Raw genomic sequence first — 57,671 nt, 5'->3', positions numbered from 1 at the left:
GAGCGAGGTGGGCGGGATGCCGTAGGCCAGCGGGTCGAAGGGGATCTCGGGCAGGAAGCCGCCCCAGCGGGATGCCGAGACGTCGTGCGCGTCGGCGTCGTCGCCGTAGTAGAGGGCGGGGTCCCAGCGGCCCTCGGGCACCTCCGTCACCGCGTCGGTGCCCGCGAGGACGTGCGCCCAGAAGGTCGCGAGGTCGGGGGCCTCGGGGAACATGCCCGCCATGCCGACGACGGCGATGTCCAGAGGGTCGGGCACGGGCTGCTCGGCGGGCTTCTCGCGCACCTTCAGGTCGCGTGCGCGGCGGGCGTAGAAGTCGGCGGCGCCGTCGGCGACGGAGGTGTGCAGACGGGCGATGGTGGTGGTCGCGCCGCGCAGGACGGCGACCTCGCCGGCCATGAACATGCCCTCGCCGAGCTGGCGTCGCTCGTCGACGTCGAGGAGCTCGTCGCCGATGCGCTCGATGCCCTTGCTGGCGATGCGGAGCCGTCCGACGTTGAGCCGCTCCAGCTCCTCCCAGGCCTGCCGGTCGGGGACGCCCTGTTCGCGCAGCTCGTCCTTGAGCGCCTGGTAGGTGTCGCTGAAGGGGCTGGGGACGCAGCGCGTGGCGTGGCCGGGCGCGGTGTGCAGGAGAGCGGTGCTCTCGGCCGTGATCACCTGTCTCTGGAAGAGCGGCTGGATGGCGCCGGAGGCGACGGCCTCCTCGGTGAAGAGGTACGCCGTGCCCATCAGGACGCCGATGGAAACCCCGCGCCCGGTGAGCCCGGCCGCGAGCGCCGCGACCATCGCCGCCGACCGCTCGTCGTGGATGCCGCCCGCGAACAGGACCTGTACGTCGCCGGGGTCCACGGCGTCGCCGCCGCTCCCGCTCGCGTCGAGGAAGTCCTCCAGGACCGCGAGCTGCGCCTCCCACAGCGGGAAGCTGTTGCGCGGCCCGATGTGCCCGCCGCACTCGGCGCCCTCGAAGACGAAGCGCCGCGCGCCCGCCGCGAGGAACTGCCCGAGCAGGCCCGGCGAGGGCACGTGCAGGAAAGTCTTGATGCCGTCCGCTTCGAGGGCCGCGGCCTGCGAGGGCCGCCCGCCCGCGATGATCACGTGCGTGGGACGCAGCTCGCGCACGGCTTCGAGCTGCGCGGTGCGCACCTCCTCGGGCGCGAAGCCGAGGATGCCCACGCCCCAGGGGCGCTCGCCCAGCGCCGCCCTGGTCTGCTCCAGCATGGTGCGGGTCTGCGCGGGCGCGGCGAGGGCGAGCGCGATGAAGGGCAGGCCTCCGCCGTCGGCGACCGCGGAGGCGAACCGCGCCTGGTCGCTGACGCGGGTCATGGGGCCCTGGGCGACGGGCAGCGCGGTGCCCATCGCGCGGCACATCGCGGAGCCGCCGCGCAGGACGCCGGGGTCGGCGTGCAGCGACCCCTCGACGCCCTCGCGCACCGCGCGTACGGCGGCGTCCACCGTGCCGTACCGCTCGGCGAACCGGGCGGCGAGGAAGGCGTCCTGACCCAGCGGCAGGAGGCGCTCGCGCAGCGCGGCGGGGACGCCGGGGCGGCGCCGGTCCAGGACGCGGTGCCCGTTCACCACGACGGTCTCGGAGCCGTCGGCGGTGCGCAGGAGGGCGGCGACGGCGGCCGGCGGCCGCGCCTCGTCCAGGAGCGCGAGCTGGACGTCGAGGACGACGCCGCGGGCGCCCGCGAGGACGGCGGCCGCGGCGGTGCGGGGGCCGATGCCGCCGCAGGCCCAGACGGGGACGGTCACTTCGGGGTCGGACAGGACGTGCTGGAGCAGCACGAAGGTGGAGAGCTCGCCGCAGGGGCCGCCGCTCTCGCTGCCGCGTACGACGATTCCGGCGGCGCCCTGGGCCACCGCGTCCCGCGCCTCGGCGACGCTGCGGACCTCGGCGACGACGGTCGGGGCCTGGACGTGGGCGATGCGCCAGGGGGCGTCGGGGGCGAGCAGGACGGTGTGCGGCCCGGTCCCGTCGGGGTCGTTCAGGTCGTCGGGGTGCAGGGCGCACTCCGCCGGGATGCGGACGCCGAAGCTTCCGGGGCACCACTGGCGGGCGAGGTCGAGGGCTTCGCGGGCGCGGCGGTCGCCGGGGCCGAGGTCGAGGATGCCGAGCCCCCCGGACCGGCTGACGGCGGCGGCGAGTCGTGCGTCCGGCTCTCCGAACGGGCTGACGCCGATGACGGTGTGCGTCACGGGAGGAGACTCCTCTGTGCGATCAGTGCGGCGGTACGCGGTACGGCTGGTGCAGCGGCGCTGCGATACGACAATCCGATACAAACGGGAACGTAAGGGATCATCAGCCCCCGTGCAATGACGCTATGAATCCAATGCATCACATGGCGTAACTCCTCGACGGGTCGACCTGACGGTCCGTCACTTGAGTGGGTGCGCGGTCCGCAGGACCGTTCGAGCAACGCCGCCACCGCTCCCGGTACTGTTCGCCGAATGAGCTCGCTGAATCTCGACGACTTCACCGACCTGATCGAGCGGCCCGACGGCGGGGTGCGCCGCGACGCCGAGGAGCGCAGGGCGCGGCAGATCCTGCCGCCCGGCGCCCTTGGCCGCCTCGACGAGCTGGGCGAGTGGCTGTCGGCGGCCCAGTCGGCCGTGCCGGTCAAGCCGGTCGAGCGGCCCCGCGTGGTGCTGTTCGCGGGCGACCACGGGGTCTCCGAGCTCGGGGTCTCCACGCGGCCCGCGGGTGGCGCCGCCGATCTCGTGCGCTCCGTACTCGCCGGTGAGAGCCCGGTGGCCGTGCTCGCGCGCCGCCTCGACGTGCCGGTCCGGGTCGTCGACATGGCGCTCGACTGCGACCCCTCCGAGCTGCCCGCCGAGGTCGCGGGGCACCGGGTGCGGCGCGGCTCGGGACGTATCGACATCGAGGACGCGCTGACCGCGGAGGAAGCGGAGCAGGCGGTGCGCGCGGGCATGGCCGTCGCCGACGAGGAGGCGGACTCCGGAACCGACCTGGTCGTGCTCGGCGACATCAGCGTGGGCGGCACGACGCCCGCGGCGACGCTGATCGCCGCGCTGTGCGGGACCGACGCGTCCGTGGTGACCGGGCGGGGCGGCGAGGCCATCGACGACCTGGCGTGGATGCGCAAGTGCGCGGCGGTGCGGGACGCGCTGCGGCGGGCCCGGCCCGTCCTCGGCGACCAGCTGGAGCTGCTCGCCGCGGTGGGCGGCGCCGACCTCGCCGCGATGACGGGCTTCCTGCTGCAGTGCGCGGTGCGGCGTACGCCGGTGATCCTCGACGGTGTCGTGGCGTCGGCGGCGGCGCTGGTGGCCCAGCGGATCGCTTTCCGGTCACCGGACTGGTGGCTGGCGGGGCACGACAGCGGGGAGCCCGCGCAGGCGAAGGCGCTGGACCGGATGGCGCTCGAACCGCTGCTCTCGCACGGCGTGAAGATCGGCGAGGGCGCGGGCGCGCTCCTTGCGCTGCCGCTGGTTCAGTCCGCCGCGGCGCTGGCCGCGGAGCTGCCGGAGCGGGAGTCGGCGACGCCGGACGCGGAGTCCTCGGAGCCGGGCGCGGAGCCCTCCGAGGCAGCCGCCGAGTAGGCGACGGCGCCGGGGTAGGGCGAGAACCGGACAACCTGGCACAACACACCACCTGCTCGCCCCATATGATCCCTTTTCATGGGAGATGAGCAGGTCGTCACCGGGCGACAGAAGTCACGCACCGTCATACAGCGCCGCGCCGCGGGGTTCGCCGTCTGGTATCTCCGCGCCGTCACCTTCATCAACTTCCTGAGCGCGGTCTGGGTCTCCCTCGGACAGGACCTGCGGCAGCACAACACGGAGAACTACTTCACTCCGTACCTGCTGACCGCGGGCTTCGCCTCCGGCCTGTTCACGCTGTTCCTCGCGATCACCATGCGGCGCCGCAAGCGCGCCGCGTGGATCCTCAACCTCGTGCTCAGCGGGCTCTTCCTGCTGCTCTTCGCCTTCGCGATGGTCTTCCCGGAGATCCGCCAGTACGCGCAGAACTGGATCTCCCTCGTCCTGACCGCCGCCTTCGTCGCGGCCCTGGTCGTCGGGCGCCGCGAGTTCTACGCCAAGGGCGACCGCTCGAACCCGGTGCTGGCCTCGGTCGTCGCGATCGGCGGGCTCCTGGTCACCTCGCTGATCGCCACGCTGCTCGTCACGGTCACCAACACCGCCCACGACGACTACCGCTCGACCTTCCTGGACCGCTGGCGCTACGGCACCATGCGCCTGGTCTCGCTGGCCGCCGACGACAAGCGCTTCGAGGGCATCACCACGCCCGGCTGGGTCAACGTCTCCATCAACGTCCTGAGCGCGCTGCTGCTCTGCGCCGTCCTGTACGCCGCGTTCCGCTCCCGCAGGGCCGTCGACCCGCTCACCGAGGAGGACGAGGAGAAGCTGCGCGCGCTGCTCGACCAGCACGGCGACCGCGACTCGCTCGGCTACTTCTCGCTGCGCCGCGAGAAGAGCGTCGTGTGGTCGCCGACCGGCAAGGCGGCCGTCGCGTACCGCGTCGTCGGCGGGGTCTCGCTGGCCTCCGGCGATCCCATCGGCGACCCGGAGGCCTGGCCCGGCGCCATCGAGCCCTGGCTCACCGAGGCCCGCGAGCACGGCTGGATCCCCGCCGTCATGGGCGCGAGCGAGGAGGCGGGCACGATCTACGCCCGGCACGGCCTGGACGCCCTGGAGCTGGGCGACGAAGCGATCGTGGAGATCGGCGAGTTCACGCTGGAGGGACGGGCCATGCGCACCGTCCGCCAGGCGTACAACCGCGTGAAGCGCGCCGGGTACACGGTCCGCATCCGCCGCCACGAGGACATCCCCCACGACGAGATGGCCGAGCTCCTGCGCCGCGCCGACGACTGGCGCGACGGGGCGACCGAGCGCGGCTTCTCGATGGCGCTCGGACGGCTCGGCGACCCGGCGGACGGGCAGTGCGTGATGCTCGAATGCACGGACGGGAACGGCGAGTTGAGGGCCGTGCTCTCCTTCGTCCCGTGGGGGCCGCACGGCCTCTCCCTGGATCTGATGCGGCGTGACCGCGACTCCGAGAACGGCCTGATGGAGTTCATGGTCATCGAACTCCTGCAGCGCGCCCCCGAGATCAAGATCACGCAGGTCTCGCTCAACTTCGCGATGTTCCGTTCGGTCTTCGAACGTGGCTCACGGCTCGGCGCGGGCCCGGTCCTTCGCCTGTGGCGTTCGCTGCTCAGCTTCTTCTCGCGGTGGTGGCAGATCGAGTCCCTCTACCGGGCCAACGCCAAGTACCGGCCGATCTGGGAACCCCGCTTCCTGCTCTTCGAGAAGAGCGTCGACCTGCCGCGCATCGGAATCTCCTCCGCTCGCGCGGAGGGGTTCCTTGAGGCGCCGGGCCTGCCGAAGTGGCTGCACCGCAAGCATTTGGAGTCGAGACGATGAGCACCCTGGCCCGCTACGCCCGCGCCGAGTGGGGACCGCTGTCCTCCACCGTGCGGGACGCGCTCGTCGTCCGGCGGTGGCGGGCCGTGCCCATGACGCTGGCGGCGGTCTGCCTGACCGCGCTGTTCCAGTACGTCCAGAACCAGCCCTGGGGCTACCAGTTCGTCCAGAACATCGGCTCCGTGCGCGCCGAGGAACCGCTCTGGCTGGCCCTGCTCCGCACCCCGCTCTCACTCTTCGTGCCCGCGCTCGACCTGCCCGTATGGGGCGCGCTCGCGCAGATCCTGCTGGTCTTCGGCATCGCGGAGATCTGCCTCGGCTGGTGGCGCACGCTCGTCATCGGGTACGCGGCCACGCTCGCCGGCACGCTCTACGCGCGCGTGGGCATCGAACTCGGCCCCTCGAACCCCATCGGCCTGCCCGCGTCGGACGCGCAGGTCGTCGACACGGGCCCGTCGGCCGCCGTGGTGGGCCTCGCCCTCTATGTGTGCTGGCGCTACCGGGCGTACTTCACGGGGGCCCTGGTGGTCGCCGTGATGATCCTCGAGGTGGCCGTCAAGAACAACCTCGCGGGCCGGGAGCACCTGGCCGCCATCGCCGCGGTGCTCGTGCTGTGCGCGATCTCGGCGGTACGTCACCGGGGTGGCGGCGGGACCCGCTCCGGTTCCGCCGCATCCGGTGCGCCCGGATCGGGTTCGACGAAGCCGCCGATCCAGTCCTGAAGCTTGCGGCGCGGCCTCGACCAGCGGCGGTCGTGCCTGAAGGCCCGGAGCCCCGCACGCGCGCGTGCCCGGTGCCTGTTGCGGTAGAACCGCCGCGCCCACGCCGACCCCGGGCGGGCCAGCCGGATCGCGCCGACCAGCGCGACGAAGGGGATCACCATGCCGATCAGGGCGGTCCGCAGCTTGCCCTTGAGGAGCGCGATCAGCGCGAAGGCGCAGTTGACGCCGACGTTCAGCGCGAGCAGGCCGCGGTTGTGCCGCTCGGCGACCGACAGGTCGTTCACCCCGAACGGCGTGAAGCCGGTGAGCACGAGGACCACCAGGGCGGCCGTGAGCATCACGACCTCCACGCTCTTGCGGCCCTGCTCGCTCCAGTAGACGTCGTCGAGATGGAGGATCAGCGCGAACTCGTCGAGCACGAGACCCGCGCCGATGCCGAAGATGACGGCGGCGTACAGCGGCCCGGCCCCGTGCCGCCCCGTGGCCACCGCCCAGAACCCGCCGACCAGCATGAGGAAGATCCCCGGCACGACGTGGTGGATGTGCACGTCACCCGAGCTGATGTTCCGGAACGGCCCCTTGCCGGCCCGGATGAGCCGCGTGATGGTGCGGGTGACCAGGAACGACCCCACGAAGGACAGCAGCGCGAGCAGCAGCGGCAGCTTCCCCGGCTCGACGATGTTCCGGTACCACCAGTCACCCATGGGCTCATCCTCCGTCCCCCAAGAGTGATCCGCAGGGCGGGGAGTTCCGCCGGGGTAGCCTTCCGCGGTGTCCAGAACCTCCCCCGCCGACGGCATACGCTTCGCCTTCGGCACCCTCACCGCGCTCCCCGTCCGCGTCACGAAGTGGGACCGCGACGCCGCGCGAGGCGGCATGCAGTGGGCGCCCCTGGCCGGACTCACCGTCGGTCTCATCGCCGCCGCGGTCGGCGGCGTCCTGACCGTCCTCGGCGGCGGCCCCCTCCTCGCCGCCGTGGCGAGTGCGGCGACCCCCGCCGCCCTCACCCGCGGTCTGCACCTCGACGGCCTCGCGGACACCGCGGACGGCCTCGGCAGCGCCAAGCCCGCCGACGACGCGCTGCGCATCATGAAGCAGTCCGACATCGGCCCCTTCGGCGTCATCACCCTGCTCTTCGTGCTGCTCGCCCAGGTGGCCGTCCTCTTCCAGCTGTACGAGGCCTCGTGGGCCCGCGGCGCGCTCGCCGCCGTCGTCTCGGCGACCGCCGCGCGCCTGGCCCTCACCCTGGCCGCCCGCGCCGGAGTGCCGCCGGCCCGCCCCGAGGGCCTCGGCGCCGCCGTCGCCGGGGTCGTCCCGCGCGGCGCGGCGCTGCTGGTCACCGCGCTCGTGGTGTGCGGGGCGGCGGCCTCCGGGGCGCTCCTCGGTACGTACGACGTGCTGCGCGGCGCGGCCGCCGTCGTCCTCGCGCTCGGCGCCGCGGAGTTGCTGCTCCGGCACTGCGTACGGCGGTTCGGCGGGGTCACGGGCGACGTCTTCGGAGGCCTCGCGGAGACCGCGGCGACGGCCGCGCTCGTGGTCCTCGCGCTCGGCTGACGCACGGTCACCCCGAAACCCCGGCGAACCCGACACCGCGCCGAACACGCACAGTGAGGCGCACCGCAGCGCTCACGGGCGTAGGCTCGCGACGGGCTCACCACCCCACAGCCCGTCGAAACTCACTGAAAGAGGACCTCACCACCGTGACTGCTCTGACTCTCAGCACCGCCGCCGCGTCCGGTCTGCGCGCCGACGCGATCGTCGTCGGTGTCGCCAAGGGCGCTGGATCAAAGGGGGGCCTGGTCGTCGCGGCCGGCGCCGAGGCCGTGGACAAGGCGTACGACGGCAAGCTCGCGTCCGTCCTTGAGACCCTCGGCGCCCGTGGTGCCGAGGGCGAGGTGACGAAGCTGCCCGCCCCGTCCGGTTTCAAGGCCCCGGTCGTCGTCGCGGTCGGCCTCGGCGAGGTCCCGGAGAAGGACGAGACGTACGGGACGGAGGCGCTGCGCAGCGCCGCCGGTACCGCCGCCCGCGCCCTGACCGGTTCGAAGAAGGCCGCGTTCGCGCTGCCCGTCGAGGACGCCGACGGCGCCGGCGCCATCGCGGAGGGCGCCCTGCTCGGCGCGTACTCCTTCGGCGCCTACAAGGACCAGGGCGACGCCAAGTCCGCGAAGAAGAACGGTAAGGACGCCAAGGCCCCGCTCGCCGAGATCGCCCTGCTCGGCGGCAAGCCCCGCGACAAGGCGTACAAGGCCGCGATCGAGCGCGCCGTCGCCGTGTCCGAGGAGCTGAACCGCGCCCGCGACCTGGTCAACACCCCGCCGAACGACCTCAACCCCGAGGCCTTCGCGGCGGTCGCCACCGCGGCCGCCAAGGAGCACGGCATCAAGATCCAGGTGCTCGACGAGAAGGCGCTCACCAAGGGCGGCTTCGGCGGCATCCTCGGCGTCGGCGTGGGCTCGGACGCCCCGCCGCGCCTGGTGAAGCTCTCGTACACGCACTCCAAGGCGAAGAAGCACCTCGCCTTCGTCGGCAAGGGCATCACGTACGACTCGGGCGGCATCTCGCTGAAGCCCGCCGGTCACAACGAGACGATGAAGTGCGACATGGCCGGTGCCGCGGCCGTCTTCGCCGCCGTCGTCGCCGCCGCGCGCCTGGGCCTCGAGGTGAACGTCACCGGCTGGCTGGCGCTCGCCGAGAACATGCCGTCCGGCTCCGCGACCCGCCCCGGCGACGTCCTGCGCATGTACAGCGGCAAGACCGTCGAGGTCCTGAACACCGACGCCGAGGGCCGGCTCGTCCTGGCCGACGCGATCGCCAAGGCCTCCGAGGACAAGCCGGACGCGATCGTCGACGTGGCGACGCTGACCGGCGCCATGATGGTGGCGCTCGGCAACCGCACCTTCGGCATCATGGCCAACGACGACGCGTTCCGTACGTCGATCCACGAGATCGCCGAGGAGGTCGGCGAGCCGACCTGGCCGATGCCGCTCCCCGCCGACCTGCGCAAGGGCATGGACTCCCCCACCGCCGACATCGCCAACATCGGCGACCGCATGGGCGGCGGCCTGGTGGCCGGCCTCTTCCTGAAGGAGTTCGTGGGCGAGGGCATCACCTGGGCCCACCTGGACATCGCGGGCCCGGCCTTCCACGAGGGCGCCCCGTTCGGGTACACGCCCAAGGGCGGCACCGGCACCGCGGTCCGCACCCTGGTCCGCCTGGCCGAGCACACGGCCGCGGGTGACCTGGGCTGATTCGGGCACTTCCCACCAGGGCCCCGGACGTTCCCGCGTCCGGGGCCCTGCGCGATTTCGCCCTCGACGAAATCCGTACGTTCATACGCACTGGTAACCCGTCGAGACGGTGGATCAGACGTCTCACAGCCCGGCCCGGCGTCCCGTCTCCCGCCGACAAGTGCGAAGATGGGTTCTCGGCAGGACAGGGCCCCCACCAAAGGGCCGAAACAAGAGCGGCCGAATACCAGCCGACCGACCGGTCGTCCCCCGCGAAAAAGGGGTCCGGCGTACGGCGCACATGCATGGAGGACGTGACGTGGCGAACGACGCCAGCACCGTTTTCGACCTAGTGATCCTCGGCGGTGGTAGCGGCGGTTACGCCGCGGCGCTGCGCGGAGCGCAGCTGGGCCTGGACGTCGCCCTGATCGAGAAGAACAAGCTCGGCGGCACCTGCCTGCACAACGGCTGCATCCCCACGAAGGCGCTGCTGCACGCCGGCGAGATCGCCGACCAGGCGCGCGAGGCCGACCAGTTCGGCGTGAAGGCCACCTTCGAGGGCATCGACATCGCGGCCGTCCACAAGTACAAGGACGACGTGATCTCGGGCCTCTACAAGGGTCTGCAGGGTCTCGTCGCCTCGCGCAAGGTGACGTACATCGAGGGCGAGGGCAAGCTCTCGTCGCCGACCTCCGTGGACGTGAACGGCCAGCGCATCCAGGGCCGTCACGTGCTCCTCGCGACCGGCTCCGTGCCGAAGTCGCTGCCGGGCCTGGAGATCGACGGCAACCGCATCATCTCCTCGGACCACGCGCTGACCCTGGACCGTGTCCCGGAGTCCGCGATCATCCTGGGCGGCGGCGTCATCGGCGTTGAGTTCGCCTCGGCGTGGAAGTCCTTCGGCACCGACGTCACGGTCATCGAGGGCCTCAAGCACCTCGTGCCCGTCGAGGACGAGAACAGCTCCAAGCTTCTTGAGCGCGCCTTCCGCAAGCGCGGCATCAAGTTCAACCTCGGCACGTTCTTCGAGAAGGCCGAGTACACCGAGAACGGCGTGCGCGTCACCCTCGCGGACGGCAAGACCTTCGAGGCCGAGGTCCTCCTGGTCGCCATCGGCCGCGGCCCCGTCTCGCAGGGCCTCGGTTACGAGGAGCAGGGCGTCGCCATGGACCGCGGCTACGTCCTCGTCGACGAGTACATGCAGACCAACGTCCCGACCATCTCGGCCGTGGGCGACCTGGTGCCGACCCTCCAGCTCGCGCACGTCGGCTTCGCCGAGGGCATGCTGGTCGCGGAGCGCCTGGCCGGTCTCAAGACCGTCCCGGTCGACTACGACGGCGTGCCCCGGGTGACGTACTGCCACCCCGAGGTCGCCTCCGTGGGCATCACCGAGGCCAAGGCCAAGGAGATCTACGGCGCGGACAAGGTCGTCGCCCTCAAGTACAACCTCGCGGGCAACGGCAAGAGCAAGATCCTGAAGACCGCGGGCGAGATCAAGCTCGTCCAGGTCAAGGACGGTGCCGTCGTCGGCGTCCACATGGTCGGCGACCGCATGGGCGAGCAGGTCGGCGAGGCCCAGCTGATCTACAACTGGGAGGCGCTGCCGGCCGAGGTCGCCCAGCTCATCCACGCCCACCCGACGCAGAACGAGGCGCTGGGCGAGGCCCACCTCGCCCTGGCGGGCAAGCCGCTGCACTCCCACGACTGACCCTTCAGTCACACGGGCGCGACGACCAGACTTTCCGCAAATTCGTAAGGAGCAACAGAAACCATGGCGGTTTCCGTATCCCTTCCGGCGCTCGGCGAGAGCGTCACCGAGGGCACTGTCACCCGTTGGCTGAAGGCCGAAGGCGAGCGCGTCGAGGCCGACGAGCCGCTGCTCGAGGTGTCGACCGACAAGGTCGACACCGAGATCCCCTCGCCGGCCTCCGGCATCCTGGCCTCCATCAAGGTCGCCGAGGACGAGACCGTCGAGGTCGGCGCCGAGCTCGCCGTCATCGACGACGGCTCCGGCGCCCCGGCCGCCGAGGCCCCGGCTCCGGCCGCCGAGCCCGCCCCCGCCGCCGAGGCCCCCGCGGCTCCGGCTCCGGCCGCCGAGGCGCCCGCCGCTCCGGCCGCCCCGGCCGGCGGTTCCGTCGAGGGCACCGACATCACGCTGCCCGCGCTCGGTGAGTCGGTCACCGAGGGCACCGTCACCCGTTGGCTGAAGGAGGTCGGCGAGGAGGTCGCGGCCGACGAGCCCCTCCTGGAGGTCTCGACGGACAAGGTCGACACCGAGATCCCCTCGCCGGTCGCGGGCGTGCTGCTCGAGATCGTCGTCGGTGAGGACGAGACCGCCGAGGTCGGCGCCAAGCTCGCCGTCATCGGTGCGCCCGGTGCCGCTCCGGCCGCCGCCGCTCCGGCCGCCGCCGCTCCGGCTGCCCCGGCCGCCCCCGCCGAGGCCCCGGCCCCGGCTCCGGCCGCTCCTGCCGCCCCGGCTGCCACCCCCGCCGCCCCGGCCGCGCCCGCCGCTGCCGCTCCGGCTCCGGCCAAGCCCGCCGCCCCGGCCGCACCGGCTCCGGTTCAGCCGCAGGCGCCCGCCGCCCCGGCCCCGGCCACCCCGGCCGACGACGGTGCCTACGTGACCCCGCTGGTCCGTAAGCTCGCGTCCGAGAACGGCGTGAACCTCTCCGAGGTCAAGGGCACCGGCGTCGGTGGCCGCATCCGCAAGCAGGACGTCATCGCCGCCGCCGAGGCCAAGAAGGCCGCCCCGGCTCCGGCCGCCGCCGCTCCGGCCGCGTCCAAGGCCCCGGCCCTGGAGGTCTCCCCGCTGCGCGGTCAGACCGTCAAGATGACCCGCATGCGCAAGGTCATCGGCGACAACATGATGAAGGCGCTGCACTCGCAGGCCCAGCTGACCTCGGTCGTCGAGGTCGACATCACCAAGCTGATGAAGCTGCGCGCCAAGGCGAAGGACGCGTTCGCGGCTCGCGAGGGCGTCAAGCTCTCCCCGATGCCGTTCTTCGTCAAGGCCGCCGCCCAGGCGCTGAAGGCCCACCCGGTCATCAACGCCCGGATCAACGACGACGAAGGCACCATCACGTACTTCGACTCGGAGAACATCGGCATCGCCGTGGACGCCGAGAAGGGTCTGATGACGCCGGTCATCAAGGGTGCGGGCGACCTGAACATCGCCGGTATCTCGAAGAAGACCGCCGAGCTCGCGGGCAAGGCCCGTGGCGGTGGCCTCACCCCGGACGACATGTCCGGCGCCACCTTCACGATCTCCAACACCGGTTCGCGCGGCGCCCTGTTCGACACGGTCATCGTGCCGCCGAACCAGGCCGCCATCCTCGGCATCGGTGCCACGGTGAAGCGCCCGGTCGTCATCAACCACCCGGACCTCGGCGAGACCATCGCCGTCCGTGACATGACGTACCTCTCGCTCTCCTACGACCACCGTCTGGTGGACGGCGCGGACGCCGCCCGCTACCTGACCGCGGTCAAGGCGATCCTGGAGGCCGGCGAGTTCGAGGTCGAGCTCGGCCTGTAGTTCGTCTGCGGTTCGTCCGCGGTTCGTCTGTCGGTTTCGACCGGCATGTGAGGCTGTAACACTCGTCTCATCAGCGCGTACGCCCCCGTCCGGAGGTTTCCGGACGGGGGCGTCGCCGTATTGTCTAGGGGTCACAACGCCCTGGGGCGCCTGCCTGCCCCTGCCTGAGGAGCCCACATGACCGCGCCCGTCGTTCACTCGCTGCGCGAACAGATCCGCGAGCACATCGTGGAAGGGATCGTCAGCGGGCGCTGGAAGCCGGGCGAGCGCATCGTGGAGCGCCGTATCGCCGTGGAGCTGGAGGTCTCGCAGACTCCGGTGCGAGAGGCGCTGCGCGAGCTGGAGACGCTGCGGCTGATCGAGTCGGCGCCCAACAAAGGCGTGCGCGTACGGAACTTGACCGCCGCGGACCTGGAGGAGAGCTACCCCGTCCGGGCCGGTCTGGAGGCGATCGCCGCGGAGCTCGCGGCGGAGCGTCTCGCCGAGGACTGCTCGGCCCTCGAACCCCATGTCGCGGCCCTCTACGAGGCGGACCGCGCCAGTGACGGCACCGGGCAGGTGCGGCACACCGTGGCCTTCCACCGCGAGCTGGTGCGGGCCGCGGACAACTCCGTGCTCCTGCACACCTGGGAGGGCCTGGGCATCGAGGTCTTCACGGCCCTGTCCATCCGCTGGCTGGGCACGGTCCAGCAGTCGTACGCGGAGGAGCACGAGGCCCTGGTCTCCGCGTTCCAGCGGCGCGATCCGGCCATCGCGGAGTTGGTGAAGGCCCACGTCCTGGGCTGCGCTCCGCGGGCCTGAGCCGGAGCCGGGCTCCGACCCTCTCCGCTCATTCGTGTACCTGTTCCCACAGACGTGCCCCCACCTGCGCAAACCCTTCAAATCCAAGGCACCCGGTGCCCACTTTCCTGGCACCGGATGCCGACTTTCTCGATCTGGAGAAGTTTTTCCCTCAACGCTTTGATCGATCATCGATCACGGGCTTACAGTCGACGACGGCCCTGTGGCCGAGTCACACACACGATTCCGCACCAGAGCCACACGCCCTGTCCTGCCAAGACACCGGGCACCCCCACCCCTTACCGAACAGGGGACCCCCTCCGACTCAGGAAGGCGGCGCAATGACCGACCCCTCCGCAATCCAGCCGAGCGAGCTCGACCAGCTCCCGGACCGCGACCCCGAGGAGACCGCCGAATGGCAGGCCTCCCTGGACGCCGTTACCGAGGCGGCCGGGCCGCACCGTGCCGCGTACTTGATGCGCCGCACGCTGGAGCGCGCCGAGGGCGCGGGCCTGGCGCTGCCCAAGCTCCTCGAGACCGACTACGTCAACACCATCCCCACCTCCGCCGAGCCGGCCATTGACGGCGACGAGGAGATGGAGCGGAAGATCACGGCCTGGAACCGCTGGAACGCGGCCGCCATGGTCACCCGCGGCTCCAAGTACGGCGTCGGCGGCCACATCGCGACCTTCGCGTCCGCGGCCTGGCTGTACGAGACCGGCTTCAACCACTTCTTCAAGGGCAAGGAATCCCCGGAGGCCCCCGGCTCCGGCGACCAGCTCTACATCCAGGGCCACGCCTCCCCCGGCATCTACGCCCGCGCCTTCCTCGACGGCCGTCTGGACGAGGCGCAGCTCGACAACTTCCGCCAGGAGGCCGGCGGCAACGGCCTGCCCTCCTACCCGCACCCGCGCCGCCTGCCCTGGCTGTGGGAGTTCCCGACCGTCTCCATGGGGCTCGGCCCGCTCTCCGCGATCTACCAGGCGCGCTTCAACCGGTACCTCACCAACCGCGGCATCAAGGACGTCTCCGCCTCGCACGTGTGGGCGTTCCTCGGTGACGGCGAGATGGACGAGCCCGAGTCGACGGCGGCCCTCGCCCTGGCGAGCCGCGAGGGTCTGGACAACCTGACCTTCGTCATCAACTGCAACCTGCAGCGCCTGGACGGCCCGGTCCGCGCCAACTTCAAGATCGTGCAGGAGCTGGAGGCCCAGTTCCGCGGCGCCGGCTGGAACGTCGTGAAGTCGCTGTGGGGCAACGCCTGGGACGAGCTGTTCCAGCTCGACACCACCGGCGCCCTGATCCGCCGCATCCGCGAGGTGCCGGACGCGCAGGTGCAGACGTACCAGACGCGCGACGCCGCCTACATCCGCGAGGACTTCTTCGGCAAGGACCCGGCGCTCGTCGAGATGGCGAAGCTGCTCTCGGACGACAAGATCCTGGAGTGCTTCCACCTCTCGCGCGGTGGCCACGAGCCGCGCAAGGTCTACGCCGCGTACAAGGCCGCCCTGGAGCACAAGGGCGCCCCGACCGTGATCCTGGCGCAGACCGTCAAGGGCTTCACCCTGGGTGAGGGCTTCGCGTCGAAGAACGCGAACCACCAGATGAAGAAGCTCACGACGGACGAGTTCAAGAACATGCGTGACCTTCTCGAACTCCCCATCAGTGACAGCCAGTTCGTCGACGGCGTGGTGCCCTACGGCCACCCCGGCGCCGACTCCCCCGAGGTCCGCTACCTCCAGGAGCGCCGCGCGGCCCTCGGCGGCCCGGCCCCGGCCCGTCGCACGCAGCCGCTGCCCGCGCTGCCGCAGGCCGCCGACAAGGCGTTCGCCTCCTTCGACAAGGGCTCCGGCTCGCAGTCGGTGGCGACGACCATGGCGTTCGTACGCCTGGTCAAGGACCTCGTACGCGACAAGGAGACCGGCAAGCGCTGGGTGCCGATCGTCCCCGACGAGGCGCGCACCTTCGGCATGGAGTCGCTCTTCCCCTCGCTCGGCATCTACTCGCCCAAGGGCCAGACGTACGAGCCGGTCGACCGCGACCAGCTGATGTACTACAAGGAGGCCAAGAACGGCCAGATCCTCAACGAGGGGATCACCGAGGCCGGTTCGATGGCGGACTTCATCGCCGCGTCGTCGTCCTACGCGACGCACGGCGAAGCGATGATCCCCTTCTACATCTTCTACTCGATGTTCGGCTGGCAGCGCACGGCCGACCAGATGTGGCAGCTCGGCGACCAGCTCGGCCGCGGCTTCCTCATCGGCGCCACGGCGGGCCGTACGACGCTGACGGGTGAGGGTCTGCAGCACGCGGACGGTCACTCGCCGGTGATCGCCGCGACGAACCCCGCCGCGCTCTCGTACGACCCCGCGTTCGCCTACGAGATCGCCGCGATCGTCAAGGACGGTCTGCGCCGCATGTACGGCGAGGCCGCCCCGGGCGAGGACCCGAACGTCTTCTACTACCTCACCGTCTACAACGAGCCGATGCCGCAGCCCGCGAAGCCCGCGGGTGTGGACGAGGGCATCATCAAGGGCCTGTACCGCTTCAACACGGCCGAGACCGCCGGGCTCGCGCCCGCGGCCAACGCCGCGCGGATCCAGCTCATCGGCTCGGGCACGGCGATCCACTGGACCCTCGAGGCCCAGAAGCTGCTCGCCGAGGAGTGGGGCGTGGCCGCCGACGTGTGGTCCGCGACGTCCTGGACCGAGCTGCGGCGCGACGCCCTGGAGGCGGACGAGGCGCTGCTGCGCGGCGAGGAGCGCACCCCGTACGTGCGCCAGGCGCTCGACGGCGCGAAGGGCCCCGTGCTCGCCGTCTCCGACTACATGCGCCAGGTCCCCGACCAGATCGCGCAGTGGGTCGAACAGGACTACTCCTCGCTCGGCGCGGACGGCTTCGGCCTCTCCGACACGCGTGAGGCGGCACGCCGTCACTTCGGCGTCGACGCCCAGTCGATCGTGGTCGCCGCGCTGGCACAGCTGGCCCGCCGCGGCGAGGTTCCCGCCTCCGCGGTGAAGGAGGCTCGGGCCAAGTACGGCCTGTAGGTCTTCGGTTCGACATGAGTGCGGGTCCCTGCCGGTGGCAGGGACCCGCACTCATGTGTCCGCACCGGCATCATGGGGTCCATGCGCGCTGCCCGCCTCATCAAAATGGTTCTGCTGCTTCAGGCACGGCCCTCCATGACCGCCGCCGAGCTCGCCGCCGAGCTCGAAGTGTCCGAGCGGACCATCACGCGCGACGCGCAGGCGCTGTCGGAGGCGGGCGTTCCCGTCTACGCCGACCGGGGGCGCACCGGCGGGTACCGTCTGATCGGCGGATACCGCACCCGTCTCACCGGGCTCGGCCGCAGCGAGGCCGAGGCGCTGTTCCTGTCCGGAGTGCCGGGCGCGCTGCGGGAGATGGGCCTGGAGGACGCCGCCTCCGCCGCCCGTCTGAAGGTGTCGGCGGCGCTCATGCCCTCCCTGCGGGACGCCTCGCAGAACGCCTCGCAGCGGTTCCATCTGGACGCGCCCGGCTGGTTCAAGGAGACGCCCGCGCCCGCACTGCTTCCCGCCGTCGCGGACGCGGTGTGGGACGACCGCCGGGTCACGGCCCGCTACCGCCGTCAGGAGGCGGAGGTGGAGCGGGAGTTGGAGCCGTACGGGCTCGTGCTCAAGGCCGGCGTCTGGTACCTGTGCGCGCGGGTCCCGGACGCGGGGTCGTACCGCGTGTACCGCATCGACCGGTTCACCGCGGTCGTATCCGGCGAGGAACGCTTCGTGCGCGACGAGGAGTTCGATCTGCCGGGCTTCTGGGAGGAGCGTGCGGCGCAGTTCGCGCGGGCGATCCTCAAGTCCGAGGTCGTGGTGCGGCTCTCGGAGGCGGGGATGCGCAGACTGCCGTACGCCACCGATGCCGTGTCCGTGCGTGAGGTGTTGGAGTCGGCGGGCGAGCCCGACGCGACGGGCAAGGTGACGCTCACCCTGCCCGTCGAGAACGAGGACGTGGCCTATACGCAGCTCATGGAGCTCGGCCCGGAGGTGGAGGTGCTGGAGCCCCTGAGCCTGCGCGAACGCTTCGCGGAGGCCTCGGCGCGGATGGCGGAGCTCTATCGGTAGCCGGTGATGTCGAAGGTCACCGGTAGCCGATGACGTCGGCGGTCACCGGTAGCCGATGACGTCGGCGGTCACCGGTAGCCGGTGACGTCGGCGGTCTTGCTCTGCTGGTCGACCTCGGTGATGTAGCGCCAGGCGTCGGGCCGCGAGCCGTCCACGTCCGTGAAGCCGTACTCCTTGGCGAGTCCGCCGCTGGAGAGCGACTTGCCGTTGTGGCGGGCCACTTCGGGGTCGGCGGCGAGCGCGACAAGGGCACGGCCCACGAACGTCGGCGTCTCGGAGATCGCGAAGTGCGGGTTCTGCTTGCGGCCGTCGAGCCAGTTCTCCTCGGTCACCTTGAAGTAGGTGTCGAGCATGGCCTCCGAACGCAGCCAGCCGGGAGTCAGGCAGAGCGCTGTACAGCCGAACTCCTCGACCTCCTGGGCGAGGTCGCGCGCCATGCGCAGCGGGGCCGCCTTGGCGAGGTCGTAGTAGAACGGCTTGCGGTAGTTGGGGCCGTTGTACTCCTCGGTTCCGTCGGTGACCTCCACAACGAGGCCGCCGGGGTTCCTGATCAGCAGCGGCAGCGCGTACCGGCTGGTGACGATGTGGGTCTCGATGCCGAGGCGCAGGATGCGCATCCCCTTGTCGAGGTCGTGCTCCCACATCTTCTTGTCCCACTCGACGTGGACGTCGCCGCCCCAGATGTCGTTGACGAGGATGTCCAGGCGGCCCTGCTCGCGGTCGACGCGCTCGACGAGGGCCTCGACCTGCTCGGGCTCCAGGTGGTCGGTGGGCACGGCGATGCCCTTGCCTCCCGCGGCGTCCACCAGCTCGGCCGTGCCCTCGATGGTCTCGGTGGTGCGGCCGATCTCGCTGGTGTGCTCGCGGGTGGTCCGCCCCGTCACGTACACGGTGGCTCCGGCGCGGCCGAGCTCCACGGCCATGGCGCGGCCCGCGCCGCGGGTGGCGCCCGCGACAAGGGCGATCTTTCCGGTGAGGGGCTGCGGGGTATCCGGCTGCGAGGTATCCGGCTGTGTGGTGTTCATGTGGTTGAGGCTGCCACCGAATGCCGACATCTTCTGTCGGTCTTTCCAAGGGCATGTGCACGCATAACGAGACAGCCGCATTCCGGCGCACTCCGCGTGCGCCCCCACTCCGCAGGACCGATGCTTGACCCGTGATGGACGAGACGGAGTTCTGGGAGATCGTGGACAGTACTCGTGAGGCCGCCGGCGGCGACCCCGAGGACCACGCCGAGCTGCTCGTCGAGAGACTGCTGCAGTCCGATCCGGACTCCGTCATCGACTTCGCCCGTCACTTCGAGTCCCGCTACAACCGCGCCTACCGCTGGGACCTGTGGGGCGCCGCCTGGGTGCTGCTCGGCGGCGCGAGCGACGACGCCTTCGACTACTTCCGGTGCTGGCTGATCGGCCAGGGCAGGGAGGTCTTCGAGGGCGCGGTGCACGATCCCGACGCCCTCGCCGACCTCCTGGACGACTTCGACGAGGAGCTCGACGGGGACGGCGAGGAGCTCGGCTACGCGGCGGACGAGGCGTACGAGCAGCTCACCGGTGTCGTCGCCCCCGATCTCGGCATCCCGCCCGCGCCGCCGGAGCCGGAGGGCACACCGATCGACTTCGAGGACGACGCGGTGATGGCGCAGCGGTATCCGAAGCTGTGGGACCGCTTCATGGTGGACTGAACGGTTCACCGAGCGGTTCACTGACCGGTTCGCCACGGTTCTCGGACGGCTCAAGGGGCGGTACGGGGGCGCGCCGGCGCGGGAAACGTGAGGCACCGATGATCCCGTCGAGCCTCCCAGGAGACCCCGTGTCCCGCTCCTCCCGCACCCTCCGCTCCTCCCGCGCCTTTCTCGTCCGTACGTTGCTCACCGCGCTGGCCGTCACCGCGGCCGCTGTGGGCCCCGCCGCGGCGCAGCCCATGCCCGCCGCCGACCCGATCCCCGCGGCGCGGAAGCTGGCGACCCCGAACATGAGGGCGTTCGGCGTCAACGACTGGTCCTGCAGGCCCGGCTCCGGCCACCCGCGCCCGCTCGTCCTGGTGCACGGCACCTTGGAGTCCGGACAGATGTGGAAGAAGGCCGCCCCGGTCTACAAGGCCGCGGGGTACTGCGTCTTCGCCCTCGACTACGGCAGGACCGGCGGCGCGCTGAGCCTCGTGGCGGGCGGTGTGGGCCGGGTCGCCGACTCCGCCAAGCAGCTCGGGGTGTTCGTGGAAGGGGTCCTCGCCGCCACCGGCGCCGGTCAGGTGGACGTCGTCGGGCACTCGCAGGGCGGGATGATGCCCCGCCAGTACATGAAGTTCGAGGGCGGCGCGAAGAAGGTCCACACGCTGGTCGGGATCTCGCCGTCCAACCACGGCACGCGCTCGGAGTTCCTGGACTCGCTGTTCAAGGACGACTGGGGTCTCGCCGCCCTCCTGGCACCGATCGCCGCCCTGCTGCCCACCGGGGACATCCTCGACCTCCCCTGCCCCGCCTGCACGGACCAGATGGCGGGCTCGAAGTTCCTGACGCGGCTGGGCGAAGGCGGCGACACCCTGCCCGGCGTGACGTACCAGGTGATCGCCAGCAAGTACGACACCGTGGTCACCCCGCCCCGGGAGCAGTTCCTGCAGGGCGACAAGGTCAGCAACGTCTACCTGCAGGACGTCTGCCCCGACAACCGGTCCGGGCACCAGCGCACCGCGACGGACCCGCTGGCCACCCGCATCGCGCTGAACGCCCTGGACCCCGCACACGCGGTCAAGCCGTCCTGCCTCGGCCCACTCGGCTCCCTGCTCACCTCGGTCCTCGGCCTGCCGTCCGCCCTGCTGGGGCTCGGCTAGCCGCAGCGGCTCAGAAGTGGGTGCCGCCGTCGACGCGGACCTCGGTGCCGGTGATGAAGCGGCCGTCGTCCGAGGCGAGCATCGCGACGACGGAGGCGACGGTCTCCGGGCCCGCGAAGCCCTGGCCGAGGGCGGGGGCGAGCTTCACGAACAGGCTCATGTCGGCGTCCTCGGGCAGTCCGGGGCCGACGCTCTGGCGGCTCGCGCCGGAGCCGTCGGTCATGCCCGAGGAGATGGAGCCGGGCTGCACGGCGGTGAAGCGGATGCCCTGCTTGCCGTACTCGCTCGCGAGGGCGTGCGTCATGGACTGGATGCCGCCCTTGCTCGCCGCGTACGCCGCCATGTACGGGTGGGCGAACATCGCGGACGTGGAGCTGAAGTTGACCACGGCCGGGCCGTTGCCCCGGAGCAGCGCCGGGATCGCCTCGCGGATCATCAGGAACGTGCCGGTGAGGTTGACGGCGATGACCTGGTTGAAGGCGTCGAGGGTGGTCTCGTGGGTGTGCGAGGAGCGCAGGATGCCCGCGGCGTTCACCAGGACGTCCAGGCCTCCGAGCGCCTCGACGGCCGCGGCGACGCCCGCGCGGACCGAGGTCTCGTCGGCGATGTTCACGGCGACGGTGGTGAGGCGCTCCGCATCGGCGCCGGCCTTGGCGACGGTGTCCTTGAGGCCGTCCTCGCTGACGTCGGCGGCGACGACCCTGCCGCCCTCGGCCAGCATGCGCAGCACGGTGGCCTGGCCGATGCCGGAGCCGCCACCGGTGACCAGGGCGCGGCGCCCCTCGTAACGGTTCAGGGGCTGCATGGCGCTCTTGGCGTTCATGGCGTTCTCCCACTCACTCTCGCAATGGTTCTGCTTGCGCATTACACGTTACGCCCGGATGGCACGTTGTGCCACATCGGCCAGACGTGCCTATCTGGCTCGCGCGGCGTAGGCTTCGGCCGGTGAGCACCCAGCCGTCCACCCCGCCCCTCTCCCTCACGGAGCGCCGCAAGCTGGCCACCCAGCTGGAGATCGCGCACGCCGCGGCCGAGCTCTTCACCGCGCACGGGCCCGACGGCACCACGGCCGAGGCCATCGCGGGCCGGGCCGGGGTCGCGCTGCGCACCTTTTACCGGTACTTCCGCAACAAGCAGGACGCGGTGGGCCCGCTGCTCGCCGTCGGCGGCGAGCGCTGGCGCGCGCTCCTCGCCGCGAGCGAACCGGGCGCGGACCTTCCCGAGGCCCTGCGGGGCGCGATCTCCGAGGCGCTCGCCGCGCCGGACGAGGCCGCCGCGGACGGGCTGCGCCAGGCCCGCGGGCTGCTGCGCGCCGCCGTGGACGACCCGGCGCTGCGGGCCGTCTGGTACCGCGTGAACCAGGAGTCCGAGGAGAAGCTGCGCCCCGTCGTCGCGGAGCTCGCGGGCGAGGGCGCGAGCCCTCTGGAGGTCCGCCTCGCGGCGGCAGCGGCGACGGACGCGATCCGGATCGCCCTGGAGACCTGGTCGGAGACGGACGCGGACGTCACGGGCCCCGGGTCGCCCGCGGACCTCGCGGTGCGGTGCCTGCGGGAGCTCATGGGCGGGATGGGGCTGTTGACCCGGCCGCGGGGCTGACCGGCCGTCCCGCAAGGGGTTCACACGGGGCCCTGCTCCAGTCCCGGGTCCGGTCCCGGCTCCTGCCTCGGCTCCCGCTCCGGGGCCGGCCCCGGCTCCCGCGCCCGCTCCCGCTCCCGCTCCGAGCCCAGCCACGGGCTCAGCTCCAGTCCCGGCCCAGCTCCAGTTCCGGCCCCGGCCCCGGATCCCGTACGAACACCATCATCGTCACGTCGTCCCGCACCCTCCCCGCATGGCGCTTCACGTCCTGCCAGATCCGTGCCGTGAGCTCCACGGGGTCGTCCAGGAGCGACGTGTCCGCCTTGGCCAGCGCGCTGAGCCGTTCGGGCAGCGGATAGAACGCGCCGGACGCGTCCCGCGCCTCGCTCACCCCGTCGGTCAGGGCGAGCAGCAGGTCCCCGGCGAGCAGCGGCACCGTCAGCTGCTCGGGCGGCGCGACGCCCGCGATGCCGAGCCCCAGCGGCGCGCCCGGCGCCATCGCGAGCTCGGTGACCTCGGCGCCGCGCAGGAGCAGGGGCGGCGGGTGGCCGCAGGAGACGACGCGTACGGCGGAGAAGTCGTCGGGGAACTCCAGGAGCACCGCCGTCGCGAACAGCTCGGCGTGCTCGTCCTCCGCGGAGTCCACGACGAGCCTGCGGTCGAGGCGGGCCGCGACGCCGTCCAGGTCGGGCTGGTCGAGGACCGCCTCGCGGAACGCGCCGAGCAGCGAGGCGACGGTGCCGACGGCGGCGAGCCCGTGGCCCTGCACGTCACCGACCAGCGCGCGCGTCCCGCACGGTCCCCTGCGTACGTCGAAGAAGTCGCCGCCGACCAGCGTGCCGCGCTGCGCGGCCTGGTAGAGACCCGCGCAGCGCACCGTCCCCACCTTCTCGGGAAGCGGCGGGAGCACGGCGAGCTGGGCGGCCTCCGCGACGGTGCGCACCGTCACGAGCTGGGCGTCGCGGCGGCTGCGCAACCAGGAGAACAGCACGCTGAGCAACGCCACGAAGGCGACCGTCGCCGCATCGCTCTCGCCGGGTCTGTCGAGCCCGAAGCCCGGCAGGGCGATCAGCGCGATGCAGGCGCCGCCGAAGATCGCGGTGGCGGCGGGCCCGTAGGCCAGGGCGGCGAGCGGCGGGACGGCGGCGAGCAGGAAGCCGAGGTCGACCGGCTTCGGCGTGGCCAGCTGGACGACGCAGATCAGGGCGAGCAGCACGGGCGGCGCACCGCGCACCCAGTGGGGCGGCGGCGCACCGCGCAGCCAGCCCCACTCCTCCTGGTCCCGACGACTGGCCGCGGCCCTGATCACCGGTGCGCTCCTTCCCGCGTACGTCTTCACGCTCCTACGCGCGCGTGGCGGGCGCACCCCGGGCCGGTCCGGCGGGTGCGTCCACGCCGAGCCTTCGCCGCGCCCGCGTCGAGTCCGCGTCGAGTCCGCGTCGAGAGGCATGCCTCAGAGAAGGCGGCCCATGAGGACGTCGTCGACGTACGCCCCGTCCAGCAGGAACTCGCCGGGCAGTACGCCCTCGATGACGAAGCCCTCCGCTTCGTAGAGCTTGCGGGCCGGGGTGTTGTGCCCGAGGACCCGCAGCGTGATGCGGAGCGCGCCCTGGCGGCGGGCCTCGTCCATGGCGGCCCTGATCAGCCGCTTGCCGACGCCGTGGCCCCGCGCCTCCTCGGCGACGACGAAGCCCTGGATCTGGCGCACGTGCGCGTTGACGAGCAGGGGGGTGGGGAAGCCGAGCTTCACATAGCCGATGATCCGGCCGTCCCGCTCGGCGACCAGGTGGTCGCGAGGGCCGAAGCGGTCGTTGAAGAAGGGCTCGAAGGGGGGTTCGGGACGGGGCTGGACCGCGTGCAGCGTGGACCACGTGGCGCGGTCGAGACGGGCGAGCGCGTCGTCGTCCTCGGGCAGTGCGGTGCGTATGTGCATGTCCGGCATGGCGCCACTGTACGGCGGGCGGGCCGCGCGCCACCGCGGCTTCAGGGGCAGCGCCGCCACGGGCTTCCGGGACCGGTCCGCCGCCCGCCGATTCGCGGCAGGATGGGGCCATGGAAACCACACAGTCCCGCGTCGCCGTGGCCGGTGCCTCCGGGCTCATCGGCACGGCGCTCACGCGGTCCCTCGCCGCCGACGGGTACGACGTGGTGCGGCTTGTGCGCAGGGCGCCCCGCGCCGAGGACGAGGTGCGCTGGGACCCCAAGGAGGGATACGTCGACACGGCCGGGCTCGCGGGCTGCTCCGCGGTCGTCAACCTCGCGGGCGCGGGCATCGGCGACCACCGCTGGACGGCCGCCTACAAGCGGGAGCTCAGGGACAGCAGGGTCCTCGGCACCACCGCGCTCGTCACGGCCATGACCTCGCTCGACGAACCGCCGCGGGTCTTCGTGAACGCCGGCGCGATCGGCTACTACGGAGACACGGGCTCGCGCGCGGTGGACGAGAGCGCGCCCGCCGGTGAGGGCTTCCTGCCGTCGCTCTGCGTCGAGTGGGAAGAGGCCGCGGCCCCCGCGCGGGAGGCCGGCATCCGCACCGTCCTCGCCCGCAACGGCCTGGTGGTGGGCCGCGAGGGCGGAGCCTGGGGGCGCCTCTTCCCGCTCTTCAAGGCGGGGCTCGGCGGGCGCCTCGGCAACGGCCGGCAGTACTGGAGCTACATCGCCCTGCACGACGAGGTGGCCGCCCTGCGGCACCTCATCGACACGGAGTCGCTGTCGGGCCCGTTCAACCTCACGGCGCCCGATCCGCTCACCAACCGGGAGGTGACGGCCGCGATGGGACGGGTGCTGCGCCGGCCCACGCTCCTGCCGGCGCCCTCTCCCGCTTTGCGCGTGGTGCTCGGCGAGATGGCCGGGGACGTGCTCGGCAGCCAACGGGTGCTGCCGACCCGGCTCCTGGAGTCCGGCTTCGCCTTCGCGTTCCCCGGCATCGACGAGGCGATCCGGGCGGCGCTGCGGTAACCGAGGCGGGAGCCGGGGGAACTCGGCGGTACCGGAGGGGACTTGGCGGGCCTTTGCGGGCCCCGGTGAGCCTTCACGGGAATGGACGGGGACGGGTCGGCAAGGCTCGGGGAAGCGGAGCGAAGAGCTCGGGACAGCGGAGCAAAGAACTCGGGGAAGCGGAGCGAAGGCTCGGGGAAGCGGAGCGAAGAGCTCGCGGGGGCGTCGCGGCATGGCTCACGGGGACGTCACCGCAGGGCTCACGGGAGCGGGCCGTGCGACCGGCGTGCGACCGTGCCCGGTGCATGCGCGACTGCCCCGGACCGGAACCGCTCCTACCCTCGTCCCGAACTCGGGTATTCCCGAGCCCTGTCGGGGGGCATCAGGACCCCACAAGCCGCGCGACCTCGGGAGGGGCACGTGCCAGAGCCTGCGCACCATGCGGACGTCGTCATCGTGGGAGCCGGGGCCGCGGGGCTCTCGGCAGCGCATCGGCTGACCAGCGCCGGTGTAACGACCGTTGTCCTGGAAGCCGCCCCTTACGTCGGCGGTCGGATGTCGACCGAGAAAGTCGACGGGTTCCGCCTCGACAGGATCGGGCAGCTCCTCACCACCTCGTATCCGGAACTGCGCCGCACACCGGGGCTCGACTCGCTCGTCCTGCGCCCCTTCGCGCCCGGCCTCCTGGTGCACAGCGAGGGACGGCACCATCGCGCCGCGGAGCCCCTGCCCGGACGGAGCGCGAGGGGCGCACTCACAGCAGCACGCGCCCTGGCGAGCGCCCCCCTCGGGCCGCGGGCCGCACGGACCTCCGCGAGGACCGCCCCCGGCACGGCACCCCGCACCGCACCGCTGGGCAACGCCCTCGACCAGGCCCGGCTCGGCGCCGCCCTCGCCCGGCTGGCCGCGACCCCCGTCCGGCGCCTTCTGGCCCGCCCCGAACTCCCGGCCGGGGACGCCCTGTTCGCCCGCGGACTGCCCTCCCGCACCATCAACGGCTTTCTGCGCCCCCTGCTCTCCGCGCTGCTCTGCGACCCCGGCCTGACCACCTCCAGCCGGTGCGCGGACCTCGCCCTGCACGCCTTCGCGAGCGGCCGCCTCTGCCTGCCGCAGGGCGGCGCCGAGGTCCTGCCCGAGCTCCTCGCCGCGGCCCTGCCGCCCGGCACGGTCCACACCGGCGTCCGCGTCACCTCGGTCTCCACGACCTCCGTCACCACCGCCGAGCACGGCGAAATCCCTTGCCGCGCCGTCCTGTTGGCCACCGACGCCCGCGCCGCGGCGGAACTGCTCCCCGGCCTGCGCGTGCCGCCGTTCCACGAGGTGACGGTCGTCCACCACGCCGCGCCCGAGCCGCCGCTCGACGGGCCCGCGCTGCTCCTCGACGCCGACCGGGCGGGGCCCGTCGCCCACACCGCGGTCGTCAGCCAGGTCGACCCGTCGCGCGCCCCCGCGGGCCGCGTCCTGGTCTCCTCCACGGTCCTCGGGCCGCCGCCCGACGAGCACACCGTCCTCGCCCACCTCGCGACCCTGTACGGCACCGCCACCCACCGCTGGGAACTCCTCGCCGTCCACCACACCCGCGAGGCCGTGCCCGCCATGCCGCCCCCGCACGATCTGCGCCGCCCCGTGCGGCTGCTCTCGGGGCTCTACGTCTGCGGGGACCACCGGGACACCAGCACGGTCCAGGGCGCCCTGCACTCGGGGCGGCGCGCGGCCCACGCCGTCCTCACCGACTTCGGCATCGCCCCCTCGTACGTCCAGGAGACACTGCCCGCTGCGGCCTGACCCATCCGACCTCTCGTCCAGCTCCCCCGGAAGCCCCCGCGCCCCCCACGCGGGGGCTTCTCCCTGCGCGCACGCGTCCCGATACCCCACCAAACCCTGCAACTCCCCTTGCCACATGGGTAGTACGCGGTTACGGTCCCACCCGGATCGCCCCCGGATCACCAAGCAGCGGGAGGACCGACGTGCGTCGCACCTTGCCGGTGATATCGCTCATCCTCGGCCTATTCATGGGAGCTGTAGCCTTGCCCTCGGCTCAAGCCGACGCTCCGCGCAAGGAGCCCGCCGGGGCACAGGACCCGCCGGACGTCGTCCCCCGCCCCACCGACTGGACCACGTACGAAGGCCGCACCTCGCTCACCCGCGCCACCCGCATCCTCATCGACCCGCGCACCGCCCGGTCCACCGCGCTACCCTCCGGCCGCGCCGAACTCCCGGGCCCCGCACGGCAGTCCGTACGACAGCTCGCCACCCAGCTGCGTACGGAGATCGAGCAGATCACCGGCATCTCACCGCGCGTCACCAGCGGCGCCCGGCCCGCCCCCGGCGACATCGCGCTCACCCTCACCGACCGCGGCGACCCCGGCGCCGAGGGCTACCGCTTCGACAGCAGGGGCCCCGTCCGCATCGAGGCCGCCTCCACGCACGGCCTGTTCTACGGCACCCGCACCCTGCTCCACCTCCTGCGCGCCACCGCCGACGACCACCGCGAGGTGCCCCGTGCCACCGCCGACGACCGGCCCGCGCAGCGGATCCGCATGGTCCACCTCGACGCGGGCCGCAAGTACTGGCAGCTCCCGTACCTGGAGAACCTGATCCGCAGGATGGGCGACCAGAAGCTCAACACGCTCCTGCTGCACCTCTCCGAGTCCGAGGGCTTCCGCCTGTACAGCCCGAAGTTCCCCGGCCTCGCCGACCCCGACCACAGCTACAGCCGCGCCGACATCGAGCACCTCAAGGCCTTCGCGGCCCGTCACCACGTCCAGCTGATGCCCGGCCTCGAACTCCCCGGCCACGCCACCGTGATCAGCGAGGCCTTCGGCATCGGCTTCGGCTCGGGCCCGGACCCGTGCACCCCCGCGCACACGCACTCCCACCTCACGCCCGACTGGATCATCGACATGACCAGCGAGAAGGCGGTCGCGAAGTCGAAGGAGATCGTCGCCGAGTTCGCGGGCTGGTTCGACGCGCCGCTCTTCTCGATCGGCGCCGAGGAGGTCCCGGGGCAGCTCGCCGAGTGCCCGCGCGTGAAGGACTACCTGGCGTCGGCCCCCGACGTCTCCACCCTCGGCGACCTCCTCAACCGCTACATCAACACCCTGGACGACGTGGTCACTTCGCGCGGCAGGCGCACCGCCGTCTACAACGGCTCCGAGCACCTGCCCGCGCCCCAGCAGCGGGTGCACTCCCCCGTCGTCTTCCTCACCTGGGAGGGCACGAGCGCCGAGCCCGCCGTCCCCGGCCACGACGAGATCGCGATCGGCCCGTTCTACGACACCCCGAACAACTACCACCACAAGTACCCGGACGAGCCCTGGATGTACGACAGTTGGGCACCGAACACCGCCCCCGACATGCTCGGCTCCGGCGTCACGAACTGGGCCGACTACAACTTCTGGGCCGACGACGGCTACTTCGAGCAACACATGGCGGGCGCCCGCGCGATCCTCGCCGACCGCGCCTGGAACAGGTCCGCGACGCCGGACACGCTCGCCGACTTCCGCTCCCGCGCCGCCCGCGTCGGCGATCCCCCCGGCACCACCCCCGCACCCGTGCCGCCGCGCGTCGAGGGACGCCCCAGCCACCACTGGACCTTCGACGACGCGTCGTACCCGAGCGGCTGGACGTACGCGGGCAGCCCCGGCAACACGATCCTCGCCGAGGACAAGGCCGGTGACCTGCCCGGCACTTCGTACATCATCGACAACCCCACCCCCGTGCCCGGCGTGCTCGGCCAGGCCTGGCGGTTCGACTCCGACCGGGACGGCGTGGGCTTCGGCGGCCTGGACCTCGCCGAGCCCTGGACGGTCTCGGTCCGGGTCCGCGCCTCGTCCCGGACCCCCGACCAGGTCCTGCTGAGCTCCAAGACGGGCGCCCTGAAGCTGATGCAGCACGGCACCGGCAAGGTCGGCTTCACGCGCTACGGCACGGCGGACCACAGCTTCGACCACACCCTGCCGCTGGACCGCTGGACCCGGCTGACCTGGGTCGCGACCAAGGGGCACACCACGTTGTACGTCGACGGAGAACGGGTGGGATCGGTGCCGGCGTCGATCCCGCTTCCCCTGCGGTCCATCGGCACGGAGTCCGCGAGCCTGCGGGGTGACCTCGACGACCTGATGACATGGGACGAGGCGTTGAGCCCCGAGGAGATCGCGCGCCTGGGGTGAGGGTGGAGGGACCGGACTGGCCCAGCCCGGTCCCTCCACCCCCCCCTGCCTCAACGGCGCTCGGCCACGACGGCGCGGCCCGGCGGTGCCGAACCCACCGCGAGGACGGCTACCCCAGCGCCGCGACCCTGTCGCGATACCCCCGCACCGGCGCCGCGTCCCGGTACGGCTCGAGCCGCCGCTCGAAGTCACGTACGTACTCGTGCGCCCGCGCCGACCGCATCTCCCCCGCCGCTTGCGCGGCCTCCGCGCCCAGCTGACAGGCCTGTTCCAGCTCGCCGAGGCCGAGCCTCGCCGTGGCGAGCACCACCCGGCAGAACAGGCGGCTGCGCGCGAAGGCGGGGGCGCGCAGCTGGAGCGAGCGCTCGGCGTGCTGGGCGGCGGCACGGTACTGCTGCAGATCGCGGTAGCTGTGCCCGAACTCGTCGGCCAGCTGGGCCTCGTCGAAGAACCGGGCCCAGTGCGGCACGTCGTCCCCGGGCCGCGCCGCTTCGAGCGAGCGCTCGGCTCGGACGAGGGATGCCGTGCAGGCCCGCACCTCGCCGAGCACCCCGTGCCCGCGCGCCTCCGCCGCGTACAGCAGCGACTGCACCACGGGCGGCGCCGAGGAGCCGACGCCCTGCTGGGCCACCCGCGCGAGCTGCACGGCCTCGCGCCCGTGCCCGAGGTAGACGGCCTGGCGGCTCATCGTGACCAGGACATAGGAGCCGTAGGCCCGGTCGCCCGCCGCCTGCGAGAGGCGCAGCGCCTGGACGTAGTACCGCTGGGCGAGGCCGTGCGCCGCGATGTCGTACGAGGTCCAGCCCGCGAGGCGGGTCAGATCCGCGGCGGCCGCGAAGAGCCGCCTCCCGGCCTGTTCGCCGTAGGTGCCGCGGAGCATCGGCTCGGCCTCGTGCTCCAGGTAACGGACGAGGGCCTGGCGGGCGTGGCCGCCGCCGTACGCGTGGTCGAGCGCGCGGAACAGCTCGCCGACGGAGCGCAGCGCCGCGATGTCACCGCTGGTGACCCGCTGTCCCGGCCCGCGGTCGGAGCCCTGCCGCTGGCGGGGCACCGCGGGGCGCCCCTGGACGGGCACGCGCGTGTGCCCGGGGTCGGGCTCCCCGCGTCCGACCCGTTCGTCGGCCCGTCCGATCAGCCAGTCCCTGCTGGGCACCACGAGCCCGGCCGGGGTGAAGGCGATCTTCCGCAGCTCCGCGTGGCTCCCGGAGTCCTTGCGCCACAGCCCTCCGACGATGTCGACGGCCTCCTCGGGGGTCGCCGCGAACTCGAGACCGGCGTACACCGGCGCGCACGCGTCGAGCCCGAGATCCTGGGCGGAGAGCCGGCGCCCGAGCCGTCTGGTGAAGACCTCGGCGATCAGCGCGGGTGTGGTGCCTCTCGGCTGCTGGCCGCGTAGCCAGCGGGTCACCGATGTCTTGTCGTAGCGCAGGTCGAGCCCGTGCTCGAGGCCGAGCTGGTCGACGCGGCGCGCGAGGCCCGCATTGGAGAACCCGGCTTCCGAAATGAGCGCGGCGAGCTGGCGGTTTGGGGTGCGCTGCGGGGGTCGTTCCGTCATCAGCGGTGCGGTCTCCTGCCTTCCGGGCCCTGCTTTGAACAGCCCTTATGGCCTCGTGAACGGCGCGAATGTAACGGCCATCACAGCCTCCATCGCCGCCTTCGCCCCTCATTCATCCGATCGTGTGAGGAACCCGGGCTGGAGTTGCCGCCCCAGGGGGCCCGTACAGTGGCAGAGGCGCGATATGTGCACGGTGAACGTTCAGGGAGGCACCTGCCGTGAGTGAGTTTCGGTTCGTCCGACTGGGCTTCGGCCCGGACGCCGTGGAGTACCAAGAGGCGTGGGACGAGCAGCGCCGCGTGCACGCCGCCCGGTTCGCCGACGAGGTCCCGGACACCTGCCTGCTCCTCGAGCACCCGCCGGTCTACACCGCGGGCCGCCGCACCGAGGACAGCGAGCGCCCGCTGGACGGCACCCCCGTCATCGACGTGGACCGCGGCGGCAAGATCACCTGGCACGGTCCTGGACAGCTGGTGGGCTACCCGATCCAGAAACTGCCGCGCCCGGTGGACGTCGTAGCACACGTACGCCGCCTGGAAGAGGCACTTATCCGTACGTGTGCGGAGTTCGGCCTGCAGACCACGCGCGTCGAGGGCCGCAGCGGCGTGTGGGTCCTCGGCGATCCCGTGGAGCAGCGCCCGCTGCTCGGCGGGCTCTCCCTGGACTTCGACCCGCGTCTGCAGGACGACGAGTTCGACGCCCGGTTCAACGGCCCGGAGTACGCCCCGTCCAACGCGGGCCAGCGCCGCGAGGACCGCAAGATCGCCGCGATCGGCATCCGCGTCGCCAAGGGCGTCACGATGCACGGCTTCTCGCTGAACGTGAACCCGGACAACACCTGGTTCGACCGGATCATCCCGTGCGGCATCCGCGACGCGGGCGTGACGTCCCTCTCGTACGAGCTGGACCGCGAGGTCACCATCGCCGACGTGCTGCCCGTCGTGGAGCGGCATCTGCGCGACATCCTGGAGAACGCCGAGCTCAAGCCGCGCGAGATCGAGACGCAGGACGACGCGGGGACCGCGGCCACGTCCACGGCGCAGCCCGCACCCTCGTCCGCGGCGCAGCCCGCGACCGCCTGACGAGACACCCGGGGCTCGGGGGAATGCACCCCATTGGCCAGAGGTTGGCCAGAAGTAAGCCCAACGACATCACGGGCGTACCCTGGTGTGCGCCGAAGAATCGAAGCTACAGGGAGCCGATGTGTCCGCAGTCGCACCCGACGGACGCAAGATGCTGCGCCTGGAGGTCCGGAACAGCCAGACCCCCATCGAGCGCAAGCCCGAGTGGATCAAGACCCGGGCGAAGATGGGCCCCGAGTACAACGCCCTGCAGAAACTCGTGAAGAGCGAGGAGCTGCACACGGTCTGCCAGGAAGCGGGCTGTCCGAACATCTTCGAGTGCTGGGAGGACCGCGAGGCCACGTTCCTCATCGGCGGCGACCAGTGCACCAGGCGCTGCGACTTCTGCCAGATCGACACCGGCAAGCCGCAGGCGCTCGACCGTGATGAGCCGCGCCGCGTCGGTGAGTCCGTCGTGAAGATGGACCTGAACTACGCCACCATCACCGGCGTCGCCCGCGACGACCTGGAGGACGGCGGCGCCTGGCTGTACGCGGAGACCGTGCGCCAGATCCACGCGATGACGGCGGAGCGCGAGGCCGGCTACACCAAGGTCGAGCTGCTCATCCCCGACTTCAACGCCGACCCGGACCAGCTGGCCGAGGTCTTCTCGTCCCGCCCCGAGGTCCTCGGGCACAACGTCGAGACGGTGCCGCGCATCTTCAAGCGCATCCGCCCCGGCTTCCGGTACGAGCGCTCGCTGGAGGTCATCACCAAGGCCCGCGAGGCCGGACTTGTCACCAAGTCCAACCTGATCCTGGGCATGGGCGAGACCCGCGAGGAGGTCAGCGAGGCGCTGCGCCAGCTGCACGAGGCGGGCACCGAGCTCATCACCATCACCCAGTACCTGCGCCCCACGCCGCGCCACCACCCCGTCGAGCGCTGGGTGAAGCCGGCCGAGTTCGTGGAGCTGAAGGACGAGGCCGAGGAGATCGGCTTCTCCGGCGTGATGTCCGGGCCGCTGGTCCGCTCCTCGTACCGCGCGGGCCGTCTCTACCAGATGGCGATCGAGAAGCGCGGCGCGTACGTGGCCTCGCAGGCCGTGTGACGCCGCGAGCCGCCCGCGTGTGAACCCACGGGTCCGCCCGCGTGTGAATCCGCGCACAAGCAGCTACCAGTCGGTAGTGGCCGTAATGACGCGGCCCGCACGATCCCCGCAGGTGAAGGGGACCGTACGGGCCGCGTCAGCGTTTTGGGCCGGAGCATCAAGGTTTCATCGGTGTTTGACCGGTCGGTCACGCCCTGGTAACACCAATCAGTGACCCTGGAATTACCGCTCGCACATCCCTACCCATAGCCGCTTTCAGGAGGGGCCCCATGCAGGCCGCGCCCGTTCGCGCCACCGCCATCCCGTCCGTCACCGACGCCCTGCGGGCCGTCGAGTCGCTGCTCATGAGCGGCGGCCAGCGCACCGCACGCCGCAACGCCTGGACTTCCGTGCTCGAGGACCGGCGCCGCGCCAAGGACCGGGTCGAGGCGCTGCGCGTACTCGAAGAGGCCGTGGCAACCCGCACGTCGTAGTCGCTTCCGGGGGCACGTAGACTTCACGACATGGCGAGGAAGGAAACCACCGCGGCGGATGCGGCCGCGGAGCCAGGGCGACTCAAGCAGATCGCTCTGACCTACAAGATGACCCGGCGGGCCGACTCCAAGATCGGTCTCATCATCGCGGCTGTGGGAATCGTCACCTTTGGCGTCTTCCTCGCGATCGGCTTCTGGATCGGTCACCCGGTCTACCTGGGCATTCTCGGATTCCTGCTCGCCTTCCTCGCGATGGCGATCGTCTTCGGACGCAGGGCCGAGCGTGCGGCCTTCGGCCAGATGGAGGGCCAGCCCGGCGCGGCCGCCGCGGTGCTCGACAAGATCGGCCGCGGCTGGACCACGACCCCCGCGGTCGCGATGAACCGCAGCCAGGACGTGGTGCACCGCACCGTCGGCAAGGCCGGCATCGTCCTGGTCGCCGAGGGCAACCCGAACCGCGTGAAGGGCCTGCTGGCCGCCGAGAAGAAGAAGATGGCCCGCATCGTGGCGGACGTCCCCGTGCACGACGTCATCGTCGGCACCGCGGAGGGCACGGTCTCGCTGAAGAAGCTGCGTACGACGCTTCTGAAGCTCCCCCGCGTCCTCACGGGCCCGCAGGTCACGGCCACCAACGACCGGCTGCGCGCGATGGGCGACCTGATGTCGAACATGCCGCTGCCGAAGGGTCCGATGCCCAAGGGCATGCGGATGCCGCGCGGCGGCCCGAAGGCGAAGTAAGGCCCGCTTCCCCGTCTCTACGTCGACGAAGGCCCCGGAACCGATCGGTTCCGGGGCCTTCGTCTTCGTACGTCTTGCTGTGATCGCTGTACGTCTTGCTGTGATCGCTCAGATGCGGATCTGCACGGCGCGGGCGAGGCGGTCGTGCAGGCCGCGGCCGTCGCGGTCCCAGATCAGGGCCGGGATGGCGACGCAGAGCAGGACGCTGCGGACCAGGACCTTGAGGGCGCCGAGCCTGCCGCCGCCCTCGGCGACGACGCGGAGCCTGAAGAGCGCCTTGCCCGGGGTGCAGCCGACCGTGCCCACGGTCAGGACGCTCATGACGAAGAAGATCCCGAGGGCCCAGTTGCCCATCGCCTGCTGGTCACCGCGGGCGAACAGGCCGTATGCGATGAGCATGCACAGGCCCCAGTCCACGGCGATGGCGCCGATGCGGCGCCCCGGGCGCGCGATCGACCCCGGCCCCTCCTCGGGCAGGCCGAGCTGCTCGCCCCGGTACCCGAAGTCGACTCCGGCGTCCTCCGCGGCCGCGCGCGGTCCCGACAGCCACGATCCGATTGCTTGCCTGTTGTCCACCCGTCCACGGTACTGCGCCCCTTTTCGTACGGGGACGGGCGGGGTCGTACGTGACGGACACAGCGGAGGCCGTGGCACGGCCCGGGGCACCCGGGCCGGTTAACTTCGGCGAAACAAATGGGTCATGCTTGAGAAATCCACCGTCCCTATGGTCGGGTCCCAGCGTGTGCCACCGCACTGGCCGCACCACGAGATGCAACCCTTCCCGCCCCGGGCGGGAGTAGGAGGAGTTGGATGTTGTTCCAGAACGCCGACGACGCGAAGAAGTTCATCGCGGACGAGGACGTCAAGTTCATCGACGTCCGCTTCTGCGACCTGCCCGGTGTGATGCAGCACTTCACGATCCCGGCGGCGGCGTTCGACCCGGACGAGGAGCTGGCCTTCGACGGTTCGTCGATCCGTGGCTTCCAGGCCATCCACGAGTCCGACATGGCGCTGCGCGCCGACCTGTCGACGGCTCGGGTCGACCCGTTCCGTCGCGACAAGACCGTCAACATCAACTTCTTCATCCACGACCCGATCACGGGCGAGCAGTACAGCCGTGACCCGCGCAACGTGGCGAAGAAGGCGGAGGCGTACCTGGCCTCCACCGGCATCGCGGACACCGCGTACTTCGGCCCCGAGGCAGAGTTCTACGTCTTCGACAACGTCCGCTTCCAGACGTCGGCGAACGAGAGCTTCTACCACATCGACTCCGAGGCGGGCGCCTGGAACACCGGTGCGGTCGAGAACAACCGCGGCTACAAGGTCCGTTACAAGGGCGGCTACTTCCCGGCCCCGCCGGTCGACCACTTCGCCGACCTCCGCGCCGAGATCTCCCTCGAACTCGACAAGAACGGCCTCCAGGTCGAGCGCCAGCACCACGAGGTGGGCACGGCGGGCCAGGCGGAGATCAACTACAAGTTCAACACGCTGCTCGCCGCGGCCGACGACCTGATGCTCTTCAAGTACATCGTGAAGAACGTCGCCTGGCGCAACGAGAAGACCGCGACCTTCATGCCGAAGCCGATCTTCGGCGACAACGGCTCGGGCATGCACGTCCACCAGTCGCTGTGGTCCGGTGGCGAGCCCCTCTTCTACGACGAGCAGGGCTACGCGGGCCTCTCGGACACCGCGCGCTACTACATCGGCGGCATCCTCAAGCACGCCCCGTCGCTGCTCGCCTTCACCAACCCGACGGTGAACTCGTACCACCGCCTGGTCCCCGGCTTCGAGGCCCCGGTCAACCTGGTCTACTCGCAGCGCAACCGCTCCGCGGCCATGCGCATTCCGATCACGGGCTCGAACCCGAAGGCCAAGCGCGTCGAGTTCCGCGCGCCCGACCCGTCCTCGAACCCGTACCTCGCCTTCTCCGCGCTGCTCCTCGCGGGCCTGGACGGCGTCAAGAACAAGATCGAGCCGGCCGAGCCGATCGACAAGGACCTCTACGAGCTCGCCCCCGAGGAGCACGCGGGCGTCCCCCAGGTCCCGACCTCCCTCCCCGCGGTCCTCGACGCCCTGGAGGCGGACAACGAGTACCTGCAGGCGGGCGGCGTCTTCACGTCCGACCTGATCGAGACGTGGATCGACTACAAGCGCACGAACGAGATCGCCCCGATCCAGCTGCGGCCGCACCCGCACGAGTTCGAGCTGTACTTCGACATCTAAAGACGCCGCAGGTCAGAGCGGGTTTCCGCTCTCCTGGGCCGATTGTGGGCCGTCGGCCGTGTTCCTCCGCCTCTGGGGGGCACGGCCGACGGCTGGTTGAGCGCCCCGAGTGCTGGGCTGTATTGGCCCCGCCGCTTGAACGGTCAGAGTGCGAGTTCTGCACGGTCCCGGAAGACGTCCGTCTTCGCCATGGCGCTGGCTCGTGCCGCGGATACCTGCTCTTCCCTCGTGGCGGCGCTGCTCGAACGTGCCTGCTGTCTCCCTGCAATTGCTGCAGTCGCCCACAATCGCCACGGTTCCTGAATCCATGTCATGCAGTGGCTATGTGAGGTCTGACGAGGCATTCATGTGGCCCTACCACCGCGAAAGGTCTGCAGACCGGCGGCACACCAACGCTGCACCCCACACGTTCAGGCGGCGACTGGGCGCCCTTCACCGCTGTCGTCTCTTCGCGCGCGGTGCCCCGCAGGCGGAGTCGAAAAGAGAGAAACGACAGGGACTTACTGTCGAGTCCGCCCAACACGCGTACACGCACTCGGCCCCGCCCCTCTCCCGAGCGAGGGCACAATCAGAGGGGACGACTCCGACCAGGTCGCCTTCCAGTGGTGCTGGAATGAGGTATGTCCACACCACCGGCTCAATGGTCAGCAAACGCTCAGCAGTTGTGGCACGCAATGCGCACAGGCGTTGCTTTGGATCTCGGCGCGGCTGCGCCGGGGAGCGCCAGCCAGGTACCTCGCTCTGCGAACCGAGAGATCGCAGCGGAGGCCATAGCCTCTCTCCTGCTGCAGCCGCCTCCTCCAGAACCAGGCGTGGTATCGCAGTTACGTCTGATCGGAGCCACCGTCACGGGAAAACTTCGGTTGCCCTACTCGACCGTTGAGATCCCTGCGGCTCTCATCGACTGCCGCTTCGAAGCGGCAGTCGACCTGAGCGACGCGTCGTTCCGCGCTGTCGACCTCACCGGATCCCTTCTTCCTGGCGTGAGCGCGGACAGGCTGAAGGTGGAAGGCGATCTAGTACTTACCCGGACGATCAGCGGCATTGTCTCCCTGTCCAGGGCTGACGTCATCGGCGACGTGTGGCTCAACGGTGCCGTGCTCAGCAATGAAGGGCGCGGCTATGCCTTGCGCGCGCCCCAGCTACGCGTCGGCGGTGGACTGTATGCACGGTCCGTCAGCGCTTCCGGCGGGCTCAACCTATGGGGCGCTCAGGCTTTCACGCTTGAGGTGGCCGATGGGCAACTGAGCAACGCCACTCATGCGGCTCTTCGCTGTGATGGTCTCCAGCTCGCACAGGACCTTCATTGCGTAAGGCTGTCCGTTGACGAGGGCGGTATCTCTCTGTTCGGAGGAGTGATCGGAGGTCAGTGCTGGTTCAACAACGCCGAAATACAGAGCGCCACCGGCTGGGCAATCAACGCCCCGTCATTGAGAGTCGGCGGAGGCGTCTACGGCCGTGGCATGACAGCTCACGGCGGTGTCAACCTGTTCGCCGCCACCATCGGCGAATCGCTGGAACTGTCCGGCTGCGCCCTCTCGGCCCGTCGCCGTCACGCACTGCGCGCCCCAGGAGCTCGTGTCGAGGCCAATCTCCAGTTGGGCAAGGGAGCAACCATCGTGGGAACCGTCGCCCTGCCACGTGTTGAGATCAAGGGAACGCTGCAGCTGGCCGGCTCCACGTTCACCGACGCGTCAACCATAGATCTACAACGTGCGACCGTGGGTGCCCTGGACATGACGTCGCTCGACACTCTTCCCTTGGTGTTTGACCTGCGCGCTGCGTCCATCGGACGGATCGAGGATTCCCCCGCCTCATGGCCATCGCGGATCGAACTGGACGGACTGACCTATCAAGACCTCCGCCCCGTACTGCCGGCTGACCAACGTCTGGCATGGCTCGATCGCAGCGACAGCTACACCCCCCAAGCGTACGAACGACTGGCCACCCACTACCGGCAGCTCGGCCACGACGACGACGCCCGATCCGTGCAGCTCGCCCGGCACCGAAAACGCCGCATTTCCTCACGGCCCCCTGCCCGACTGTGGGAGTACTTCGAGGACCTCACCGTCGGCTACGGCTACCGCCCAGGGCGCGCCCTCGGCTCCCTCTTCGCTCTCACCTCAGTCCTCGCTGTCATCTTCACGGCAATACCGCCACAGCCCGTCCGGAGCAACGGTCCGGCCTTCCAGCCCGTTGCCTTTGCCCTCGACCTCATCCTGCCTGTCCTCGACCTCGGCCAGGAGAAGGCGTTCACCCCATCCGGCACCACCGTGTGGGTCGCCTGGGCAGGTGCCCTAGCCGGTTGGCTTCTGGCCACAACCGTCATCGCCGGCCTCACCCGGCGACTTTCCCGCTCTGGCCACTGAACTCACCGCAGGTCGGAGGGGAACTCAGTCCGCATACTTCGACACCTAGGAAGCAGAGCCCGAAACTCAACAGGCAACAGCGGACTACGGCTAGCGTTGGCTCCACCCGGGCGCGTCGAGCCAACACTCATTTTGGCCTCACGAGATGGCTGTTTGTTCGGGCGACGGAAATAGTCCGACGACGAAGCTAAGCCGTCGGTGGCTCGGGAATGCGCCAGGTGATGCGGAACCGCTGGTCCGGTGGAAGCCCGAATCTACCCACCGGGCCAATCGTCTTGATGAGATAGCCGAAGACCTGCTGCTGGGCCTCCTCGGAAAGTTCGTGCCAAGTCTCCGGAGACGCAATCATGACCTCCCTCATCAAGGACGCATCCGATTCAGCCTGCAGCATCGCGATGCGGTCCTCACGGTCCATGGTCTCGTCGGCGTGCATGGCGCTGACCGACCGCTGGAGGAGGTTTGGCTCCACCGCCAGACGCTGAAGCATCCGCTCGCAGCCGTAGCGGAAGGCCGTATGCCTTTCGACCGCTTCCTGGTCGGGATAGTGGTAGCCGAAGGGGCTGCCCTCTTCGGCGCCCAGGTAGTCGCCCTTCAGGGTTCGCAGGAGAGCGCGCAGGGCGAACTCAGCGCCGTTCTCCTCGATGAGGCGGACACCGACCTGCACCCATTCGTCCTCCGAGATCGCAGGCTCGTGCGGCACCGCAAGCGAGGGGGCGATCTCAATGGCATTGAATGGGTTGATCATCATGCCGACGACCGCCTCAGCGGTCCACCGCCCATCATCCGTGCCCCACCCCTGCGACAGCGCCAGTTCCCGGGCCGACTTCATGCCACCCGGCTCGCCCTCCCGCATTGCACGCCACAGAGGCAGGAACCGTGCCACCTCAGCCGTCGGGTCCCGGGGCGGATCGACGCAAGCTGCGGCGAGCACCGCCACGATCGACTGCACAGTTTCCCAGCGCGGAACGCTTAGGCCCTTGAGGGTCGTACGGACTCCCTCGTGGCTGACGACCGCCGGGAGGTCACCCTCAGCGATGAGAGCGCTCACCTTCCGCATGCCGGGGTGCCCCGCTGCCCGGTGGAGTTCTTCTAGGGCACGCACCAGTTCCTGGTGGGCTTCGTTGGAAGGAGAGGCGGTGTTGGTGGTCACGAAACGGTAGATCCTTTCGGCGTTGCAGACGGCAGTCCTGAGGGCTGTCAGATAGCGCCAAAATCGTAGAAGTCGCAGGCGAAGCACCACATGTCAGATTGCGCCAACTTCCTGGGCCTAGGCGTCAAACGACGACAAGCCCTCGGAGACGGCCCGGAGCATGGATGCAGCGTCGTGAGCGAACCGGCGCCTCAATGGCCTCAATAGAAGGAGTTGCCTGTGCACATCCCTGGCTATGCCCGTGCCATGATCCGGTCCGCACTGCCGTCCTTCCCCACCTCTCGCCAGGTGGGGGCGCTGGATTGCTGCCTCTGCGACGAGCCCTTCGAAGATCGGCTTCCGGTACCACTCGGGCCAACCCCTGAGTCAGGACTGTTCGGCTGCCACCCCTGTCTGACTCGCTTGGTTTCCCGGGCACGGCGGGCTCGTGACGCCGCGCTGACCCAGGACGCCGAGCAAGCTGCAGCCGAGTCTGCGGCCTGGGCATCAATGCGTGATCGGCATCTCGCCCAGCTCGACAGTGTGCGGCAGACCGCAGAGGCCGTGGCCGAGCTGGCCCGGAACGAGGACACCGAGCCGCTGCAGGTCGCCTGGCTGTTGATTTCGCTGGAATCGGCGTACGCCTGGGTCCCGGACACGCCAGATCCGCCCGTCTCTGCGGATCGCGAGGACTCAGGGCTCAGGGATGAGACGTTCAGGCTCAACCTGGCCATGGTCACAGCGCGTGAGGCGGTGGCGGAGCGGCTCGCATACCACTTGATCAACGCGGCACAGCCCGAGGAACCGGAGATGTGCGAGGAGTTCGAGTGCCCAAAAGACTGCTCGGGGCGCCACGACTCCTCACATATCGACTGCGGGCCGGACGCCGTCTTCGAGGATCTGGCGAGGCACGGAATCATCGTGGAGCAGCCGGAGCCCGCGCCCCTGTCACCTCGCCTCGCAGCTCTCTTTGAGAAGTCCGAAGCCGAGGACGAACGCTCGCCGCTTCCAGACATCGAGGAGCAGGCCCCCGTTGTTCTGGCGCACTTCGGCATCGACGTCGGCGACACGGACGTCTTGGTGAGCACGGCGGCGGTAGGCCTGGTCGCCGATGCCTGGCGCGAGGGACCCATGGAAGATATCCACGCGGCCGACAGTGGGCCGAGCGACGGGGAGGTCTTCGCGCAGAGCGTCGATCTCTACCGCAGGGCCCACGCAGCGCTGGTGGCTGCGCAAAGCGACGGGCCCGAGGTGCTGCTCTCGTTCGTGGCCGTGGCCTCGGACGTGGACCTCCCGTGGGCCGGCGGTTCGCGCTTCGCGCTGCGGGCGATGTCTGAATCATCTGAATCAGTAGAGGAGTTCGTCCAGCACGTCGACGACAGGGTCTGGTTCACCGCAGAGGTAATGCGTGAACAGGGGTGGCGCGCGGGGCTGCTGCATCGAGCCACTTCGGCCGTTGTCAAGGCTCCTACCCACTTCGGTATGCCGGGCTGGCCCAGTGCCGTCACCTCAGCAATGGAGCGTCTCGCCGTGCTGGACAGGTCGGGCGCGCCCGAGGCCCTGACAGACCTAACGGCGGTCAAAGCCGCGCTGCTCGAGGCACCCGACCAGCTGGGGGTAGACGCCCTCGACTGGATCTCCCGCCATGCCCTACTCGGCTAGCGCACCACCCCGGCCAGCCCTTCCGCTGACAGGCCGGACCGGAAATGCCCTCACACCAGGGCAACCTTCTTTGCACCGGCTCGCGGAGAGTCGGTGAGCGCCATTCTCCTACGGGCCCCGGCATCCGAGGAGCTGCACTGGGCGGGGTTCCACCCGACTCCGCGCAATCCCATCAGTGGTTCACCAGGAAAATGACCTGAAGTGCCAGCCGGGGTAGCACGAGGTATAAACATGCCCAATAGCACTGATAAGAATCTGGCCTGCGCGTCCATGCGGTTCTGGAGTGAGTTCCAGCAAGTCGCTCTCGGTGCCGTTCACCATGGTTTCGCCCTCAGATCGCCCACCTGCTCAGAGCAGCGGCGCAGACTCCGAACTCTGCCAGGCCTCTGGCTCGATGAGTTCCACGAACCACACACGTGCCTGATACATCATCTCCCCATCAGGGCCAAGCTCGTCAGCACCGGCCACCGTTCGGGAACCTGGCACGGCGCACTCTGTCCTTCGCCAGCACAGGAAAACATCCCCAACGCCACCACGCTTGTTGTCCACAACTACGCCCACATCAGGCTCGGTTGCGCAGGGCTGCAGTTGTCCGAACGTCGCGATGCAGTCCGGAAGAGAGGGGAGGCCACCCCGTGAAGTGGGACGAAGTGACCCTCGTCATTCTCGCCGCGTCTGGCTGCGTCACGCTAGTGCTGGCGCAAATCAGTGAGGTGCTGTCACGACTGCCACAGATCATCCGCGAGTGGCGGCAGGTCCGGCACGAACTGAGTGCTGGCCCTGCTCCCAGTTCTCGGGATCACCCCGCAAGGGGCACCGCCCCGGATACGAGTTCTCTCGCCCCGGACAGTGGAGACCGTTCACCCGGAGCGCCCGGAGCAGGGCGGCACGAGGTCTGATCCGGTGAGCGGCACCGCTGGGGACAGCAGCTTGCGGAAGAACGCCGCGCGGAGCGGAGTGCTCGCTCCTCGGGTCGGTTCCAGGCCGTCGGCCGTGTTCCTCCGATTGGGGAGAGGCACGGCCGACGGTCGTTTTCGTCGGGGTCAGGACGCCCACATTCCGCCGTCCACGCGGAGGACCGTGCCGGTGACGTACGAGGCTCGGTCGCTGAGGAGCCACGCTGCTGCCTGGGCTATTTCGTCGGGGGACGCGGCGCGGCCCAGGGGGGTCTGGGCGTTGAGGTGGTCGATGGTGCCGGGGGACCTGGTGTCCCACTCCTGGAGCATCTCGGTGAGCGTCGTGCCGGGGGCGATGGCGTTGATGCGGATGTTCTCCGGGCCGTAGGTGACGGCCGCCGACGCGGTGAGGCCGTTGAGGGCCCGCTTCGTCGCCGCGTACACCGGCAGTTCGGGGTTGGCCATCAGGCTGCCGACGCTGGAGGTGTTGACGATCGCGCCGCGCTTCGCCGTGGCGCGGATGGCGGCGATCTCGGCGTTCATGGCCAGCCACGGGCCCTTGAGGTTGACGGCGGTCACGTGGTCGAAGTCCGCTTCCGAGAGGTTGTCCATCGGGCCCGGCCGCTGGCCCGCCGCGCCGTTGTTGAAGGCGATGTCGAGGCGGCCGTACAGCTCCACGGCGCGGTCGACCGCCGCGCGGACGCTTGCCGCGTCGGAGAGGTCGAGGACCGCGTAGTCCGCTGTGCCGCCCGCCGCGCGGATCTCCTCCGTGACCGCCTTCAACTCGGTCTCCGTGCGTGCCGCGAGGACCACCTTCGCGCCCTCCCTGGCGAACAGCCGTGCCGCCGCCGCGCCGATGCCCCTGCCCGCTCCGGTGATGAAGGCGACCTTGCCGGACAGCAGGCCTGCGGGGTTCGTGGAGGGCTTGAGCCGGGTGTTGTCGTTCATGGGGATGAGCTTGGCTTCGGGGGCGTCTCTCATCCAGGCACCGGCAGTACCTGGATCGGGCTTCGCGCGCACCCGCACACTGGAGCCGTGAATCGACAAGAACTGGCCGGCTTCCTGCGCGGCAGGCGCGAGCGCATCACCCCCGCCGACGTGGGGCTGCCCGCGGGGCCGCGCCGTCGTACCCCGGGGCTGCGGCGCGAGGAGGTGGCGCAGTTGGCGTTCATCTCGACCGAGTACTACACGCGCCTGGAGCAGGCCCGTGCCCCGCATCCCTCCCGTGAGGTGCTCGCCCAGCTCTCCCGTGCGCTGCGTCTGACGGATGCCGAGCGCGATCATCTCCACCACCTCGCCGGTGCCCCGCCCGGACCTCCGCCCGGTCCTTCGCGCGAGGTGCGGCAGAGCCTCGTCGACCTGCTGGACCGGCTGCCGGAGGCGGCGGCGATCGTGGTGTCCGCGACGTACGAGGTCATCGCCTGGAACGAGCTGGCTGCCGCCCTGATGGAGGACTTCTCCGTCCTGCCGCGCAGGGACCGGAATCTCGTCCGGCGTTCCTTCCTCGGACCGGAGCCGAACGCCCGGGCGCTGTACGGGTCCTCGGACGCCGACGCGTTCGTGCGAACCTCGGTCCAGCAGCTGCGCGCCACCGCCGCCCGCTACCCGAACGACCCGGAGGTGACCGGCCTGGTCGACGAACTGCTCGCAGGCAGCGAGGAGTTCGCCCGGATCTGGGCCGCCCACGAAGTGGCGGCGCGGCCCGTCCTGTGCAAGACGTTCCACCACCCCATGGTCGGCCCGATCACCGTGTCCTGCGACGTCCTGGACATCACCGACCGGGACCAGCGCGTCTTCATCTACACCGCCGCCCCCGGCTCGTCATCGGCGGAGGCGATGCGGCTCCTTTCGGTCGTCGGTACGCAGCGCATGGACGTGCCCGGCTGACCCGTCCACAGCCGTGCCGGGCCTTGTCAGCGGGGACGTATACGGTCCCTGACCACCCGGGCAGCCCCATGACCACCCGGGCAGCCCGGTGACCCGGCGCCTCGGTCCCTCAGTGCCGCGGGACCGGGAGGCCCTGGGCGAAGTCCCCGTCGACGGCGAACTCGACGTTGGTCGTGAAGGTCGCGTCGGCGGCCAGGAACAGCGCCGCCGCGGCGACCTCCTCGACCGTGCCGTTGCGCCGCAGCGGGGTGGTCCCGTTGCCCTGCCGGTCGGAGCTCGGCAGGCTCGCCCTGCTCGCCAAGGACTATGCCCGCGCCGACGAACTGCACGAACGTGCCCGGCAGTTGGCCGTCGCCCACGGGGACAGGCCCGCCCAGGAGTCCGCCGAGGTCGGCCTCGCCCTGAGCGCCCGGCGCCAGGGACGGTTCGACGCCGCGGAGGCGTATCTCCGCCCCTGGCTGGAGTGGAACCGCAGGCTCGACGCGGCGAACGGCACCGCCCTGATCCTGGCCGAGCTCGGCTTCGTCGCCGAGCAGCGCGGCGAGCCCGACGCGGCCCTGGCCCTGCACCGTGAGGGCCTGGCCACGGCCCGCCGCACCGGTGCCCCGCGGGCGGTCGCCCTGGCCCTGAAGGGCCTCGCGGGCGCGCGGCAACTGGCGGGACGACCCGCGCTCGCGGCCCGGTACCTCGCCTTCGCGGCCCGCACCCGCGCCTCGGTCGTCGCCCCGCTGCCTCCGGCCGAGCGCGGCGACGTCGACCGCGTCACGGCCGCCGTGCGCACATTCCTGGGGGCGGGCGAGGACGCAGGTCAGGAAGCGGCGACCGGGACCGGGCGGTAGTGCGTCGTCAGGCGGCCCTCCTCGTTCAGGACGTGGAACGCGAGCGCCGGTGGCAGGTCCGTGTGGACGTGGTGGGCGGCGTGGGTCTGGGGTTCCCAGGGGAGGCGGAGCGTGGAGACCACGCCCGGGGCCACCAGGAGGGGCCTGTTCGCGAAGGTCGTCGCCGCGGGGGTGTGGGCGTGGCCCGCCAGGAACGCCGTCACGTTCGGGTGGCGTGCCGTCAGCTCGGCGAGGCGGTCCTCGTCGAACTGACGGATGACGTCGACGTAGGGCGTGTGCAGCGGGAGCGGCGGGTGGTGGAAGCCGATCAGGACCGGGCGCGTGGGCGGGGTGTCGGCGAGGAGGTCGGAGAGCCAGGCCAGTGTCTCGCCCTCCAGGCGGCCGTGGTCCTCGCCCGGCACCGAGGTGTCGCACAGGGCGAGGGTGAAGCGGTCCGTGGCGTACGACTGGTTGATCGGTGTCGTCTTCGGGGGCTCGCCGAGGAGGTGCTCGCGGAACGCGGCGCGCTCGTCGTGGTTGCCGGGGCAGACCAGCAAAGGGTGCCGGGACGTGAGGAGTTCACGAGCCTCCTCGTACTCGGACGGGGCGGCGTGGTCGGCGATGTCGCCGGTGGCGATGACGGCGTCCAGGTCGTACGGAAGGCTGTTCACGTACTCCATGACGGCGCGGGTGCGGGCGATGCTGCGCCCCGCGTCCTGTGCGCCGGTGTCGATGTGAGGGTCGCTCAGGTGGGCGATCACGATCATCGCTGCGAGCCTTTCTCGTTCGTGGAAGCGGCCGCCAGCGCCTCGCGCGTGGTGGTCTCGACGCGGGACACGTCGGCGCGTTCCGTCGGTGGGACGGGGGTGGACGTCGTGGCGCGCACGTGGGCCGCGGCGTCGAGCAGCTGGGCGGCGGTGGCGGGGCGGCCCGCGCGGGTGTGGGCGCCCGCCATGCCTTCGAGGGCCAGCGCGATCATGCCGGGGTTGTCGGTGGCGCGCGCGGTCGCGTAGCCCTCGCGGTGCAGGCGCAGGGCCTCGTCCGCGTCGCCGCGCTGCTCGGCGAGGAAGCCCAGTTCGGCGAGGAGCCCCGCGGTCTTGGGGCCCCAGTCCATGGCGCGGGTCCAGTCGAGCCAGGGGCCGAGGCGGGCCTCGGCGTCGGCGAGGCGGCCGGCGCGGCGGGCCGTGCGGCCGAGGCCGAGGTCCGCGAAGTACGTGCCGACGGTGTCGGACTGCTCGACGGCGAGGCGGCGGGCCCGCTCGTGCAGGGCGTCGGCGCGCTCGAACTCGCCGGTGACCAGGGCGATCCGGCCGAGGCCCGACAGCCCGTGGGAGGCGTCGATCCACAGGTGGAGGTCCTCGGCGATGCGCAGCGCGTCGCCGTGCAGGGCGGCCGCGCGCTCGTGGTCGCCGGTGACCTCGGCGTGGTAGGCGAGCAGGGCCATGGCCTGTGACTGGCCCCAGCCGTCGCCCAGTTCGCGGAAGAGGCTCAGGCTGCGCGCGCCCGCGTCGGCGAGCGTGGCCAGGTCGCCGAGGGACACCGCCTGGCGGGCGCGGGTGCCGAGGGCCGCGGCGGTGCCCCAGCGGTCGCCGAGGCCGCGCAGTTCGGCGAGGGCGCCGGTGATGAGGTTCTCGCCCGCGGAGAGGTCGCCGCAGCCCTGCAGCGCGGAGGCCAGGAACCAGCGGAGCCGGGCGCGTTGTACGGGATCGTCGATGAGGTCGTACGAGGGCTCGGCCCGGGCGGCCAAGGTGCCCGCGCCGGTGGCCGCGGCCTCGGCCGTGCGGGTCAGGACGGCGACGGCGTGCCGCCAGGCCTCGCCCTGGGCGCGTACGCCGCGCGGCGCGTCGCCCGCCGCGGCCAGGGCGGCGTCGAGGCCTCGGCGGGCCCCGCCGAGGCGGCCGCGCAGATAGCAGTACCAGGTCGTCGCGTTGACCAGGCGCAGCGCGCCGTGGGCGTCGCCGTCGCGGGCCGCGCCGGTGATGGCGGCGCGCACGTTGGCGGACTCGGCGTCCAGGAGGCGTAGGGCGCGTCGCTGGTCTGGGCCGCGCAGATCGCGGTCGGCCGCTTCGGCGAGGTCGGTGTAGTAACGGCGGTGACGCTCTCGTACGAGGATGTACTCGCCGGAGTCGTCCAGGTGCTGGAGGCTGTACGCGGCCACCGATTCGAGCAGGCGGTAGCGGATGCCGTCCGCCGTGTCGACGGTGGCAACCAGGGAGCGGTCGACGAGGCGGGCGATGAGTTCGGGGACGTCGGCGGCGGGGACGGTGTCGTCGGCGCACACTTCCTCCGCGGCCCGCAGCGTGCAGCCGTCGGCGTGCACGGCGAGGCGGCGCAGGACGACGCGTTCGGGCTCCGAGAGCAGGGCCCAGCTCCAGTCGATCACCGCGCGGAGCGTCTGCTGCCTGGGCGGGGCGCCGCGGTGGCCCGCGGTCAGGAGGCGGAAGCGGTCGTCGAGCCGCGCGGCCAGTTCGTGGACGCCGAGCGCGCGGACGCGGGTGGCGGCGAGTTCGAGGGCGAGCGGAAGGCCGTCGAGGCGGCGGCAGATCGCCGCGACGGGGGCGGCGTTGTCCGCGTCGAGGGCGAAGCCGGGGGCGGCGGCGCGGGCGCGGGCCAGGAAAAGGCGTACGGCGCTGGACGACGCGAGCTCTGCCGGGTCCGACGGGCCGTCGGCGTCCGGCAGTTCGAGCGGGGGAACCGTCTGGAGGATCTCTCCGGGCACGGCCAGGGGCTCGCGGCTCGTGGCCAGGACGTGCAGCTCCGGGGCGGCCGTCAGGAGCAACTCGGCTGTCTCCGCTGCCTCTTGGATCACGTGCTCGCAGTTGTCGAGGACGAGCAGGGTACGGCGGGTACGGAGCGCGGCGGTGACGCGGGCGAGCAGGCCTGTCGGGTCGGCGGGGTGCGCGGGCTGCGCGGCGGACGGGGCGGGCCCCGCGTCGTCGCGGACGCCGAGGGCCGCGGCCACCAGCTCGGTGAGTCCGGCCGAGGACGTTCCGCGTGGGCTCAGTTCGACCAGGTGCACCCCGTCGTACGCGTCGCCGACGCGGGCGGCGATCTCCAGGGCGAGCCGGGTCTTGCCGACGCCGCCGGGTCCTGTGAGCGTCAGGAGACGCCCGGACTCGAGCCGCGCCCGCGCCTCGGTCACGGCGGCCGTGCGACCGATGAGTTCGGTGAGGGGGGTGGGGAGGCTGCCACGGAGGTGCGGCTGATCGGCTGGGGTGGCCGAAGGGACGGGACGGCACGGGGTGGTCGGCGGGACGGGGCTCGGAGTGGTCGGCGGGACAGAGCTCGGGGTGGGCGACGGGGCAGGGCCCGGGGTGGGCGACGGGGCAGGGCCCGGGGTGGGCGACGGGACAGGGCCCGGGGTGGGCGACGGGACAGGGCCCGGGGTGGGCGCCGGGACAGGCCCCGGAGTGGCTGCCGGAGCGAGGCTCGCGGTGGCCGAGGGGGCGGGGCTCGGGGTGGGCGCCGGAGCAGGGCCCGAGGCGGCCGACGGGACGAAGCTCGCGGTGGGCGACGGGACAGGCCCCGCGGTGTCCGACGGGACGAAGCTCGCGGTGGGCGACGGGACAGAGCCCGAGGTAGCCGCCGAGGCAGGGCCCGGGGTAGGCGCCGGAGCAGGGCCCGAGGCGGCCGACGGGACGAAGCTCGCGGTGGGCGACGGGACAGAGCCCGAGGTAGCCGCCGAGGCAGGGCCCGGGGTGGTCGGCGGGCGGGGTGGAGGCGTGGGGCGCAGGGACGGGTCCTGGTTGAGGATTGCGGTGTGCAGGGCCACCAGGTCGGGGCCCGGGTCGACGCCCAGTTCGTCGCGGAGCAGGTCGCGCAGGGCACGGTAGGCGTCGAGGGCCTCGCTCTGCCGACCCGCACGGTAGAGGGCGCGCAGGTGGGCGGCGCGGAGTCGTTCGCGCAGCGGGTGGCGGGTCACCAGGTCCGCGAGGTCGGCTACGTCCGCGGCGAGTTGGTGATCGTCGCCGCGCTCGGCGCGGGCCTCGGCCCGGTCCTCCAGGGCGGTGAGGCGCTGCTCCTCCAGGCGCGCCACGGCGGCCCCGGCGAACGGCTCGCCCGCGACATCGGCGTACGCGGGACCGCGCCACAGGGCGAGCGCCGAGTCGAGCAACTCCACGCGGAGGTACGGGTCGTCGGTCTCGCGCGCCCGCGCGGTGAGGGTACGGAAGCGGTGCGCGTCGACCGCGTCGGGGTCGGCCGCGAGGGCGTACCCGGCGGGCTGGTGCGTGATCAGCGCGCGGCCGCCGGGCTCCGCGTCCTCGAGGACGCGTCGCAGCCGGGAGATCTTGCTGCGCAGCACGCCCGCGGCCCTGGCCGGCGGATTCTGCCCCCAGAGGTCGTCGACGAGCCGGTCGGCCGGGGCGGGCCTGCCCTCGCGGATCAGCAGGTCGGCGAGGAGCGCGCGCACCTTCGCCTCGGGCACCGTGACCCGTCCACCGTCTGCCGACCGCACCTCCAGGGGGCCGAGTATCGCGAAGCGCATGGCCCCAACGTAATGCAGGGAAAACGGAATTGATCTCTCCGGAAGGATTCCGGAAGGTTTCCGGAACCCCTGCGCACGAGCCTGACGGCATGTCTTCCAACTCAGCCGAAACCACTGCCGGTGCCGGCACTACCGCCGATACCTCCGTCGCCACCTCCGTCGAAGCCGCCGCTGATACCGGTGCCGCTGTCGAAGCCGCTGTCGAAGCCGCCGCTGATACCGGTGATACCGGCACCGACCGGCAGCCACCACCCGCAGGCACCCGCGAATGGATCGGCCTCGCCGTCCTCGCCTTCCCCGCGCTCCTCCTCTCCATGGACCTCACCGTCCTCTACATGGCGCTGCCCACCCTCGGCGCCGACCTCGGCGCCAACAGCACGCAGTCGCTGTGGATCGCCGACATCTACCCCTTCATGCTCGCCGGGTTCCTCGTCACGATGGGCACGCTCGGCGACCGCATCGGGCGCCGCCGCCTGCTGATGCTCGGGGCCGCCGCGTTCAGCACGGCGTCCGTGCTCGCCGCCTTCGCCTCCAGCGCCGAACTGCTCATCGCCGCGCGGGCGTTGCTCGGCGTCGCGGGGGCGACGGTGCTGCCCTCGACGATGTCGCTGATCACCACCATGTTCAAACGGCCCGCGCAGCGTGCGAGCGCGATCGGGCTGTGGATGATGGCGTTCTCGGTGGGCGCCGTCATCGGTCCCGTCGTGGGCGGAGTGATGCTGGAGCGGTTCTGGTGGGGGTCCGTGTTCCTGCTCGGCGTGCCCGTGATGGCGCTGCTCCTGGTCTGCGCGCCCGCGCTGCTGCCCGAGCACCGCAACCCCTCCCCCGGGCGCCTCGACCCGCTCAGCGTCGCCCTCTCCCTGGCCGCGATCCTGCCGGTGATCCACGGGCTGAAGGAGCTGGCGCGGGACGGCTTCGCGCCCTTCCCGCTCGCCCTGGTCGCCGCCGGTCTCGTGGTCGGCAGGGCCTTCGTGGTGCGGCAGCGCCGCCTGGCCGATCCGCTGCTCGACCTGCGGCTCTTCGCGGAGCGCGCGTTCAGTGGCGCGCTGGTCGTCTTTCTGCTCGGCATGATCACCCTGCATGCCCTGACGCTGTTCTTCACGCAGTACCTGCAGCTGGTCGAGGGGCTCTCGCCGGTGCCCGCGGGGCTGTGGATGATTCCGTTCGTCGCGGGCACGTTCGCCGGTCTCGGCCTCGCCCCGCGGATCGCGCGCCGGGTGCGGCCCGCGTACGTCATCGCGGGCGGGCTGCTCCTCGCGAGCGTGGGCTTCCTGGTGATCTCGCGGGTCGACGCGTCGTCGGGGCCCGCCCTGCTGGCCGCGGGCAGCATGGTGGTCACGCTCGGCTTCGGGCCGCTGATGGTGCTCGGCACGAACATGATCGTGGGGTCGGCGCCGCCGGAGCGTGCCGGTGCGGCGGCCTCGGTGTCCGAGACCGGTGCCGAGCTCGGCGCGGCGCTCGGCGTCGCCGTCCTCGGCAGTGTCGGCACGGCCGTCTACCGCGCCGAACTGGCCGACGCGGACGCCCTGGAGGCCGTCCCGCACCGGACCGTGGAGGCGGCGCGCGAGAGCCTGGCCGCCGTGCGGGGTGCGGCGGACGGGCTGCCGGAGGGGCCCGCGGGGGCGCTCGTCGACACCGCGCGGGATGCCTTCGCCACCGGGGTGGGCACGGTCGCCCTGATCAGCGCCGTGCTGCTGGTGGGGCTTGCGGGTCTTGCGCTGGCGCTGCTGCGGCACGTGCGGCCCATTGGGGCGCCGGAGGAGTGAGGGGGCGGGGTGGTGGGCGCCTCCCTGACCGCCCCCCCTGGCCGCCGCCCCCCCTGCCTGCCTCCCTCGCCGCCTCCCCTGGCTCCATCCCTCGCCGCCTCCCCCGGCCGCCGGGGCTTCAGCCCCGCAGGAAGCGGACGGAGGGCCTGCCGCCCTCAGGGCCGGCGTCCTCGCCCGGCGTCACCACCGCCCGCACTCCGTACACCTCGGCGATCAGTTCCTCGGTGATCACCTCGGCCGGTGTTCCCGCCGCGTGGGCCGCGCCCTCCTTCAGGACCAGCAGGTGGTCGCAGAACATCGCCGCCAGGTTGAGGTCGTGCAGGGCGATCACGCTGGTGACGGGGAGTTCGCTCACCAGGGAGAGCAGCTCCAACTGGTGCTGGATGTCCAGGTGGTTGGTGGGTTCGTCCAGGAGGAGCTCGCGTGGTTCCTGGGCGAGGGCACGGGCGATCTGGACGCGCTGGCGCTCGCCGCCGGAGAGCGTGTGCCAGGACTGGGCGGCGCGGTCGGTCAGGCCGGTGCGCTCCAAGGCCTCGCGTACGGCGCGCTCGTCGTGGGGCGTGGGGGCGGACCAGGCACGGCGGTGCGGGACGCGGCCGAGGCGTACGACATCTCGTACCGTCAACTCGGCCTGTGTCGTGGCGTGTTGCTCGACCACGGCGACGCGGCGCGCGACCGAGCGACGACCGACGTCGGCCAGGGGGCGCCCGTCCAGGGTGACCACGCCGGAGGCCGGGGCGAGGACGCCCGCGAGGATGCGCAGGAGCGTGGACTTGCCGGAGCCGTTGGGCCCGAGGAGACCGACGGTGGCACCGGCGGGCGGCGCGAGGCTGACACCGTCCACGACGAGGCGTCCACCGGCCTCGCGGGCGACACGGTCGGCACGGAGCCCGACGGGGGCCGGGGGGTGGGCTCCGCCGACGGAGGGAGGCGCTTCGGGGACGGGCGCTGCGGGGGCAGGCGCTTCAGCGGCGGGCGCTTCTGCGGCAGGCGCTTCAGCGGCAGGCGCTTCAGCGGCAGGCGCTTCAGCGGCGGGCGCTTCTGCGGCAGGGAAGGTCCCTTCGGAGGAGGCCACTTCGGTGTCGGCGGAGGCCGCTTCAGAGGAGAGCAGCCCGGGGTCGGCGGAGGCCACCCCGGAGGAGAGCACCCCGGGGTCGGCAGAGGCCGGTTCGGAAGGCATCGCTTCGTGTGTCATGTCGTCGCCCTCCGCGTCCGGTACAGGACCGCCACGAACGCCGGTACGCCGATGAGTGAGGTCACCACGCCCACCGGGACCTCCTGGGGGTCGAGGACCGTGCGGGCCAGCGTGTCCACCCAGACCACGAAGACCGCGCCCGCGAGTGCCGTGACCGGGAGCAGGCGCGCGTGCCCGGAGCCGACGATCGCGCGGGCGGCGTGCGGCAGGACCAGGCCGACGAAGCCGATGGCGCCCGCCGAGCTGACCAGGGCCGCGGTCAGCAGCGCGGTCGTGCAGAGCAGGACGAGGCGGGTGCGGGCCACCCGGACGCCCAAGGTCGCCGCCGCCTCCTGGCCGAACGCGAAGGCGTCCAGCGTGCGGGCGTGGGACAGGCAGATCAGCAGCGCCGCCGCGAGCACCGCCCCGCACAGCCACACGTCCGTCCAGCCGACCCCGCTGAGCGAGCCGAGCAGCCAGAAGATGACGCCGCGCGTGGTCTCCGCGTCGCCCGCCGCCAGGATGACGAACGACGTCAGCGCGGAGAAGAGCTGCATGGCCGCGACGCCGGACAGGACGACCCGGTCCGTCGTGCCGCCCAGGGTGTGGCTGAGCAGCAGCACCAGGGCGAACGAGCAGAGCGCGCCCGCGAAGGCCCCTGCCGAGACCGACAGCGCTCCCCCGCCGACGCCGAGGACGACGACCGCGACGGCTCCGGTGGACGCCCCGGACGACACCCCGAGCACGAAGGGGTCGGCGAGGGGGTTGCGGAGCAGGGACTGCATGACGGCACCGCAGACCGCGAGCCCGGCGCCGCAGACCGCGGCGAGCAGGGTGCGGGGCATCCGCAGGTTCCACACGATGCCGTCCCTGATCGGCGTGAGCCGCGCCTCGCCCCACCCCAGGTGCGCGGCGACCGCGGACCACACGTCGGGGACGGAGATGTCCGCGGGCCCGATGGTGACGGCGACGGCCACGGACACCACCAGCACCCCGAAGCCCCCGAGCCACAGCAGCGCTTGCCGCAGCGCTCCGGGGACCGAGGAGCCGCCGGGTTCCGGGGCGGCGTCGACCGGCACGGCGGACGCCGGAGCGGTGGACGCCGGAGCGGTGGACGCCGGAGCGGCGTCGACCGGCACGGTGGCATGGCCCGCCGCAGGTCCTCGCCCCGAACCCTCGCCCCGCCTGCCGGGCGTCACTTCGTCAGCCCGAACTTCCGTAGGCCCGCCGCCACTTGTTCGATGCCGTCGACCGTGCGGATCGTGGGGTTCATGGCCTGGCCGCTCAGCAGGACGTAGCGCTTCTCCTTCACGGCGGTCAGGTTCTTGGTCGCCGGGTTGGTCTCCAGGAACTTGATCTTCGCCTCGGCGCTCTCCGCGGACTGCGACTTGCGCGTGAGGTCGCCGATGACGAGGACGTCGGGGTCGCGGTCGGCGACCGTCTCCCAGTTGATCTGCGGCCACTCCTCGCGCGTGTCGTCGAAGACGTTCTTCGCGCCGAGCTCACGGGTGATGATCCCGGGGGCGCCGCAGCAGCCCGCCATGTAGGGGGCGCCGGAGTTGGCGAACCAGTAGAGGAGCGTGGCGTCGGAGGCGTCGATGTCCTTCGTGGCCTTGGAGATCCGGCCCTTCATGTCCGCGATCAGCTTCTCGCCGCGCTTCTCGACGCCGAACACCTTCGCCAGGTCCCGCACCTCGCCGTAGACGGTGTCCATGGTGAGCGTCTTGACGCGCTTGCCGTCGCCTCCGCCGTCGTTGTCCTTGCCCGCGCAGTCGGTGGGCGAGACATAGACGGGGACGCCGAGTTCGGTGAACTTCGTCCGGTCGGCGACGCCGCCCTTGCCGACCGTGTAGAGGAAGGAGGCGCTGACGAAGTCGGGCTCCTTGGAGAGGACCTTCTCCAGCGCCGGGTAGCGGTCGGAGAGCCGCTCCACCTTGGCGTTGTCCTTGGCCAGGTTCTTCAGGACCGGGTCGGTCCACGTGCCGGTGCCCACCATGCGGTCGGCGAGGCCGAGCGAGAGGAGGATCTCCGTGGAGCCCTGGTCCAGGGAGACGGCCCGCTGCGGCGGGGCCTTGACCTCGGCCTCCTTGCCGCAGGAGGCGACCGTCACGGGGTAGCCCTTCGCGTCCTTTTCCGCTGTCTTCTCCGCGGAGCCGCCGCACGCGGTCAGCGCGAGCGCTCCGGCGCCGAGCAGGGCGAACGTACGTATACGACGGTTCTTCGAGGACACGTGATCCCTTGAGTGTCACGGCTCATACGCGGAGCCTGGCCTGCGTCACGACCTCCGCCGCCCGGTGTGCGAGCGGAGGCGCCAGCAGGTCTTCGGACTCGGGATCGGCCGGACGGGGCGCCTTCCCGGACGTCCGAAGACGCCCAGTGGCCGTGGCCCCGCCCGTCCCCCTCACCGCTGCGCGTCAGTTCCGGATTCTCACCGGATTCCCTGGCCCAGGTGTGGGTTTGACTGGCTTGCGCAAGTTATCACGCCTGCTCAGGGGGTCGGTCCGGGCCTCGGCTCGCCCCGATAGGTGCCGAACGACCAGCGGTTTCCCTCCGGGTCGAGGATGCCGAACTCCCTGCTTCCGTACGGCTTGTCCTCGATCTCGGCGGTGATCCGCACGCCCGCCGCGGTCAGCTTCGCGTACAGGGCGTCCACGTGGTCGGTGACGACGTAGGCCCCCGCGGTGCCGGGCTTCCCGCAGGTGCCGGCGACCGCGTCCGGATCGTACGAGCCGAGCATGATGCCGCCGCCCTCGGGCCAGTCGAGCTGGGCGTGGGCGACGCGGCCGCCGTCCTCGTAGACGGCGGTGCGCAGGAAGCCGACGGTGTCGACGAGGAAGTCGATCAGCGCGGGGGCGTCCTCGGCCTGGAGGCCCGGCCAGATCATCGGCGGAGGCGTGCCGAGCCGCTGTTCTGCCGTGGTGTCCTTTTCCGCCGTGGGGTGCGAGGGGTGTTCTGCCGTGGTGTCTCGTGTGGTGTTCATGCCTCCCACTCTTCGCCCACGCCATGGGCCCCGGCTTGGATATTCCGGCACTCCTCGGCAAGCCAGCCGGTGGGACTGAGCTCCGTGTACTGCTGGAAGTCGCGTACGAGGTGGGAGTGGTCGTAGTACCCGGCGTCGGCCGCGACCCGGGCGAGGTCGGGCGGGGCCTCGGCCGTGACCGTGCGGGCCACGGCGGCCTTGGCGTGCTCGAAGCGCATCAGGCGCGCGGCCTGCTTGGGGCTCAGCCCGGTCTCGGCGCGGAACAGGGCGCTCAGCCGCCGCTCGCTGAGCGCGACGTGCCGGGACAGGCCGCCGACCGTGCCCGCGCCCCGGTGCCTGGCGAGCCAGGCCCAGGCCTCGGCGACCTCGGGCCGCACCCGCCCCGCGTCGGCGGCCGCCGCGCGCCGCCGCAGATAGCCGGAGAGCAGCGCGAAGCGGTCCTCCCAGCGGTCGAGGGCGCACAGTTGCTCGCGGACCTCGGCGGCGCGGCCGCCGAACACGTCCGTGCCCCTGGTCACGATCTCTGTGCTCAGGGCCGCCGCGGGCAGGCCGAGGAGCGCGCGGGCCGCGAGGGGGTGCACGGCGAGCTGGATGCCCGCCTCGTGCTCGGGCGAGACGAGGTAGACGGGGCTCTGGTGCAGGCCGCCCACCATGATCTCGGTGCGCACCGCGTCCACGCCGGTCGCCTGGTCCGGTGTGCCGCCGCCCGCGATGGTCCCGTCCAGGGAGAAGACCACCGTCAGATACGGCGACGGCAGGCCCCGGTGCAGGGCGGGCCGCTGCCCGGCGGTGCGGTAGCCGACCGCGGACACGACCATGCCGTCGAGCCGGGGAACGGCCCTGACGAACTCCTGGGAGCCCATGGCTCCCAGTATGCGCGGCCCGTCCGAAGCGGTCTCGGCGTCCGGTTCGACTACCCGTGTTCACCTTCCCCATGCCCCCTGTGCACGGTGACTTCGATCATGGGAAATGAGGGCGTCGCCCCATAGCATTGCGCGCCGCTCCGGACGGGGCCGCGCATCGCTCTCAGGGAACGGCAGGGACGTAGGGACATGGCAGTACGGGCAAAGGGAAAGCTGGCCGTCATCGGCACCACGGGCGCGCTGGCCGCCGCCGTCCTCGCGGGCAGCGCGCTGTGGCCGACGAGCGAGGCCAGCGCCGCCGACACCTCGGCGGCCACCGCCCGTGAGCTCTCGCACTGGCCGAAGCCCGTCGCGAAGCAGCTCGGCAAGGTCATCGCGAAGAACGACCACAAGGGCGCGTACGCCGTCTTCGACGCGGACAACACGACGTACCGGGGCGACCTGGAGGAGTCGCTGCTGCCCTTCCTGGAGATGAAGGGCGTCCTGACCCGCAAGACGATGGACCCGTCCCTGAAGGTCATCCCCTTCAAGGACAAGGCCGGGCACAAGGAGAGCCTCTACAGCTACTACAACCGGCTGTGCGAGGTGGACGACCAGGTCTGCTACCCGTGGGCCGCGCAGATCTTCTCCGGCTTCACGCTGAACGAGCTCAAGGGGTACGTCGACGAACTCCTGGCGTACAAGAAGCCGATCCCGGCCGAGTACTACGAGGACGGGAAGCTCACGAGGACCGAGGTGAAGGCGCCGGAGTTCTCGCGCGGCATGCAGCAGCTCTACAAGACGCTGCGGGCCCACGGCATCGAGGTGTACGTGGTCAGCGCGGCCGGCGAGGACCTGGTGCGCATGGTGCTCGCCGACCCGAAGTACGGCTACGGCGTGAAGCCGCAGAACGTCATCGGTGTCTCGATGCAGCTCAAGGACCGCAAGACCGGTGAAGTGACCACCTCCCGCAAGGAGATCGCCGAGGGCCGCTTCGGCGAGAAGGACCGCGAGAAGCTCGCGAAGCGCGAGCTGACGCCGAACCTGTGGGCGCCGCTGACCTGGTACGAGGGCAAGCCCGCGGCGATCAACACGTACATCGACGAGTGGAAGAAGCCGATCCTCGCCGCCGGTGACACCCCGGTCAGCGACGGCCCGATGCTGTTCCACTCCGCGGACGTGGAGCACGGCGGCGTACGGGTCTGGGTCAACCGCAAGGACTCGTACATGAAG

General features: G+C 71.5%; 43 protein-coding genes, 2 pseudogenes and 1 riboswitch (2 of these 46 only partly in view). Of the genes and pseudogenes, 27 read left to right on the top strand and 18 right to left on the bottom strand.

Annotation, left to right across the window (positions count from 1 at the left end):
• Positions 1–2,193 carry the beginning of an SDR family NAD(P)-dependent oxidoreductase gene (locus AB0B50_RS16805; protein WP_362331427.1) on the bottom strand. It extends 5,190 nt beyond the left edge of the window, so 2,193 of the gene's 7,383 nt are visible here — the first part of the coding sequence; its start codon is at positions 2,191–2,193; its stop codon lies beyond the left edge, outside the window.
• 252 nt (positions 2,194–2,445) lie between these two features.
• Here AB0B50_RS16805 and cobT point away from each other — a divergent pair, with 252 nt between their 5' ends.
• The 3 genes from cobT (at position 2,446) to AB0B50_RS16790 (ending at position 6,122) form a co-directional block, all read left to right on the top strand.
• Positions 2,446–3,555: a nicotinate-nucleotide--dimethylbenzimidazole phosphoribosyltransferase gene (gene cobT / locus AB0B50_RS16800; RefSeq protein WP_362331424.1), complete on the top strand. Its 1,110-nt coding sequence runs from the start codon at positions 2,446–2,448 to the stop codon at positions 3,553–3,555.
• A gap of 78 nt (positions 3,556–3,633) precedes the next feature.
• On the top strand, positions 3,634–5,400 hold the full coding sequence (locus AB0B50_RS16795) for a phosphatidylglycerol lysyltransferase domain-containing protein (protein ID WP_362331421.1): 1,767 nt from the start codon (positions 3,634–3,636) through the stop codon (positions 5,398–5,400).
• On the top strand, positions 5,397–6,122 hold the full coding sequence (locus tag AB0B50_RS16790) for a hypothetical protein (protein WP_362331418.1): 726 nt from the start codon (positions 5,397–5,399) through the stop codon (positions 6,120–6,122). The genes AB0B50_RS16795 and AB0B50_RS16790 overlap by 4 nt, the downstream gene beginning before the upstream one ends.
• Here AB0B50_RS16790 and AB0B50_RS16785 read toward each other — a convergent pair.
• The gene (locus tag AB0B50_RS16785; RefSeq protein ID WP_362331415.1) at positions 6,035–6,826 is read right to left on the bottom strand and encodes a hypothetical protein; all 792 of its coding nucleotides are present in this window, start codon (positions 6,824–6,826) and stop codon (positions 6,035–6,037) included. The genes AB0B50_RS16790 and AB0B50_RS16785 overlap by 88 nt on opposite strands.
• 67 nt (positions 6,827–6,893) lie before the next feature.
• Here AB0B50_RS16785 and AB0B50_RS16780 point away from each other — a divergent pair, with 67 nt between their 5' ends.
• The 7 genes from AB0B50_RS16780 (at position 6,894) to AB0B50_RS16750 (ending at position 17,761) form a co-directional block, all read left to right on the top strand.
• Entirely contained in the window at positions 6,894–7,676 is a 783-nt protein-coding gene (locus AB0B50_RS16780) for an adenosylcobinamide-GDP ribazoletransferase (RefSeq protein ID WP_362331412.1), read from the top strand.
• 146 nt (positions 7,677–7,822) lie between these two features.
• A complete protein-coding gene (locus AB0B50_RS16775; protein ID WP_362331409.1) occupies positions 7,823–9,370 on the top strand; it encodes a leucyl aminopeptidase in 1,548 nt (515 codons plus the stop codon).
• A gap of 298 nt (positions 9,371–9,668) precedes the next feature.
• Positions 9,669–11,057 (top strand): dihydrolipoyl dehydrogenase, encoded by a 1,389-nt coding sequence (gene lpdA, locus AB0B50_RS16770; protein ID WP_362331406.1) that lies wholly within the window; start codon positions 9,669–9,671, stop codon positions 11,055–11,057.
• Positions 11,058–11,120: 63 nt separating this feature from the next.
• Entirely contained in the window at positions 11,121–12,881 is a 1,761-nt protein-coding gene (sucB, locus tag AB0B50_RS16765; protein WP_362331403.1) for a 2-oxoglutarate dehydrogenase, E2 component, dihydrolipoamide succinyltransferase, read from the top strand.
• Between the two features lie 177 nt (positions 12,882–13,058).
• On the top strand, positions 13,059–13,682 hold the full coding sequence (locus AB0B50_RS16760) for a GntR family transcriptional regulator (RefSeq protein ID WP_362331400.1): 624 nt from the start codon (positions 13,059–13,061) through the stop codon (positions 13,680–13,682).
• Positions 13,683–14,002: 320 nt separating this feature from the next.
• Positions 14,003–16,708 carry a pyruvate dehydrogenase (acetyl-transferring), homodimeric type gene (gene aceE, locus AB0B50_RS16755; RefSeq protein ID WP_362331397.1) on the top strand — a complete coding sequence of 902 codons (2,706 nt, stop codon included), beginning with the start codon at positions 14,003–14,005 and terminating at the stop codon, positions 16,706–16,708.
• An 81-nt stretch (positions 16,709–16,789) separates the two neighbouring features.
• On the top strand, positions 16,790–17,761 hold the full coding sequence (locus AB0B50_RS16750) for a YafY family protein (RefSeq protein WP_362331394.1): 972 nt from the start codon (positions 16,790–16,792) through the stop codon (positions 17,759–17,761).
• A gap of 68 nt (positions 17,762–17,829) precedes the next feature.
• Here the strand turns inward: AB0B50_RS16750 and AB0B50_RS16745 are convergent, their stop codons facing one another.
• Positions 17,830–18,786, bottom strand: a complete 957-nt coding sequence (locus AB0B50_RS16745; RefSeq protein ID WP_362331391.1) for an SDR family oxidoreductase — start codon at positions 18,784–18,786, stop codon at positions 17,830–17,832.
• Between the two features lie 134 nt (positions 18,787–18,920).
• Here AB0B50_RS16745 and AB0B50_RS16740 point away from each other — a divergent pair, with 134 nt between their 5' ends.
• Positions 18,921–19,442, top strand: a complete 522-nt coding sequence (locus AB0B50_RS16740; protein WP_362331692.1) for a DUF4240 domain-containing protein — start codon at positions 18,921–18,923, stop codon at positions 19,440–19,442.
• Positions 19,443–19,570: 128 nt separating this feature from the next.
• The gene (locus AB0B50_RS16735; RefSeq protein ID WP_362331389.1) at positions 19,571–20,587 is read left to right on the top strand and encodes an alpha/beta fold hydrolase; all 1,017 of its coding nucleotides are present in this window, start codon (positions 19,571–19,573) and stop codon (positions 20,585–20,587) included.
• 10 nt (positions 20,588–20,597) lie between these two features.
• On the opposite strand, the gene AB0B50_RS16730 is transcribed toward AB0B50_RS16735, so the two are convergent.
• Positions 20,598–21,392: an SDR family oxidoreductase gene (locus tag AB0B50_RS16730; RefSeq protein WP_362331689.1), complete on the bottom strand. Its 795-nt coding sequence runs from the start codon at positions 21,390–21,392 to the stop codon at positions 20,598–20,600.
• A gap of 140 nt (positions 21,393–21,532) precedes the next feature.
• Between AB0B50_RS16730 and AB0B50_RS16725 the strand changes: the two genes are divergently transcribed.
• Positions 21,533–22,183, top strand: a complete 651-nt coding sequence (locus AB0B50_RS16725) for a TetR family transcriptional regulator (RefSeq protein ID WP_362331386.1) — start codon at positions 21,533–21,535, stop codon at positions 22,181–22,183.
• A 139-nt stretch (positions 22,184–22,322) separates the two neighbouring features.
• Here the strand turns inward: AB0B50_RS16725 and AB0B50_RS16720 are convergent, their stop codons facing one another.
• Positions 22,323–23,468, bottom strand: coding sequence for a PP2C family protein-serine/threonine phosphatase (locus AB0B50_RS16720; protein WP_362331686.1), 1,146 nt, complete (start codon positions 23,466–23,468; stop codon positions 22,323–22,325).
• Between the two features lie 147 nt (positions 23,469–23,615).
• On the bottom strand, positions 23,616–24,104 hold the full coding sequence (locus AB0B50_RS16715) for a GNAT family N-acetyltransferase (protein WP_362331383.1): 489 nt from the start codon (positions 24,102–24,104) through the stop codon (positions 23,616–23,618).
• 110 nt (positions 24,105–24,214) lie between these two features.
• Here AB0B50_RS16715 and AB0B50_RS16710 point away from each other — a divergent pair, with 110 nt between their 5' ends.
• The 3 genes from AB0B50_RS16710 (at position 24,215) to AB0B50_RS16700 (ending at position 29,271) form a co-directional block, all read left to right on the top strand.
• Entirely contained in the window at positions 24,215–25,120 is a 906-nt protein-coding gene (locus tag AB0B50_RS16710) for a TIGR01777 family oxidoreductase (protein ID WP_362331380.1), read from the top strand.
• Positions 25,121–25,519: 399 nt separating this feature from the next.
• On the top strand, positions 25,520–26,884 hold the full coding sequence (locus tag AB0B50_RS16705) for an NAD(P)/FAD-dependent oxidoreductase (RefSeq protein WP_362331377.1): 1,365 nt from the start codon (positions 25,520–25,522) through the stop codon (positions 26,882–26,884).
• Between the two features lie 242 nt (positions 26,885–27,126).
• Complete coding sequence (locus AB0B50_RS16700) at positions 27,127–29,271, top strand: family 20 glycosylhydrolase (protein ID WP_362331374.1); 2,145 nt, start codon at positions 27,127–27,129, stop codon at positions 29,269–29,271.
• Positions 29,272–29,380: 109 nt separating this feature from the next.
• On the opposite strand, the gene AB0B50_RS16695 is transcribed toward AB0B50_RS16700, so the two are convergent.
• Complete coding sequence (locus AB0B50_RS16695) at positions 29,381–30,826, bottom strand: regulator (RefSeq protein WP_362331371.1); 1,446 nt, start codon at positions 30,824–30,826, stop codon at positions 29,381–29,383.
• Between the two features lie 218 nt (positions 30,827–31,044).
• Here AB0B50_RS16695 and lipB point away from each other — a divergent pair, with 218 nt between their 5' ends.
• The 4 genes from lipB to AB0B50_RS16675 all read left to right on the top strand — a co-directional run bounded on the left by lipB (position 31,045) and on the right by AB0B50_RS16675 (position 34,206).
• Positions 31,045–31,908 (top strand): lipoyl(octanoyl) transferase LipB, encoded by an 864-nt coding sequence (gene lipB / locus AB0B50_RS16690; RefSeq protein ID WP_362331368.1) that lies wholly within the window; start codon positions 31,045–31,047, stop codon positions 31,906–31,908.
• Positions 31,909–32,029: 121 nt separating this feature from the next.
• Positions 32,030–32,995, top strand: a complete 966-nt coding sequence (locus AB0B50_RS16685) for a lipoyl synthase (protein ID WP_362331365.1) — start codon at positions 32,030–32,032, stop codon at positions 32,993–32,995.
• 269 nt (positions 32,996–33,264) lie between these two features.
• On the top strand, positions 33,265–33,468 hold the full coding sequence (locus tag AB0B50_RS16680; protein ID WP_055697444.1) for a hypothetical protein: 204 nt from the start codon (positions 33,265–33,267) through the stop codon (positions 33,466–33,468).
• A 30-nt stretch (positions 33,469–33,498) separates the two neighbouring features.
• Positions 33,499–34,206, top strand: coding sequence for a DUF4191 domain-containing protein (locus AB0B50_RS16675; RefSeq protein ID WP_362331362.1), 708 nt, complete (start codon positions 33,499–33,501; stop codon positions 34,204–34,206).
• Positions 34,207–34,314: 108 nt separating this feature from the next.
• Here AB0B50_RS16675 and AB0B50_RS16670 read toward each other — a convergent pair whose 3' ends face one another.
• Positions 34,315–34,782, bottom strand: coding sequence for an RDD family protein (locus tag AB0B50_RS16670; RefSeq protein WP_362331359.1), 468 nt, complete (start codon positions 34,780–34,782; stop codon positions 34,315–34,317).
• Positions 34,783–35,019: 237 nt separating this feature from the next.
• On the opposite strand from AB0B50_RS16670, the gene glnA reads away from it, so the two are divergent.
• A complete protein-coding gene (gene glnA, locus AB0B50_RS16665; protein WP_362331683.1) occupies positions 35,020–36,429 on the top strand; it encodes a type I glutamate--ammonia ligase in 1,410 nt (469 codons plus the stop codon).
• Positions 36,430–37,241: 812 nt separating this feature from the next.
• Positions 37,242–38,798 (top strand): hypothetical protein, encoded by a 1,557-nt coding sequence (locus tag AB0B50_RS16660; protein WP_362331356.1) that lies wholly within the window; start codon positions 37,242–37,244, stop codon positions 38,796–38,798.
• A 187-nt stretch (positions 38,799–38,985) separates the two neighbouring features.
• On the opposite strand, the gene AB0B50_RS16655 is transcribed toward AB0B50_RS16660, so the two are convergent.
• Entirely contained in the window at positions 38,986–39,948 is a 963-nt protein-coding gene (locus AB0B50_RS16655; protein ID WP_362331354.1) for a hypothetical protein, read from the bottom strand.
• Between the two features lie 543 nt (positions 39,949–40,491).
• On the opposite strand from AB0B50_RS16655, the gene AB0B50_RS16650 reads away from it, so the two are divergent.
• Positions 40,492–41,589 (top strand): hypothetical protein, encoded by a 1,098-nt coding sequence (locus AB0B50_RS16650; RefSeq protein WP_362331352.1) that lies wholly within the window; start codon positions 40,492–40,494, stop codon positions 41,587–41,589.
• Between the two features lie 1,043 nt (positions 41,590–42,632).
• Here the strand turns inward: AB0B50_RS16650 and AB0B50_RS16645 are convergent.
• A complete protein-coding gene (locus AB0B50_RS16645) occupies positions 42,633–43,433 on the bottom strand; it encodes a glucose 1-dehydrogenase (RefSeq protein ID WP_362331349.1) in 801 nt (266 codons plus the stop codon).
• An 87-nt stretch (positions 43,434–43,520) separates the two neighbouring features.
• On the opposite strand from AB0B50_RS16645, the gene AB0B50_RS16640 reads away from it, so the two are divergent.
• Entirely contained in the window at positions 43,521–44,372 is an 852-nt protein-coding gene (locus tag AB0B50_RS16640) for a helix-turn-helix transcriptional regulator (protein WP_362331346.1), read from the top strand.
• A gap of 109 nt (positions 44,373–44,481) precedes the next feature.
• On the opposite strand, the pseudogene AB0B50_RS16635 reads toward AB0B50_RS16640, so the two are convergent.
• Positions 44,482–44,637: pseudogene (locus AB0B50_RS16635) on the bottom strand (short-chain dehydrogenase); the annotation flags it as partial.
• On the opposite strand from AB0B50_RS16635, the gene AB0B50_RS16630 reads away from it, so the two are divergent.
• Entirely contained in the window at positions 44,600–45,211 is a 612-nt protein-coding gene (locus AB0B50_RS16630) for a tetratricopeptide repeat protein (RefSeq protein ID WP_362331343.1), read from the top strand. The pseudogene AB0B50_RS16635 and the gene AB0B50_RS16630 sit on opposite strands and share 38 nt — an antisense overlap.
• Here AB0B50_RS16630 and AB0B50_RS16625 read toward each other — a convergent pair.
• Complete coding sequence (locus AB0B50_RS16625; RefSeq protein ID WP_362331340.1) at positions 45,181–45,957, bottom strand: metallophosphoesterase; 777 nt, start codon at positions 45,955–45,957, stop codon at positions 45,181–45,183. The genes AB0B50_RS16630 and AB0B50_RS16625 overlap by 31 nt on opposite strands.
• On the bottom strand, positions 45,954–49,676 hold the full coding sequence (locus AB0B50_RS16620; RefSeq protein WP_362331337.1) for a BTAD domain-containing putative transcriptional regulator: 3,723 nt from the start codon (positions 49,674–49,676) through the stop codon (positions 45,954–45,956). The genes AB0B50_RS16625 and AB0B50_RS16620 overlap by 4 nt, the downstream gene beginning before the upstream one ends.
• 89 nt (positions 49,677–49,765) lie before the next feature.
• On the opposite strand from AB0B50_RS16620, the gene AB0B50_RS16615 reads away from it, so the two are divergent.
• Complete coding sequence (locus AB0B50_RS16615) at positions 49,766–51,442, top strand: MFS transporter (protein WP_362331334.1); 1,677 nt, start codon at positions 49,766–49,768, stop codon at positions 51,440–51,442.
• 118 nt (positions 51,443–51,560) lie between these two features.
• Here AB0B50_RS16615 and AB0B50_RS16610 read toward each other — a convergent pair.
• The 5 genes and pseudogenes from AB0B50_RS16610 to AB0B50_RS16590 form a co-directional block, all read right to left on the bottom strand.
• Positions 51,561–52,334, bottom strand: a pseudogene (locus AB0B50_RS16610) (ABC transporter ATP-binding protein); the annotation flags it as partial.
• A 299-nt stretch (positions 52,335–52,633) separates the two neighbouring features.
• Complete coding sequence (locus AB0B50_RS16605) at positions 52,634–53,644, bottom strand: iron chelate uptake ABC transporter family permease subunit (RefSeq protein ID WP_362331680.1); 1,011 nt, start codon at positions 53,642–53,644, stop codon at positions 52,634–52,636.
• A 167-nt stretch (positions 53,645–53,811) separates the two neighbouring features.
• A complete protein-coding gene (locus tag AB0B50_RS16600; protein ID WP_362331332.1) occupies positions 53,812–54,846 on the bottom strand; it encodes an ABC transporter substrate-binding protein in 1,035 nt (344 codons plus the stop codon).
• 65 nt (positions 54,847–54,911) lie between these two features.
• A riboswitch (cobalamin riboswitch) is annotated at positions 54,912–55,097 on the bottom strand.
• Positions 55,098–55,104: 7 nt separating this feature from the next.
• Positions 55,105–55,500, bottom strand: a complete 396-nt coding sequence (locus tag AB0B50_RS16595) for a VOC family protein (RefSeq protein ID WP_362331676.1) — start codon at positions 55,498–55,500, stop codon at positions 55,105–55,107.
• Positions 55,501–55,592: 92 nt separating this feature from the next.
• Positions 55,593–56,459: a helix-turn-helix domain-containing protein gene (locus AB0B50_RS16590; protein ID WP_362331329.1), complete on the bottom strand. Its 867-nt coding sequence runs from the start codon at positions 56,457–56,459 to the stop codon at positions 55,593–55,595.
• A gap of 189 nt (positions 56,460–56,648) precedes the next feature.
• On the opposite strand from AB0B50_RS16590, the gene AB0B50_RS16585 reads away from it, so the two are divergent.
• Positions 56,649–57,671, top strand: the 5' portion of a protein-coding gene (locus AB0B50_RS16585; RefSeq protein ID WP_362331326.1) for an HAD family hydrolase. It continues 108 nt past the right edge of the window; the window shows 1,023 of its 1,131 coding nt (coding positions 1–1,023); it begins with the start codon at positions 56,649–56,651; its stop codon lies off the right edge, out of view.

It is taken from the genome of Streptomyces sp. NPDC041068, assembly GCF_040647455.1.
Classification (GTDB): Bacteria; Actinomycetota; Actinomycetes; order Streptomycetales; family Streptomycetaceae; genus Streptomyces.
Note: the sequence above shows the minus strand (reverse complement) of the source record. Positions and strands in the feature narration are given on the sequence as shown.

Excerpts from the sequence above, each read along its gene's own strand:
- AB0B50_RS16625 (WP_362331340.1), bottom strand. The coding sequence starts at position 45,957 with ATGATCGTGATCGCCCACCTGAGCGACCCTCACATCGACACCGGCGCA.
- AB0B50_RS16645 (WP_362331349.1), bottom strand. The coding sequence starts at position 43,433 with ATGAACGACAACACCCGGCTCAAGCCCTCCACGAACCCCGCAGGCCTG.
- AB0B50_RS16745 (WP_362331391.1), bottom strand. The coding sequence starts at position 18,786 with ATGAACACCACACAGCCGGATACCTCGCAGCCGGATACCCCGCAGCCC.
- AB0B50_RS16740 (WP_362331692.1), top strand. The coding sequence starts at position 18,921 with ATGGACGAGACGGAGTTCTGGGAGATCGTGGACAGTACTCGTGAGGCC.
- AB0B50_RS16730 (WP_362331689.1), bottom strand. The coding sequence starts at position 21,392 with ATGCAGCCCCTGAACCGTTACGAGGGGCGCCGCGCCCTGGTCACCGGT.
- AB0B50_RS16715 (WP_362331383.1), bottom strand. The coding sequence starts at position 24,104 with ATGCCGGACATGCACATACGCACCGCACTGCCCGAGGACGACGACGCG.
- aceE (WP_362331397.1), top strand. The coding sequence starts at position 14,003 with ATGACCGACCCCTCCGCAATCCAGCCGAGCGAGCTCGACCAGCTCCCG.
- AB0B50_RS16750 (WP_362331394.1), top strand. The coding sequence starts at position 16,790 with ATGCGCGCTGCCCGCCTCATCAAAATGGTTCTGCTGCTTCAGGCACGG.
- AB0B50_RS16675 (WP_362331362.1), top strand. The coding sequence starts at position 33,499 with ATGGCGAGGAAGGAAACCACCGCGGCGGATGCGGCCGCGGAGCCAGGG.
- AB0B50_RS16590 (WP_362331329.1), bottom strand. The coding sequence starts at position 56,459 with ATGGGCTCCCAGGAGTTCGTCAGGGCCGTTCCCCGGCTCGACGGCATG.
- AB0B50_RS16595 (WP_362331676.1), bottom strand. The coding sequence starts at position 55,500 with ATGATCTGGCCGGGCCTCCAGGCCGAGGACGCCCCCGCGCTGATCGAC.
- AB0B50_RS16785 (WP_362331415.1), bottom strand. The coding sequence starts at position 6,826 with ATGGGTGACTGGTGGTACCGGAACATCGTCGAGCCGGGGAAGCTGCCG.
- AB0B50_RS16680 (WP_055697444.1), top strand. The coding sequence starts at position 33,265 with ATGCAGGCCGCGCCCGTTCGCGCCACCGCCATCCCGTCCGTCACCGAC.
- AB0B50_RS16795 (WP_362331421.1), top strand. The coding sequence starts at position 3,634 with ATGGGAGATGAGCAGGTCGTCACCGGGCGACAGAAGTCACGCACCGTC.
- AB0B50_RS16760 (WP_362331400.1), top strand. The coding sequence starts at position 13,059 with ATGACCGCGCCCGTCGTTCACTCGCTGCGCGAACAGATCCGCGAGCAC.
- AB0B50_RS16695 (WP_362331371.1), bottom strand. The coding sequence starts at position 30,826 with ATGACGGAACGACCCCCGCAGCGCACCCCAAACCGCCAGCTCGCCGCG.
- AB0B50_RS16615 (WP_362331334.1), top strand. The coding sequence starts at position 49,766 with ATGTCTTCCAACTCAGCCGAAACCACTGCCGGTGCCGGCACTACCGCC.
- sucB (WP_362331403.1), top strand. The coding sequence starts at position 11,121 with ATGGCGGTTTCCGTATCCCTTCCGGCGCTCGGCGAGAGCGTCACCGAG.
- cobT (WP_362331424.1), top strand. The coding sequence starts at position 2,446 with ATGAGCTCGCTGAATCTCGACGACTTCACCGACCTGATCGAGCGGCCC.
- AB0B50_RS16790 (WP_362331418.1), top strand. The coding sequence starts at position 5,397 with ATGAGCACCCTGGCCCGCTACGCCCGCGCCGAGTGGGGACCGCTGTCC.
- AB0B50_RS16620 (WP_362331337.1), bottom strand. The coding sequence starts at position 49,676 with ATGCGCTTCGCGATACTCGGCCCCCTGGAGGTGCGGTCGGCAGACGGT.
- AB0B50_RS16710 (WP_362331380.1), top strand. The coding sequence starts at position 24,215 with ATGGAAACCACACAGTCCCGCGTCGCCGTGGCCGGTGCCTCCGGGCTC.